The 57671-nt window shown below is 31.6% G+C and carries 53 protein-coding genes and 1 pseudogene (2 of these 54 running past the window's edge); 29 read left to right on the forward strand and 25 right to left on the reverse strand.

Features of this window, described 5'->3' with window-relative positions; translation table 11 throughout:
* The 8 genes from Q4512_RS09015 to Q4512_RS09050 all read left to right on the forward strand — a co-directional run.
* Window positions 1-142: the 3' end of a MarR family winged helix-turn-helix transcriptional regulator gene (locus Q4512_RS09015; RefSeq protein WP_303423951.1), read on the forward strand. The gene continues 314 nt to the left of window position 1, outside the view; the window shows 142 of its 456 coding nt (coding positions 315-456); the start codon falls outside the window, past its left edge; it ends in the stop codon at window positions 140-142.
* 1 nt (window position 143) lies between these two features.
* Window positions 144-2552 carry a 3-hydroxyacyl-CoA dehydrogenase/enoyl-CoA hydratase family protein gene (locus tag Q4512_RS09020; RefSeq protein ID WP_303423952.1) on the forward strand — a complete coding sequence of 803 codons (2409 nt, stop codon included), beginning with the start codon at window positions 144-146 and terminating at the stop codon, window positions 2550-2552.
* A 6-nt stretch (window positions 2553-2558) separates the two neighbouring features.
* Window positions 2559-3749, forward strand: a complete 1191-nt coding sequence (locus Q4512_RS09025) for an acetyl-CoA C-acyltransferase (RefSeq protein WP_303423953.1) — start codon at window positions 2559-2561, stop codon at window positions 3747-3749.
* Between the two features lie 26 nt (window positions 3750-3775).
* A complete protein-coding gene (locus tag Q4512_RS09030) occupies window positions 3776-5584 on the forward strand; it encodes an acyl-CoA dehydrogenase family protein (RefSeq protein ID WP_303423954.1) in 1809 nt (602 codons plus the stop codon).
* Between the two features lie 79 nt (window positions 5585-5663).
* Entirely contained in the window at window positions 5664-6404 is a 741-nt protein-coding gene (locus Q4512_RS09035) for a sugar-binding protein (RefSeq protein ID WP_303423955.1), read from the forward strand.
* Window positions 6405-6423: 19 nt separating this feature from the next.
* Window positions 6424-8067, forward strand: a complete 1644-nt coding sequence (locus tag Q4512_RS09040; protein WP_303423956.1) for a M1 family metallopeptidase — start codon at window positions 6424-6426, stop codon at window positions 8065-8067.
* A gap of 5 nt (window positions 8068-8072) precedes the next feature.
* Window positions 8073-8645 carry a YdeI family protein gene (locus Q4512_RS09045; protein ID WP_303423957.1) on the forward strand — a complete coding sequence of 191 codons (573 nt, stop codon included), beginning with the start codon at window positions 8073-8075 and terminating at the stop codon, window positions 8643-8645.
* 58 nt (window positions 8646-8703) lie between these two features.
* Window positions 8704-9915 (forward strand): bifunctional alpha/beta hydrolase/OsmC family protein, encoded by a 1212-nt coding sequence (locus Q4512_RS09050; RefSeq protein WP_303423958.1) that lies wholly within the window; start codon window positions 8704-8706, stop codon window positions 9913-9915.
* A gap of 56 nt (window positions 9916-9971) precedes the next feature.
* Here the strand turns inward: Q4512_RS09050 and Q4512_RS09055 are convergent, their stop codons facing one another.
* From Q4512_RS09055 to Q4512_RS09065, 3 genes are all read right to left on the reverse strand, one after another.
* Window positions 9972-11438 carry a magnesium chelatase gene (locus tag Q4512_RS09055; protein WP_303423959.1) on the reverse strand — a complete coding sequence of 489 codons (1467 nt, stop codon included), beginning with the start codon at window positions 11436-11438 and terminating at the stop codon, window positions 9972-9974.
* A 72-nt stretch (window positions 11439-11510) separates the two neighbouring features.
* Window positions 11511-12638, reverse strand: coding sequence for a VWA domain-containing protein (locus Q4512_RS09060; RefSeq protein WP_303423960.1), 1128 nt, complete (start codon window positions 12636-12638; stop codon window positions 11511-11513).
* Between the two features lie 54 nt (window positions 12639-12692).
* Window positions 12693-13370, reverse strand: a complete 678-nt coding sequence (locus tag Q4512_RS09065; RefSeq protein WP_303423961.1) for a Crp/Fnr family transcriptional regulator — start codon at window positions 13368-13370, stop codon at window positions 12693-12695.
* Between the two features lie 106 nt (window positions 13371-13476).
* Between Q4512_RS09065 and Q4512_RS09070 the strand changes: the two genes are divergently transcribed.
* From Q4512_RS09070 to Q4512_RS09125, 12 genes are all read left to right on the forward strand, one after another.
* Complete coding sequence (locus Q4512_RS09070) at window positions 13477-15855, forward strand: heavy metal translocating P-type ATPase metal-binding domain-containing protein (RefSeq protein ID WP_303423962.1); 2379 nt, start codon at window positions 13477-13479, stop codon at window positions 15853-15855.
* An 85-nt stretch (window positions 15856-15940) separates the two neighbouring features.
* Window positions 15941-16129, forward strand: a complete 189-nt coding sequence (gene ccoS, locus Q4512_RS09075; RefSeq protein WP_303423963.1) for a cbb3-type cytochrome oxidase assembly protein CcoS — start codon at window positions 15941-15943, stop codon at window positions 16127-16129.
* Window positions 16130-16134: 5 nt separating this feature from the next.
* Complete coding sequence (gene ccoN / locus Q4512_RS09080) at window positions 16135-18312, forward strand: cytochrome-c oxidase, cbb3-type subunit I (RefSeq protein WP_303423964.1); 2178 nt, start codon at window positions 16135-16137, stop codon at window positions 18310-18312.
* Window positions 18313-18322: 10 nt separating this feature from the next.
* On the forward strand, window positions 18323-18514 hold the full coding sequence (locus Q4512_RS09085; RefSeq protein ID WP_303423965.1) for a CcoQ/FixQ family Cbb3-type cytochrome c oxidase assembly chaperone: 192 nt from the start codon (window positions 18323-18325) through the stop codon (window positions 18512-18514).
* On the forward strand, window positions 18511-19398 hold the full coding sequence (locus tag Q4512_RS09090) for a cbb3-type cytochrome c oxidase N-terminal domain-containing protein (RefSeq protein ID WP_303423966.1): 888 nt from the start codon (window positions 18511-18513) through the stop codon (window positions 19396-19398). Before Q4512_RS09085 ends, Q4512_RS09090 begins: the two co-directional genes overlap by 4 nt.
* Window positions 19399-19418: 20 nt before the next feature.
* Window positions 19419-20843 carry a cytochrome c oxidase accessory protein CcoG gene (gene ccoG, locus Q4512_RS09095; protein WP_303423967.1) on the forward strand — a complete coding sequence of 475 codons (1425 nt, stop codon included), beginning with the start codon at window positions 19419-19421 and terminating at the stop codon, window positions 20841-20843.
* 173 nt (window positions 20844-21016) lie between these two features.
* Window positions 21017-21463, forward strand: coding sequence for a FixH family protein (locus Q4512_RS09100; protein WP_303424036.1), 447 nt, complete (start codon window positions 21017-21019; stop codon window positions 21461-21463).
* Window positions 21464-22165: a sulfite exporter TauE/SafE family protein gene (locus Q4512_RS09105; RefSeq protein ID WP_303423968.1), complete on the forward strand. Its 702-nt coding sequence runs from the start codon at window positions 21464-21466 to the stop codon at window positions 22163-22165.
* Between the two features lie 58 nt (window positions 22166-22223).
* Complete coding sequence (locus Q4512_RS09110) at window positions 22224-23651, forward strand: aspartate aminotransferase family protein (protein WP_303423969.1); 1428 nt, start codon at window positions 22224-22226, stop codon at window positions 23649-23651.
* A 95-nt stretch (window positions 23652-23746) separates the two neighbouring features.
* Window positions 23747-24166, forward strand: a complete 420-nt coding sequence (locus Q4512_RS09115; RefSeq protein WP_303423970.1) for a CBS domain-containing protein — start codon at window positions 23747-23749, stop codon at window positions 24164-24166.
* Window positions 24167-24344: 178 nt separating this feature from the next.
* A complete protein-coding gene (locus Q4512_RS09120; protein WP_303423971.1) occupies window positions 24345-25166 on the forward strand; it encodes a universal stress protein in 822 nt (273 codons plus the stop codon).
* Window positions 25167-25208: 42 nt separating this feature from the next.
* Window positions 25209-25643, forward strand: a complete 435-nt coding sequence (locus tag Q4512_RS09125; RefSeq protein WP_303423972.1) for an Rrf2 family transcriptional regulator — start codon at window positions 25209-25211, stop codon at window positions 25641-25643.
* 317 nt (window positions 25644-25960) lie between these two features.
* Here Q4512_RS09125 and Q4512_RS09130 read toward each other — a convergent pair whose 3' ends face one another.
* The 11 genes from Q4512_RS09130 to hemN all read right to left on the reverse strand — a co-directional run bounded on the left by Q4512_RS09130 (window position 25961) and on the right by hemN (window position 35866).
* The gene (locus Q4512_RS09130; protein WP_303423973.1) at window positions 25961-26413 is read right to left on the reverse strand and encodes a hypothetical protein; all 453 of its coding nucleotides are present in this window, start codon (window positions 26411-26413) and stop codon (window positions 25961-25963) included.
* 12 nt (window positions 26414-26425) lie between these two features.
* Window positions 26426-27208 (reverse strand): ABC transporter permease, encoded by a 783-nt coding sequence (locus tag Q4512_RS09135; RefSeq protein ID WP_303423974.1) that lies wholly within the window; start codon window positions 27206-27208, stop codon window positions 26426-26428.
* Entirely contained in the window at window positions 27201-27908 is a 708-nt protein-coding gene (locus tag Q4512_RS09140) for an ABC transporter ATP-binding protein (RefSeq protein ID WP_303423975.1), read from the reverse strand. The genes Q4512_RS09135 and Q4512_RS09140 overlap by 8 nt, the downstream gene beginning before the upstream one ends.
* On the reverse strand, window positions 27902-29137 hold the full coding sequence (locus Q4512_RS09145; RefSeq protein WP_303423976.1) for a nitrous oxide reductase family maturation protein NosD: 1236 nt from the start codon (window positions 29135-29137) through the stop codon (window positions 27902-27904). The genes Q4512_RS09140 and Q4512_RS09145 overlap by 7 nt, the downstream gene beginning before the upstream one ends.
* 4 nt (window positions 29138-29141) lie before the next feature.
* The gene (locus Q4512_RS09150; protein WP_303423977.1) at window positions 29142-29579 is read right to left on the reverse strand and encodes a nitrous oxide reductase accessory protein NosL; all 438 of its coding nucleotides are present in this window, start codon (window positions 29577-29579) and stop codon (window positions 29142-29144) included.
* Between the two features lie 26 nt (window positions 29580-29605).
* Window positions 29606-30226 carry a hypothetical protein gene (locus Q4512_RS09155; protein ID WP_303423978.1) on the reverse strand — a complete coding sequence of 207 codons (621 nt, stop codon included), beginning with the start codon at window positions 30224-30226 and terminating at the stop codon, window positions 29606-29608.
* A 151-nt stretch (window positions 30227-30377) separates the two neighbouring features.
* On the reverse strand, window positions 30378-32348 hold the full coding sequence (nosZ, locus tag Q4512_RS09160; RefSeq protein WP_303423979.1) for a Sec-dependent nitrous-oxide reductase: 1971 nt from the start codon (window positions 32346-32348) through the stop codon (window positions 30378-30380).
* A 28-nt stretch (window positions 32349-32376) separates the two neighbouring features.
* Window positions 32377-32946 (reverse strand): fasciclin domain-containing protein, encoded by a 570-nt coding sequence (locus Q4512_RS09165; RefSeq protein WP_303423980.1) that lies wholly within the window; start codon window positions 32944-32946, stop codon window positions 32377-32379.
* Window positions 32947-32952: 6 nt separating this feature from the next.
* Window positions 32953-33456: a cytochrome c gene (locus Q4512_RS09170; protein ID WP_303423981.1), complete on the reverse strand. Its 504-nt coding sequence runs from the start codon at window positions 33454-33456 to the stop codon at window positions 32953-32955.
* A gap of 190 nt (window positions 33457-33646) precedes the next feature.
* Complete coding sequence (locus Q4512_RS09175; RefSeq protein ID WP_303423982.1) at window positions 33647-34480, reverse strand: universal stress protein; 834 nt, start codon at window positions 34478-34480, stop codon at window positions 33647-33649.
* Window positions 34481-34501: 21 nt separating this feature from the next.
* Window positions 34502-35866, reverse strand: a complete 1365-nt coding sequence (gene hemN, locus Q4512_RS09180; RefSeq protein ID WP_303423983.1) for an oxygen-independent coproporphyrinogen III oxidase — start codon at window positions 35864-35866, stop codon at window positions 34502-34504.
* A 153-nt stretch (window positions 35867-36019) separates the two neighbouring features.
* Between hemN and Q4512_RS09185 the strand changes: the two genes are divergently transcribed.
* The 5 genes from Q4512_RS09185 to Q4512_RS09205 all read left to right on the forward strand — a co-directional run bounded on the left by Q4512_RS09185 (window position 36020) and on the right by Q4512_RS09205 (window position 40130).
* A complete protein-coding gene (locus tag Q4512_RS09185) occupies window positions 36020-36649 on the forward strand; it encodes a YceI family protein (protein ID WP_303423984.1) in 630 nt (209 codons plus the stop codon).
* A gap of 85 nt (window positions 36650-36734) precedes the next feature.
* Window positions 36735-37286: a superoxide dismutase family protein gene (locus Q4512_RS09190; RefSeq protein ID WP_303423985.1), complete on the forward strand. Its 552-nt coding sequence runs from the start codon at window positions 36735-36737 to the stop codon at window positions 37284-37286.
* Between the two features lie 108 nt (window positions 37287-37394).
* Entirely contained in the window at window positions 37395-37925 is a 531-nt protein-coding gene (locus Q4512_RS09195; RefSeq protein WP_303423986.1) for an RNA polymerase sigma factor, read from the forward strand.
* A gap of 1 nt (window position 37926) precedes the next feature.
* Window positions 37927-38733 (forward strand): anti-sigma factor, encoded by an 807-nt coding sequence (locus Q4512_RS09200; protein WP_303423987.1) that lies wholly within the window; start codon window positions 37927-37929, stop codon window positions 38731-38733.
* Between the two features lie 26 nt (window positions 38734-38759).
* Window positions 38760-40130: a hypothetical protein gene (locus tag Q4512_RS09205; RefSeq protein ID WP_303423988.1), complete on the forward strand. Its 1371-nt coding sequence runs from the start codon at window positions 38760-38762 to the stop codon at window positions 40128-40130.
* A gap of 257 nt (window positions 40131-40387) precedes the next feature.
* Here the strand turns inward: Q4512_RS09205 and Q4512_RS09210 are convergent, their stop codons facing one another.
* The 3 genes and pseudogenes from Q4512_RS09210 to Q4512_RS09220 form a co-directional block, all read right to left on the reverse strand.
* A complete protein-coding gene (locus tag Q4512_RS09210; RefSeq protein WP_303423989.1) occupies window positions 40388-42616 on the reverse strand; it encodes a TonB-dependent receptor domain-containing protein in 2229 nt (742 codons plus the stop codon).
* 24 nt (window positions 42617-42640) lie between these two features.
* Window positions 42641-43933 (reverse strand): tetratricopeptide repeat protein, encoded by a 1293-nt coding sequence (locus Q4512_RS09215; protein WP_303423990.1) that lies wholly within the window; start codon window positions 43931-43933, stop codon window positions 42641-42643.
* Window positions 43934-44028: 95 nt separating this feature from the next.
* A pseudogene (locus Q4512_RS09220) lies at window positions 44029-45279 on the reverse strand (DUF4331 family protein).
* A 137-nt stretch (window positions 45280-45416) separates the two neighbouring features.
* On the opposite strand from Q4512_RS09220, the gene Q4512_RS09225 reads away from it, so the two are divergent.
* Complete coding sequence (locus Q4512_RS09225; protein ID WP_303423991.1) at window positions 45417-46592, forward strand: LETM1-related biofilm-associated protein; 1176 nt, start codon at window positions 45417-45419, stop codon at window positions 46590-46592.
* A 2-nt stretch (window positions 46593-46594) separates the two neighbouring features.
* Here the strand turns inward: Q4512_RS09225 and Q4512_RS09230 are convergent, their stop codons facing one another.
* The 6 genes from Q4512_RS09230 to Q4512_RS09255 form a co-directional block, all read right to left on the reverse strand.
* Window positions 46595-47350, reverse strand: a complete 756-nt coding sequence (locus Q4512_RS09230; RefSeq protein ID WP_303423992.1) for a LytTR family DNA-binding domain-containing protein — start codon at window positions 47348-47350, stop codon at window positions 46595-46597.
* Between the two features lie 25 nt (window positions 47351-47375).
* On the reverse strand, window positions 47376-47720 hold the full coding sequence (locus tag Q4512_RS09235; RefSeq protein WP_303423993.1) for a 2TM domain-containing protein: 345 nt from the start codon (window positions 47718-47720) through the stop codon (window positions 47376-47378).
* A gap of 10 nt (window positions 47721-47730) precedes the next feature.
* On the reverse strand, window positions 47731-48048 hold the full coding sequence (locus Q4512_RS09240; RefSeq protein ID WP_303423994.1) for a 2TM domain-containing protein: 318 nt from the start codon (window positions 48046-48048) through the stop codon (window positions 47731-47733).
* 2 nt (window positions 48049-48050) lie between these two features.
* Window positions 48051-49388 carry a 2TM domain-containing protein gene (locus tag Q4512_RS09245; protein ID WP_303423995.1) on the reverse strand — a complete coding sequence of 446 codons (1338 nt, stop codon included), beginning with the start codon at window positions 49386-49388 and terminating at the stop codon, window positions 48051-48053.
* 25 nt (window positions 49389-49413) lie between these two features.
* Window positions 49414-50034 carry a hypothetical protein gene (locus Q4512_RS09250; protein WP_303423996.1) on the reverse strand — a complete coding sequence of 207 codons (621 nt, stop codon included), beginning with the start codon at window positions 50032-50034 and terminating at the stop codon, window positions 49414-49416.
* 98 nt (window positions 50035-50132) lie between these two features.
* Window positions 50133-52283 (reverse strand): TonB-dependent receptor, encoded by a 2151-nt coding sequence (locus Q4512_RS09255; protein ID WP_303423997.1) that lies wholly within the window; start codon window positions 52281-52283, stop codon window positions 50133-50135.
* A 169-nt stretch (window positions 52284-52452) separates the two neighbouring features.
* Between Q4512_RS09255 and Q4512_RS09260 the strand changes: the two genes are divergently transcribed.
* The gene (locus Q4512_RS09260) at window positions 52453-53133 is read left to right on the forward strand and encodes a hypothetical protein (RefSeq protein ID WP_303423998.1); all 681 of its coding nucleotides are present in this window, start codon (window positions 52453-52455) and stop codon (window positions 53131-53133) included.
* An 84-nt stretch (window positions 53134-53217) separates the two neighbouring features.
* On the forward strand, window positions 53218-54162 hold the full coding sequence (locus tag Q4512_RS09265) for an alpha/beta fold hydrolase (protein ID WP_303423999.1): 945 nt from the start codon (window positions 53218-53220) through the stop codon (window positions 54160-54162).
* 96 nt (window positions 54163-54258) lie between these two features.
* On the opposite strand, the gene guaB is transcribed toward Q4512_RS09265, so the two are convergent.
* Both guaB and Q4512_RS09275 read right to left on the reverse strand, forming a co-directional pair.
* A complete protein-coding gene (gene guaB, locus Q4512_RS09270; protein ID WP_303424000.1) occupies window positions 54259-55731 on the reverse strand; it encodes an IMP dehydrogenase in 1473 nt (490 codons plus the stop codon).
* A gap of 71 nt (window positions 55732-55802) precedes the next feature.
* On the reverse strand, window positions 55803-56507 hold the full coding sequence (locus Q4512_RS09275) for an Insecticidal toxin complex protein (protein ID WP_303424001.1): 705 nt from the start codon (window positions 56505-56507) through the stop codon (window positions 55803-55805).
* A 182-nt stretch (window positions 56508-56689) separates the two neighbouring features.
* On the opposite strand from Q4512_RS09275, the gene Q4512_RS09280 reads away from it, so the two are divergent.
* Window positions 56690-57671, forward strand: the 5' portion of a protein-coding gene (locus Q4512_RS09280; protein WP_303424002.1) for an imelysin family protein. The gene runs 239 nt beyond the window's last position; the window shows 982 of its 1221 coding nt (coding positions 1-982); its start codon is at window positions 56690-56692; its stop codon lies beyond the right edge, outside the window.

A 57671-nucleotide genomic window follows, 5' to 3' on the forward strand; every position in this document is an offset into this window, starting at 1 on the left:
AAAAGTACTAACTTTTAATGACACCATTAAAGCCAATGTAGCTCCAGCAGAACTAGAAAGTTTTTACAAAGTCGCAGAAGTCATTAATAATATGATATCTAACAAAAAAATATACAACAAAAAAGAACATACCTTAAAATAAAATGAGCAAACGTAGAATTAAAAAAGTTGCGATTATTGGTTCCGGAATTATGGGAAGCGGTATCGCTTGTCACTTCGCCAATATTGGTGTAGATGTATTATTATTAGACATTGTTCCTAGAGAACTAAACGACAAAGAAAAAGCGAAAGGCTTAACTCTAGAAGACAAAGCTGTAAGAAACAGATTAGTAAACGATGCCCTAACCGCATCTTTAAAATCAAAACCTTCTCCTATTTATAATCAGGCTTTTGCTAGTCGTATCACTACAGGAAACTTAGAAGACGACATTGCTAAAGTTGCAGATGTAGATTGGATTATGGAAGTTGTAGTAGAAAGATTAGACATTAAGAAAATGGTGTTCGAAAACTTAGAAAAACACAGAACTCCAGGAACCTTAATTACATCTAATACTTCAGGAATTCCTATTAAATTCATGAACGAAGGGCGTAGCGAAGATTTTAAAAAGCATTTCTGTGGTACACATTTTTTTAACCCAGCACGTTACTTAAAATTATTCGAAATCATTCCTGGACCAGATACAGATGCTTCTGTATTAGAGTTTTTAAATGAATATGGTGAAAAATTCTTAGGAAAAACTTCTGTTGTCGCTAAAGACACTCCTGCTTTTATTGGTAATAGAGTTGGTATTTTCAGCATACAAAGTTTATTTCATGCTGTTAAAGATTTAGATTTAACAATTGAAGAAGTAGATAAATTATCAGGACCAGTAATTGGTCGTCCTAAATCGGCAACTTTTAGAACTGTTGATGTTGTTGGTTTAGATACTCTAGTTCATGTAGCCAACGGAATTAGAGAAAACTGCCCAAAAGACGAACGTTTAGAGTTATTTGAATTACCAGATTTCATCAATACCATGATGGAAAACAAATGGTTAGGAAGCAAAACCGGTCAAGGTTTTTATAAAAAAAGTGTTTCTGCAGAAGGGAAAAAAGAAATTCTTTCTCTAGATTTAAATACCTTAGAATATCGTCAAGCTAAGCGTGCAAAATTTGCAACTTTAGAATTAACAAAAACGATAGACAAAGTCGTAGATCGTTTTAAAGTATTAGTTAAAGGAAAAGATAAAGCTGGCGAATTTTATAGAAAAAGCTTTACAGCATTATTTGCTTATGTGTCTAATCGTATTCCAGAAATTTCAGACGATGTTTACAAAATTGATGACGCAATGAAAGCTGGTTTTGGTTGGGAACATGGTCCTTTCCAAATTTGGGATGCTATTGGTGTAGAAAAAGGAATCGAATTAATGAAAGCCGAAGGTTTAGAGCCTGCTGCTTGGGTAAATGAGATGCTTGCTGCAGGTAGTACTTCCTTTTATACAGTAAAAGAAGGCGCTTCTTATTATTATGATATTCCTTCTAAAAAACAAACAAAAATACCTGGTCAAGATAGTTTCATCATCTTAGATAATATTCGAAAAACAAACGAGGTATTTAAAAATTCTGGTGTTGTTATTGAAGATATTGGAGACGGAATCTTAAATGTAGAATTCCAATCTAAAATGAATACCATTGGTGGAGACGTTCTTGCAGGATTAAATAAAGGTATTGATTTAGCCGAAAAAGATTTCGCTGGTTTAGTAGTTGGTAATCAAGCGGCAAACTTTTCAGTTGGTGCAAACATTGGAATGATTTTCATGATGGCTGCAGAACAAGAGTATGATGAGCTTAACATGGCTATCAAATATTTCCAAGACACAATGATGCGTATGCGCTACTCTTCTATCCCAACTATCTCTGCGCCTCACGGAATGGCTTTAGGTGGTGGATGTGAATTATCACTACATGCAGACAAAGTAGTCGCTGCCGCAGAAACTTACATGGGACTTGTAGAGTTTGGTGTTGGTGTGATTCCTGGTGGTGGTGGTTCTAAAGAAATGGCTTTAAGAGCACAAGACCTTTTTCAAAAAGGTGATGTTCAATTAAACGTTTTACAAGAACATTTCTTAACTATTGGTATGGCAAAAGTATCCACTTCTGCATATGAAGCTTTCGACTTAAACTTACTTCAAAAAGGAAAAGATGTGGTTGTAGTTAATAAAGATCGTCAGATAGCAGTTGCAAAACAACACGCTATGTTAATGGCTAATTCTGGTTATACACAACCTGTAAAGCGTACAGATGTAAAAGTATTAGGTAAACAAGCATTGGGAATGTTCTTAGTAGGAACAGATTCTATGCAAGACTCTAATTACATATCTGAACACGATATGAAAATTGCAAACAAATTAGCTTACGTTATGGCTGGTGGAGATTTATCGGAACCAACTTTAGTTAGCGAGCAGTATTTATTGGATTTAGAGCGTGAAGCATTCTTAAGTTTATGTACAGAACGTAAAACTTTAGAACGTATTCAACACATGTTAACCAAAGGAAAACCTTTAAGAAACTAAGAAAAAATGAAAACAGCATACATAGTAAAAGCATATAGAACAGCAGTTGGTAAAGCACCAAAAGGCGTGTTCCGTTTTAAAAGAACAGATGAATTGGCAGCAGAAACCATCAAATTTATGATGAAAGAATTGCCAAATTTAGACCCAAAGCGTATTGACGATGTTATTGTTGGTAATGCAATGCCAGAAGGTTCTCAAGGTTTAAACATGGCACGTTTAATCTCTTTAATGGGATTAGATATTGTAGATGTTCCTGGTGTAACTGTAAACCGTTTTTGCTCTTCAGGAGTTGAAACTATTGGTATGGCAACAGCAAAAATACAAGCAGGAATGGCAGATTGTATTATTGCTGGTGGAGCAGAAAGTATGAGTAGTGTACCAATGACAGGTTTTAAACCAGAATTAAACTACGACATAGTAAAAGCGGGTCACGAAGATTATTATTGGGGAATGGGAAATACTGCCGAAGCTGTTGCAAAACAATTCAACGTATCTCGTGAAGACCAAGATGAATTTGCTTACAATTCACATATGAAAGCGCTAAGAGCTCAAGCTGAAAATCGTTTTCAAGATCAAATAGTACCAATAGAAGTGGAACAAACTTATATTGATGCTAACGGAAAAAAAGCTACAAAATCATATACAGTAACTAAAGATGAAGGTCCTAGAAAAGGAACCAACAAAGAAGCTTTAGCAAAATTAAGAGCAGTATTTGCTGCCGGAGGTAGTGTTACAGCGGGTAACTCGTCTCAAATGAGTGATGGTGCAGCTTTTGTAATGGTTATGAGTGAAGACATGGTTAAAGAACTAGGTTTAGAACCAATTGCAAGAATGGTAAACTATGCTGCTGCAGGTGTAGAGCCTCGTATTATGGGAATTGGACCTGTTGCTGCAATTCCAAAAGCATTAAAACAAGCTGGTTTAAAGCAAAATGATTTAAGTTTAATAGAATTAAACGAAGCATTTGCATCACAATCTTTAGCAGTAATTAGAGAATTAAACTTAAATCCAGATATCATTAACGTAAATGGTGGTGCCATTGCACTTGGTCATCCATTAGGATGTACAGGAGCAAAACTATCAGTACAACTTTTTGATGAAATGCGTAAGCAAGACATGAAAGGTAAATATGGTGCAGTAACCATGTGTGTTGGTACAGGGCAAGGTGCTTGTGGAATATTCGAATTTTTAAACTAATAAAAGAACTTAATACAAAATATAAAATGGCAGATATAGAAAAAGATATCCTTCGTGGTGGTCAATTTTTAGTGAAAGAAACAAAATGTGAAGATGTTTTTACTCCTGAAGATTTTTCAGAAGAACAAACTATGATGAAGGAAGCTGTAATGGAATTCAACGAACGTGAAATCATTGCACACAAAGCTAGATTTGAAGCTAAAGATTATGCTTTAACAGAAGAAGTTATGCGTAAAGCTGGCGAATTAGGGTTTTTAGGTGTGGCTGTTCCCGAAGCATATGATGGCCTAGGAATGGGATTTGTTTCTACAGTATTAACTTGCGATTATATTTCTTCTGGTACTGGTTCTTTTAGTACTGCTTTTGGCGCACATACTGGAATTGGTACCATGCCAATTACTTTATATGGTACAGAAGAACAAAAAAAGAAATACGTTCCTAAATTAGCTACTGGTGAGTGGTTTGGTGCTTACTGTTTAACAGAACCTGGTGCTGGATCGGATGCCAATTCTGGAAAAACTACAGCAGAACTTTCTGCAGATGGTAAATCGTATAAAATTAACGGGCAAAAAATGTGGATCTCTAATGCAGGTTTCTGTAGCTTGATGATCGTTTTTGCGCGTATTGAAGACGATAAAAATATTACTGGTTTTATTGTAGAATATGATGGAGAAAACCCAAACGGAATTACTTTAGGTGAAGAAGAGCATAAATTAGGTATTCGTGCCTCTTCTACTCGTCAAGTATTCTTTAATGATACAGTTGTTCCTGTAGAAAACATGCTAGCTGGTCGTGGCGAAGGTTTTAAAATCGCAATGAATGCATTAAATGTTGGTCGTATTAAATTAGCTGCTGCTTGTTTAGATTCCCAACGTCGTGTATTATCCACTGCTGTTAACTATGCGAATGAGCGTAAACAATTTAAAACACCTATTGCTGAGTTTGGTGCTATAAAAACAAAATTAGCAGAAATGTCTGCTAGTGCTTATGCTGGAGAATCTGCTACCTATAGAGCAGCAAAAAATATTGAGGACAGAATCTCTTTAAGAGTTGCTAGTGGAAATACACACCAAGAAGCGGAGCTTAAAGGTGTTGAAGAATATGCCATTGAATGTTCTATCTTAAAAGTTGCTGTATCCGAAGATGTACAAAATTGTGCAGATGAAGGTATTCAAATTTTTGGTGGAATGGGATTCTCTGAAGAAACTCCTATGGAAGCTGCTTGGAGAGATGCTAGAATTGCTCGTATTTACGAAGGTACTAACGAAATCAATAGAATGTTAACTGTTGGAATGCTTGTTAAAAAAGCAATGAAAGGACATTTAGATTTATTAGGACCAGCATCTAAAGTACAAGAAGAATTAATGGGAATTCCTTCTTTTGACACACCAGATTATTCTGTTTTATTTTCAGAAGAAAAAGAAATGATTAAGAAACTGAAAAAGACTTTCTTAATGGTTGCTGGTGGAGCGGTTCAAAAATATGGCCAAAATCTAGAAGATCATCAACAGTTACTAATTGCTGCTGCAGATATATTAATTGAAATCTATATGGCAGAATCTGCAATTTTAAGAACAGAGAAAAATGTTAAACGCACTAGCGAAAAAGAACAGTCTGCTCAAATTGCAATGGCGAAACTATATTTATATCACGCAGTAGATATCGTTGAAGAAAAAGGAAAAGAAAGTATTATTTCTTTTGCTGAAGGAGACGAACAACGCATGATGCTAATGGGGCTTAAACGTTTTACCAAATATGCAAACTATCCAGATATCGTAGATTTACGTATCGAAATTGCAGAAAAAGTAAAAGCAGAGAACAAATACTGCTTCTAATTATTTAAGACTAATTAGATAAAAGCCACTTCCATTGGAAGTGGCTTTTTTATTTTTATTACTTTAGTAAATAAAATACATGAAAAAACACCTATTATTCCTAGTTACTATTATAGTATTTTTAGCCTGTAAACAAGAAATAAATGTAAAACCAGATAATAAAACCACAATAGTAAAAAAAACTTTAGCGCCCATAATTATAGATGGTAAGACTACAGAAACTATTTGGCAAGAGGTAAATTGGCATAAAATAAACCAAAACTGGCTAGGAGATAATTATACAGAAGAAGACTTTAAAGGGCAATACAAATTAACTTGGGATGAAAAAGCACTTTACGCATTAGTTGAAATTCAAGACGATATACTTTACGACCAATACAAAGATCCTTTAAAATTATGGTGGGATGATGATTGTGTTGAAGTTTTTATAGATGAAGATAATAGTGGTGGCGAACACCAATACAATCACAATGCATTTGCATATCATGTTGCTTTAGATGGTAATGTGGTAGATATTGCTCCCGGAGAAATACCAACATTATACAATAATCATGTACAATCCAAAAGAATTACAAACGGAAAATCATCTATTTGGGAGCTTAAAATTAATATACACACAGCTGATTTTGTCGATGGAGCACAAAACACTCCAATTACATTACACACGAACAAAAAGCTTGGTTTTGCTATTGCATATTGCGATAATGATGCTAGCTTAGAACGTGAAAACTTTATAGGATCGGAAATTGTTGAAGGAAAAGATAAAAATAGAGGCTGGATAGATGCTTCTATTTTTGGAACCTTACTTTTAAAAGGATAATTTTAAAAAAATTAAATTCATGAAAAATCTAATTATTATAATTACTTGTTTTATAGCTACTTCTTGTTTATCTCAAAAAAAAGAGGGCTTATTTCAATCAGAAAATAACTTCACAAAACAAGATACTTTAAGAGGAAGTATTACTCCAGAACGTGAATGGTGGGATTTAACTTATTATCATTTAGATATTAAAGTAAATCCAGAAGAAAAAACGATAAGTGGTAAAAACACCATTCAGTATAAAGTTCTAAAACAAAACAACAAATTACAAGTAGATTTACAAACTCCTTTACAGATTACCAAAGTAACGCAAAACAATAAAGAATTAGAGATAGAACATGTTGGAAATGCGCATTTTATAACTTTAAAAAAAACTCAGAATATTGGCGATGTAAATAGTATTGATGTGTTTTATGAAGGTACACCTAAAGAAGCAGTTCGAGCTCCTTGGGATGGTGGTTTTTCATGGAAAAAAGATAATAATGGTAAACATTTTATTGCAACTTCTTGTCAAGGCTTAGGTGCAAGTGTATGGTGGCCAAATAAAGACCACATGTATGACGAAGTAGATAGTATGGATATTAGCGTTACTATTCCTAAAGATTTAATGAATGTTTCAAATGGAAGACTGCAAAGCATTGTTGCTAATAAAGATGAAACTATTACTACACATTGGCATGTAGCAAATCCCATTAATAATTATGGTGTAAATGTAAACATTGGTGATTATGTGAATTTTTCGGAAGTATACAAAGGTGAAAATGGTGACTTAGATATGAATTATTATGTACTTCGTGATAATCTTGAAATAGCAAAAGAACATTTTAAAGATGCTCCAAAAATGATGAAAGCCTTCGAGCATTGGTTTGGACCATATCCGTTTTACGAAGATAGCTTCAAATTAGTAGAAGTGCCTTATCTTGGGATGGAACACCAAAGTTCTGTTACCTATGGAAATAAGTATAAAAAAGGCTATTTAGGTAGAGATTTATCTGGAACTGGAGAAGGTTTAAAATTTGATTTTATCATCATTCATGAAGCTGGTCACGAGTGGTTTGCAAATAACATTACTAATGTAGACATTGCAGATATGTGGATTCATGAAAGCTTTACGAACTATTCGGAAAACTTATTTTTAGATTATTATTATGGTAAAGAATCTTCAGCTAAATATGTTATAGGAACTAGAAAAGGCATTAGAAATGATAAACCTATTATTGGTGAATACAACGTAAATCATGAAGGTTCTGGAGACATGTATAATAAAGGAGGGAATATGCTTCATACTTTACGTCAGCTTATAGAAGATGATGAAAAATGGAGACAAATTCTTCGCGGTTTAAACAAAACCTTTTATCACCAAACTGTTACCACACAACAAATTGAAAATTATATTAGCAAGCAATCTGGAATAGATTTAACTGCATTTTTCAACCAATATTTAAGAGATATACGAATTCCTACGTTAGAATATGAAATTAAAAACAACCAGCTTAAATATAGATGGACCAATATTGTTACAGATTTCGATATGCCTATTCAAGTTACTATAGAAGATAAAGAACAATGGATTTTTCCAAATAATGAATGGAAAGAAATGACTATTAAAAGTAAAAACATTCAAATAGACGAAGATTTTTACATAGAAACAGTTAAGCTTTAACACCAATGGAATTAGAAGAATTATACTTTAAATCTGATACAGAATGGCGAGAATGGCTACACATAAATCACAATAGTGATAAAGGTATCTACCTCATCTTTTACAAAGTAGATCATAAAAACGAAAGTATGCGATGGGAAGAAGCCGTTAGAGTTGCTTTATGTTATGGTTGGATTGATTCTACTGTAAAAAGTTTAGGTAACGGAAAACGAAGACAATACTTCTGCAAAAGAAATCCTAAAAGTATTTGGAGCGCATTAAACAAAAGGCACATTAAAGAGTTAATAGCTAAAGATTTAATGCATCCAAAGGGTATAGAAATTATTGAAGTAGGTAAGAAAAACGGAAGTTGGACTGCTTTAGATGCTGTAGAAAAAGGCATTATTCCGGATGCATTGCAACTTGCTTTTAATAAAAACCCTAAAGCTTTTGAAAACTACAACAACTTTGCGCCTTCCTACAGGAAAAGCTATTTATATTGGCTACAACAAGCAAAACGTGAAGCGACTAAACAGAAAAGAATTATAGAGATTATTAAACTCTGCGAAGCGAATATTAAATCTAGAAATACTCGCTAATAATCTTATTATTTGAAAGGCTTCTTATTTTTTTCGACTGAATAGAAAATTGTTTAAAATGAATATTCAAAAAGTCAATTTCACAAACGCAGAAGGTCAAAAATTAATTGGTAGATTAGAACTTCCGGTAAACCAGCATCCGCATAACTTTGCCATATTTGCACATTGTTTTACTTGTAATAAAAATCTATCTGCAGTAAAAAATATTACGCGAGAGTTAACTGCTAACGGATTTGGAGTATTACGTTTTGATTTTACTGGATTAGGAGAGAGTGAAGGTGATTTTGAAAATACTAATTTTTCAGGTAATGTAGAAGATTTAATTAATGCTTCAAATTATTTAAAAGAAAATCATACTGCTCCTACTCTATTAATAGGGCATTCTTTAGGTGGAGCTGCTGTTATTTTTGCGGCATCTAAAATAGAATCTGTAAAAGCGGTTGCAACAATTGGCGCCCCTTCTAACCCAAAACACGTGCAACATTTAATTCAAAATAGTGTAGAAGAAATTAAAACTACAGGTAAAGCACATGTAAATATTGGAGGAAGAGCATTCACCATAAAAAAACAATTTTTAGACGATATTGAAACAAAATCATTACCAGATGTAGCACAAAATTTACGTAAAGCATTATTGGTAATGCATTCACCTCAAGATGCAACCGTTGGTATTGCTAATGCAGAAGAAATCTATGTAGCAGCTAGACATCCAAAAAGTTTTGTGACACTAGATGGAGCAGATCATTTATTAATGAAAAAAGAAGATTCTATTTACGTTGGAAGCGTAATTGCTACTTGGGCAAAACGTTATATTTCACTACCAAAAAAGGAAACGCTTTCCACTTCTCATCAAGCAGTTGCTAGTTTAGATGCAGATGAAGGTTTTACCACACAAATGACAGTGGGAAATCACACTATGCTAGCAGACGAGCCAACAAGTTATGGCGGAAACGACTTTGGTCCATCTCCTTACGAATTTGTTTCGGCAGGATTATCGGCTTGTACAGCAATGACTGTTCAAATGTACACCAAAAGAAAAGGTTGGGATTTACAAAATATTAAAGTTCATACTTCACATACAAAAGCAACAAAGCAAATTGTTGAAAATGGTGAAAACAAAGAAATTAAAGTAGACACTTTTAATAGAGAGATTAAACTAGAAGGAAATTTAGACGAAAAGCAAATACAACGTATGCTTCAAATTGCAGATAAATGTCCTGTACATAAAACATTGCATAGTGATATAGAAGTGGTTACTAAGCTTGTATAAATAAAAAACGCATCCATAGTATTGGAAGCGCTTATTATTTATAATTTACTGGATGGTTATAATCCACTAATATAACTTCCGTAAGGGTCTTTAAACTGGATGCCTTCAGTAAATCTATATTTACTCAACAGCTTATATTCTACCAAAGCCCAAAGCACAAATTCTTTTACAAAATAACTTTCCTCTTTAGATAATTTTGGTTGATGTTCTGCTAATAGATCATCTAAAGGTGAAACAGCATCTAACAAACTCTTATACTCCTTATCTCGCAAACCATCTAATAATTCAAAACCTTCTGAAGCATTAAAAAACCAAGATACAATAGCATCATAAGGACTTTCCTCTTCTTGTTTTTTCAACTTTTCTATCTTCGGAAAAAACTCAGGAAACAAGCTTTTAACTGCTTCCCCAATTAAGTTATATGCTACTTGAGCTGCCCCTTCTTGTTCTCCTTCATATACCAATTCTACTTTACCTGTTATTGCAGGAATAATTCCTAAAAAGTCTGATAGGCGAATGGTTGTTTTAGCATCATCAGACTTTAAAGCACGCAATTCTGCAGCACTCAATAAATTTTCAAAAGCAGTAATACTAAGACGTGCACTTACACCACTTTTCTCGTCTATAAAGTCGCTATCACGAGCTTCAAAAACAATTTGCTCTAATAAATCTTTAGCTAATTCTGGTACGTGAATACTTTCTTTTTGACGACCATCCGACTTTGCTTCTTGTTGTGTAATGGTTTTTGCGGTTTCAATATCTGTAGGATAATGCGTTAATATTTGCGATCCAATTCTATCTTTTAAAGGCGTAACAATACTTCCTCTATTGGTATAATCTTCTGGATTTGCAGTAAATATAAACTGCATATCTAAAGGTAAACGTAATTTAAACCCACGAATTTGAATATCTCCTTCTTGCAAAATATTAAACAAAGCCACTTGAATTCTAGCCTGTAAATCTGGTAATTCATTAATTACAAAAATACAACGGTTTGCACGAGGAATCATTCCATAATGAATAACACGATCGTCTGCATAACTTAGTTTTAAATTCGCAGCTTTTATAGGATCTACATCTCCAATAATATCTGCAACGGTAACATCTGGTGTGGCTAATTTTTCGGCAAAACGTTCGCTTCTATGCATCCAGATAATTGGTGTGTCGTCCCCTTTTTCTGCAATTAATTCTGTTGCAAAACGAGATATTGGCTGTAACGGATCGTCATTAATTTCTGAACCTTCTATTACTGGAATATATTCATCTAACAAATTAAGCATCAAACGTGCTAAACGTGTTTTTGCTTGTCCGCGTAATCCTAAAAAATTAATATTATGTCTCGACAAAATAGCGCGTTCTAATTCTGGAATTACAGTATTTTCATAACCATGAACACCTTCAAAAACAGTTGTTTTATTCTTTATTTTTTCAATTAAATTATCTCTTAATTCGTCTTTTATAGATTTACTTTTATATTCCGCTTTTTTTAATTCGCTTAAAGTTTTTATATTTTTTATTTCCATAGTTTTTTTAAAATCTTTTTCATTGAAGTGATTCAACCTTTTCACTTATAGCTTTACACTTTTAACTTATTTCTATCCTTTAATTCTTTTTTTTCTGTTTGTTTCGTAATCTTCAAAAATCATTTCACCTAAACCTTTTAATCCTGTATAAAATGCTTTTCCTTGGTTTGCCTTAGTAAACTCTTCAACAAATTGCATTAAATAAGGATCTTGTGCAATCATGAAAGTAGTAATAGGAATGTGTAATTTTCTAGCCTGTTGTGCTTGGGCATAACATTTATTGGTGATATACGGATTTAAACCATTACTGTCTTTATAATAAGTTCCGTCCGGCAAGCGCAAACAACTTGGTTTCCCATCGGTTATCATAAAAATTTGTTTGTTGGTGTTTCGTTTACGTCGTAATAAATCCATAGCCAACTTTAATCCTGCAACAGTATTTGTATGATAAGGGCCAACATTTAGATATGGTAAATCTTTAATTTTAATTGGCCAAGCATCGTTACCAAAAACTAAAATATCTAATGTGTCTTTTGGGTAGCGTGTGGTAATTAATTCGGCTAAAGCCATCGCAACTTTTTTGGCAGGTGTAATTCTATCCTCTCCATAGAGAATCATACTGTGGCTAATATCTATCATCAACACCGTGCTCATTTGTGATTTGTGTGTAGTTTCTTCAACCACTAGATCATCTTCGGTAAGATTAAAATTGCCTATTCCATGATTTATTTGGGCATTTCTTAGGCTTTCGGTTATAGAGACTTTATCCAAACTATCTCCAAATTGATAATTTCTAAAATCGCCTGTATGTTCATCTCCTATTCCTGTCCCCTTACTTTTATGATTCCCTGCACCACTTCGTTTTATGTTACCAAAAATTTGATCTAATGCAGACTGCCTAATGGCACGTTCCGTTTTTGCAGTAATGGCATTGCCTTTTTTTCCATCTGGTTTCATCTCTTCTCGAATATAACCTTTTGCTTTAAGGTCTTCAATAAAGTCATCAATGGTATATTCTGGAGTCGTTAACTCATATTCTTTATCTAAGTCACGAAGCCAACTTATAGCTTCATCAAAATCACCAGAAGTATGTGTAATTAACTCTTTAAATATATCGAAAAGCTTTTCGAAAGGAGATTGTGAAGGAGCTTCGTAAGTTTTAAACACGAAGCCTTTTTTGTGTATACTTTCTTTTTTCATAGCTGTATAAAAATACAACTAATTCCATTTAATTTTTATAAAATTTTTATAAAACTATTCTACTTTTTTTAAAGCTTCCATATCTACAATTTTAATATGTTTACCTTCAGTAGCTATAAGTCCATCTTTTTTAAATTGGGATAGAATTCGTATTGCAGACTCTGTTGCTGTACCAACCAAATTAGCATAGTCATCTCTAGAAAAATGAATAGATAAAAAGCCCTTTTCATTTTCTCCAAAGTTTTCAAACATGTAAATTAGAATTTCGGCTATTCTGTTTTTAACAGATTTTTGCGCCATATTTACTATAATGTTGTCTGAATCCCTTAAATCATTAGCCATTTGCTCTAACATAGAATGACAAAAATCTGGGTTCTTACTTAAATCATCTACAACTTCTCGTTTAGGAATGAAACAAACTTCCATATCATTAAGTGCAACTGCACTTAAATTTGCAGATTCATTACCTATTAAAGAACGCTGTCCTAATAAGTCTCCTTTTACAACCAATTTTACAATTTGATCTCTTCCGTTTGGGCTTAATTTAGATAACTTACAAATACCTTCTTTAATACAGTAAATTCCATTTATCATTTCACCTTCTTCAAAAATAGTTTCTCCCTTTTTTATCGTTTTAGAAGTTTTACAGTTAGAAACTCTAACTAATTCTTCTTTAGATAAACTTTTTAAAGCATTAAACTGCCTAACAATACACTGATCGCAACTACTCATAGTATAATATAAATTGTTTTGTAAAATTAATTAAAACATGACAAATATCATATTATAATTGCACTTGTTTTGTGACTTTTGTTACAGGTATAAAAGAGCAAATATTATGGACAAATCCACTTGTTTTCATTGTGGTGATGATTGTGATTCTACAATTATAAAATTCGACGAAAAGTCTTTTTGTTGTACTGGTTGTAAAACGGTTTATGAAATTTTTTCAGAAAACGATTTAACCTGTTATTATGATATGCAAGCTTCCCCTGGAGCAATACCGAAAGAGATTCAAGGTAAATACGATTTTCTTTCTAAAGAAAACATCATAGAAAAACTAACCGAATTTAACGATGGCACCACACAAATTGCTACACTCTACATACCGCATATTCACTGTAGTTCTTGTATTTGGATTCTAGAAAACGGGAACAAATTAAACCCTGGAATAACAGCTTCTCAAGTTAATTTTGGTAAGAAAACGGTTCGTGTTACTTACCATACCGAAAAAACATCGCTTAAAGAAGTGGTATTACTTTTAAGTAGTATTGGTTATGAACCTTATATTTCTTTAGACGATTTTAAAACAGGCAAAGAACACATAAACAGAACCCTTATGTATAAATTAGGTATTGCTGGTTTTGCATTTGGAAATGTTATGTTCCTCTCGTTTCCTGAGTATTTTGAAGTTGGTGAATTCTGGTTAGAAAAATACAAACATTTATTTCGTTGGTTAATGTTTGCCTTTTCACTTCCTGTAGTATTTTATGCTGCACAAGATTATTTTATTTCTGCTTATAAAGGGCTACGAGCAAAGATTTTAAATATAGATGTTCCTATTGCCCTTGGTATTGCTGTACTTTTTATTCGAAGTACAATGGAAATCATCTTCGATTTAGGCTCTGGATTTTTCGATAGTTTAACCGGTTTAGTTTTCTTTTTATTACTAGGAAAATTCTTTCAACAAAAAACCTATTCCTTCCTATCGTTTGAGCGCGATTACAAATCGTATTTCCCAATTGCGGTAACTAAAATTTCTTCGGAAAAAGAGGAAACTCCAATTCAGGTGTACGAAATTAAAAAAGGAGATAGACTACTTATTAGAAACGAAGAATTAATTCCTGTTGATGGAATACTTATTAACGGAAAAGCCAGAATTGATTATAGTTTTGTTACTGGAGAATCGGAAGCAGTAAGTAAAAAATCTGGAGACAAATTATTTGCTGGTGGAAAACAAACTGCTGGAGTTCTAGAAATGGAAGCTCTAAAATCGGTAGAGCAAAGTTACCTCACACAATTATGGAGTAACGATGTATTTAGTAAAAATAAAGAAGACGGTTTTACGACCTTAACCAATAGTATAAGCAAACGTTTTACCATTGCAGTTTTGAGTATATCAATATTAGCAACACTATTTTGGTTATTTAAAGATGCTAGTAAAGCCATGAATGTATTTACAGCAGTACTTATAATTGCTTGTCCTTGTGCCATTGCCCTCTCTGCTCCTTTTACCTTCGGAAATTTGCTTCGCATCTTTGGAAAGCAAAAATTTTATGTAAAGAATGCTTCGGTTATCGAACAATTAGCAGCTATTAATACGATCATTTTTGACAAAACGGGAACTATCACTTCTAATAAAAAAAGTACGGCAACCTATGAAGGTGAAACGCTTTCTACTTCCGAAGAAACTCTACTAAAAAATACGCTTCGTGGTTCTAACCATCCGTTAAGTAGGACACTTTATGATATTTTAGACGAAAACAATATCATTACATTAAATCATTTTGAAGAGCATTTAGGAAAAGGTATTGAAGCTTCTCATAACAACGAAAACATAAAAATTGGTTCTGCTAGCTTTGTGGGTTCTTCAGAAGCTTCGGTTTTAAATACTGCGGTACATATTAGTACAAATAATATATATAGAGGAAAATATACTTTTTATAATAGCTATAGAAAAGGGTTGTCTAAACTATTCAATAAACTAAAAAAACAATATGATTTAGTAATTCTTTCTGGAGATAATGAAGGAGAATTAGAAAATCTAAAAAAAATACTTCCAAGTAAAACGAAATTAATTTTCAATCAAAAACCAGATGATAAGCTAGAATACATAAAATACCACCAAACCGAAGGCGCCAAAGTACTTATGATAGGAGACGGTTTAAATGATGCTGGTGCCTTAGCACAAAGCAATGTTGGTATTGCACTTTCTGAAAATGTAAATGTCTTCTCTCCTGCATGTGATGCCATTTTAGATGCTTCAAAATTTAATCAGTTAAACAAATATATTAAAGCCTCTAAAAGTGCTATAAAAATTATTAAATGGAGTTTTGTATTGTCATTTATATATAACATTATCGGTCTCTATTTTGCGGTAACCGGACAATTAGCCCCAGTTGTAGCAGCAATTCTAATGCCTTTAAGTTCTATTAGTATTGTAGTATTTACAACTATTGCAACCAATATTTTAGGTAAAAAACTGGCAAGAAATTAGAATGATTAAAAATAACCAAACATGATAAAAATCATGTTTTAAGAATGCTATCCAATGTAATTTTGAACCATAACTTCTAATAGGTATGAGTGTTATATATATATTATTAACTATCAGTATTTTAGTTGCAATTGTTTTTTTTGCAGCTTTTATATATGCATTAAAAAAAGGACAATTTGATGATAACTATACACCATCTGTTAGAATGCTTTTTGAAGACGAACTGGTAAAAGATCAAACTAAATCAACTATAAAAACTAAAAAGACGAATTAATTATTATGGAAGTACAACAATTTTATTACGATAACAAAATCGTTAAAAATTTCCTTTACGCAACCATACTCTGGGGAGTAGTAGGTATGTCAGTAGGTTTACTGCTTGCGTTCATGTTTTTATTCCCAAACTTAACCGACGGAATATCCTGGTTAAGCTTTGGCCGTTTAAGACCATTACACACCAATGCGGTAATCTTTGCCTTTGTTGGTAATGCTATTTTTGCTGGTGTTTATTACTCAACACAACGGTTACTTAAAGCAAGAATGTATAGTGACTTATTAAGCAAAATAAACTTTTGGGGTTGGCAACTTATTATAGTAGGTGCTGCTATTACATTACCTTTAGGTTATACATCAACAAAAGAGTATGCCGAATTAGAATGGCCGTTTGATATTGCCATTGCTGTTATTTGGGTCGCTTTTGGTATTAACCTTATTGGTACTATGCTTAAACGAAGACAACGTCATTTGTATGTAGCTATTTGGTTTTATATAGCAACTTTTGTTACAGTTGCTGTACTTCATATATTTAATAGTTTAGAACTACCAGTAAGTGCAATGAAAAGTTATTCTGTATACGCAGGCGTTCAAGATGCTTTAGTACAATGGTGGTATGGACATAATGCAGTTGCTTTCTTTTTAACGACACCATTTTTAGGATTGATGTACTATTTTGTACCTAAAGCTGCAAATAGACCTGTATACTCTTATAGATTATCAATTGTTCACTTTTGGTCCTTAATATTTATATATATTTGGGCTGGACCACACCATTTATTATATACCGCTTTACCAGAATGGGCGCAAAGTCTAGGTACTGCATTTTCAATTATGTTATTAATGCCTTCTTGGGGAGGAATGATAAACGGACTATTAACACTTCGTGGCGCTTGGGATAAAGTAAGAACAGATCCTGTTTTAAAATTTATGGTTGTAGCAATTACTGGTTATGGTATGGCTACTTTTGAAGGTCCAATGCTTTCTCTTAAGAATGTAAATGCTATTGGTCACTTTACCGATTGGATTATTGCACACGTTCACGTTGGTGCTTTAGCATGGAATGGTTTCTTAACCTTTGGTATGATTTATTACCTAGTTCCTAAATTATTTAAAACAAAGTTATTCTCTACAGGCTTAGCTAATCTACATTTCTGGGTTGGTACATTAGGTATTATAATGTACACTTTACCAATGTATGTTGCTGGGTTTACGCAAGCTAGTATGTGGAAACAATTTAATCCTGATGGAACTTTAGTTTATGGTAACTTCTTAGAAACAGTTACCGAAATTATGCCTATGTACTGGATGCGTGCTATTGGAGGAACGCTATATATAACAGGAATGTTAATTCTTGTTTATAATGTAGTTGTTACCATAAAAAGCGGTAGTAAAGTAGAAGATGAATTAGCAGAAGCTCCTGCATTACAACATGTGTCTAAAAAACGTACTTCTGGAGAAGGATGGCACACTTGGTTAGAACGTAAACCAATTAAATTAACTATTGGAGCAACAATTGCTATTTTAATTGGTGGTATTGTACAAATAGTTCCTACCATAATGGTTAAATCAAATATACCAACTATTGCTAGTGTAAAACCATATACTCCTCTAGAATTAGAAGGTCGAGATATATACATTCGTGAAGGTTGTGTTGGTTGTCACTCACAAATGGTAAGACCTTTTAGAAGTGAGGTAGAACGTTATGGTGAATACTCTAAAGCTGGAGAATTTGTTTACGATCATCCATTCCTTTGGGGAAGTAAACGAACTGGACCTGATTTACATCGTATTGGTGGAAAATACTCAGATAACTGGCATTTAAATCATATGTATGACCCACAAAGTACTTCTTCTGGTTCTATCATGCCATCTTATAAATGGATTGTTAAAAATGAATTAGACAAATCGATGACCGAAGCTAAAATGGAAGTCATGGTTAAATTAGGGGTTCCTTACACAGATGAAGAAATAGCAAATGCACAACAAGCAATGCTAGATCAAGGTACCAAAATTGAAAAAAACCTATATGCAGATCCAGATTTTGCAGAAACCTATGAAGCAGATAAAACTGCTGGAGGTCCAGAATTTATTGAAATGCGCAATCGTGAAATAGTAGCACTTATTGCTTACTTACAACGTTTAGGTACAGATATAAAAGTAAAAGATTTAGAAACCAATTAAAACTAGAATTATGCTAAAATTTGTAAAAAATTATATGGATAGTATTTCTGGAATTGAAGTATATCCAATTATATCCTTATTAATTTTCTTTGGCTTTTTTGTAGTTCTTTTTTTATGGGTTTACACAGCAAAAAAAGAATATATACAAACAGTAAGTAACATTCCATTAGAAAACGAAAACCAAAACCAAACAGAAAAATGAAAAATTTTATACCATCTTGGGTAAGAGTACCTGTTATATTCTTTATCATATTCGGTCTAGTAGAGTATTTTGTAGACTCTGGTAGTAAACCTGCATTTATTGAACAACCTATAATTATGCTATTCTTATTATTAGTATTAGTTATACTTATTGCTACAGAAGCTATTGTAGGTTCTATGGATAATATACTTTATCAAAGTTTAGATGAAGAAGGAAAAGCAAGGTATGCCGCTTCTAAAGAAGTTAAAACACCTAAATCTATTAAATGGTTGCAAGAAACTTACACCAAGTTACTAGGAGCAAAACCAATACAAGAAGAACACGAAATAATTTTAGACCATAATTATGATGGTATTAAAGAACTAGATAATAACTTACCACCATGGTGGGTATATAGTTTCTATATTTCTATAGTTTTCGGCGTTGTTTATTTACTTAAATTCCATGTCTTTAATGGTGAAAATCAATATCAAGAATTAGAAATGGAATATGCACAAGCTAAAATAGATATTGAAGAGTACAAAAAAACAGCCAAAGACTTAGTTGATTTTAATACGGTAGAAATCTTAACCGATGCTGCTGATTTAGGAAATGGAAAGAAAATTTTTGAAACCAACTGTGTTGCTTGTCATAAAGCAGATGGTGGTGGTGGAATTGGTCCTAACCTAACAGATAAGCACTGGATTTTAGGTGGTGGAATTAAAAATGTTTTTAAAACAATTACAGAAGGTGGTCGAGATGGTAAAGGAATGATAGCTTGGAAACAAAGTTTAAAACCATCAGAAATTAATCAAGTAGCTAGTTACGTATTACAATTTCAAGGTACAACTCCTGCAGAACCAAAAGCAGCAGAAGGTGACATTTGGGAAGAAACTCAAGAATAAGAACCTAAAGAACAAACATTTTGGAAACTCCAGAAAACGAAACATTTAGAGACAGTATTGGAACGATAAATGAAGAAGGCAAACGCGCTTGGGTATACCCAAAAAAACCAAGCGGGAAATTTTATGAAAAGCGTAAAATAGTAAGTTATATCTTATTAGCTTTTCTTATTGCTGCACCATTCATTAAAATTAATGGGAACCAGTTCTTAATGTTTAATATTTTAGAACGTCGTTTTAATATTTTTGGATTTCCTTTTTGGCCACAAGATTTTCATCTATTTGTAATCTCGATGATTATAGGGGTTATTTTTATAGCACTATTTACCGTGGGATTCGGACGTATTTTTTGCGGATGGATTTGTCCGCAAACCATTTTTTTAGAAATGGTTTTTCGTAGAGTTGAATACTGGATTGATGGAGACAGAAATAAACAACGCAAACTAGACAATCAAAAATGGGATGCAGAAAAAATAAAAAAACGCCTGTTAAAATGGTTTATATTTTTAGTCATTTCATTTATTATTGCGAATGTTTTTTTAGCTTATTTAATAGGTAGTGATAAACTATTACAGTATATAACAGATGGCCCTTCTAATCATTTAGGAACCCTTTTCCCTCTATTAATATTTACTGCAGTTTTCTATTTTGTATTTGCTTGGTTTAGAGAACAGGTTTGTATTATTGCGTGTCCTTACGGAAGATTACAAGGTGTACTTTTAGATAATAAATCGATTATAGTTGCTTACGATCATGTAAGAGGTGAAGGAGAAAATGGACGTAAAAAATTCAGAAAAAACGAAGATCGACAAGAACTTGGTCATGGAGATTGTATTGATTGTTTACAATGTGTACATGTATGTCCTACAGGAATAGATATTCGAAATGGTACACAATTAGAATGTGTAAACTGTACAGCTTGTATCGATGAATGCGATCATATAATGGAAAGTATTAACCTTCCTAAAGGCTTAATTAGATATGCTAGTGAAGATGAAATAGAAAAAGGTGAAAAGTTCAAACTTTCTGCTAGAATGAAAGGATATATTGCTGTATTAATTATTCTTATGGGTGTACTTAGTGGTATGTTATTATTAAGAAACGATGTTGAAGCTAGAATATTAAGACTTCCAGGACAGCTGTATGAGCACAAAGGAGAAACCGTTATTAGCAACGTTTTTACTTATAAATTAGTTAATAAAACAACTCAAGAAATAGAGAACGTAAACTTTAAACTTAGAAAGTATAAAGGAACAATAAAACTGGTATCCACATCAGACAATTTTATAGTTCCCGCACAAGGATTAGCAGAAGGCACACTGTTTATTGAAATAGATAAAAGTCAACTAAAAGGAGACAAAAACAAACTCATGATTGACGTGTATAGTGGAGACAAATTGATTGAAAATACAAGTGTGAACTTTTTAGGACCAAGAAGTTATAATTAAAAAAAAATGTTTGTATGCTAAAGCGCATTAAGGATTGAGCAATTTGTTTGAGCTCCTTGAAAAGAGCGAGTTGTGAAAGCCTGACCTGAAGTACAACGAAAGGTAATGCCCAAAAACAAATGAACTAAAATATGTTTAATTAAAAAACTCCTGTTTTGACAGGTAATACTACTATGAAATTTAATTGGGGAACAGGAATAATTATAGCGTTTATAGGATTTATAAGCTTTATCATGTACTTTATTATTACCATGATGACAGACAGTACATACGATCATGATCTGGTAACCGAAAATTACTATAAACAAGAATTAGAGTTTCAAAACGATATTAATAAGGAAACGAATGCTAAAAGTTTAACAAGCAATATTACTTGGAAAAAAACAGAAGAAGGCATACAAATTATATTTCCTGAAGATCTTTCGATTAATAGCATATCCGGGAAAGTGTTCCTATATAGACCATCTAATAAACAATTTGATTTTGAAACGCCTATTTCATTATCAAACCACAATTTGCTCATACCTGACAAACGTTTGTTAGATGGTCGTTGGAACATTATAGTAGATTGGCAATATAACGGAAAAAACTATCTATACAAAAAAGAAATTGTCTATTAAATGCTTTGGTCTGCACTCATATTTGGTCTATTAGGAAGTTTTCACTGCGTTGGTATGTGTGGTCCTATTGCTTTTATGTTACCAGTAGACAGAAGTAATTCTTTAAAAAAAGTAACACAAATATTTACCTATCATTTTGGCAGGCTATTAGCTTACGCAATAATTGGTTTGTTTTTTGGTTTGATAGGAAAAAGCCTTTACATCTTTGGAATTCAACAACAGCTATCTATTTTTTTAGGGATTATTATGATAGTTGTTGTTGTAATTCCGTCAAGAATTTTCAATAAATACAATTTCTCAAAACCTATTTACAAATTAATATCTAAAGTTAAATCTTCGTTAGGCAAAGCGTTAAAAAAGAAAACTGCAGACACTTTTTTAACTATAGGTTTTCTTAATGGTTTTTTACCATGTGGTTTAGTTTATATGGCCGTTTTTGCTTCTTTAGCAATGCAAAATGCATGGCAAGGAAGTTTATACATGGTATTGTTTGGATTGGGTACTATTCCATTAATGACTTCTGCTATTTATTTAGGTAAATTTTTAAATACCAAAATGAAGCAACGTATTCAAAAAGGGATTCCTATTTTTGTAGTCATTATAGGATTATTATTTATTCTTCGTGGTTTAGGTCTAGGTATTCCTTACCTCTCTCCTGCTCCAATTGTAGATATTGCGTCTAGTGCAATAGAATGTCACTAAATAAGTGGTTTTTTATAAATAGTACACCTATTCATTAAAAAAACAAAAAAAGCCCTTAATGAACAATTCGCATAAACTGCAATTAACTAAAGAAGAAATGAAACAATATGGTTATCAAGTAATTGATACAATTGTAGCACATTTTGATACCGAAAACACAAAGAAACCTGTTGCATCTGCTTCTAGAGAAGAAATGGATCTACTGTTTAAAACCGAAGCGCCACAAGAAGCAACAAACTATAAAGATGTATTAGACTTTGTAACCGAAAAAGTATTACCCAACAGTAATATTGTAACACATCCAAAGTCTTATTCTTTTGTACCAGGACCAAGTAATTTTGTTAGTGTTATGGCAGATACTTTAGCTACTGGATTCAATATTTTCTCTGGCGGTTGGGCAGCTTCTCCTGCTGCTGCAGAATTAGAAATTGTAACCATGAACTGGTTATTAAAACTATTTAAATTTCCAACAAAAAAAGGTGGAGGGATTTTTACAAGTGGTGGCTCCATGGCGAATCTAACTGCTTTGGTAACAGCAAGAAGACAACGTTGTGGCGACGATTTTGCAAAAGCTATTATTTATCTTTCCGATCAAGCACATTCTTCTAATATTAAAGCAATTCGTGTTTTAGGATTTAAAAAAGAACAAATTCGAATTATCCCTACAGATATTGAGTTTAAAATGGCTATTAATAAACTTAAAAATGCGATTGCAAAAGATAGATTAGAAGGCTTGCAGCCCTTTTGTATTATCGCTTCCGCTGGAACAACAAATACAGGAACCGTAGACCCTTTAAACGAAATTGCTAAAATATGTAAAGTCGAAAAACTTTGGTTTCATATTGATGGTGCTTATGGTGCTGCTGCAATTTTATCTAAAAAAGGAAGCCAAGAATTAAAAGGAATTGAAAAAGCAGATTCGTTAGCTATAGATCCGCATAAATGGTTATACCAACCGTATGAAATGGGCTGTTTATTAGTAAGAAATCATAAATGGTTAAGTCAAACTTTTACAGAGAAGCCAGAATATTTAAGAGATATTGAAGGGAATACTTCCGAAATTAATTTTTACGACCACGGAATTCAATTAACGCGTCGCTTTAGAGCTTTAAAATTTTATATGTCGATGAAAACTTTCGGGCTTAACGCTTTTAAAAAAGCAGTTTCTTATTCTATCGATTTAGCCGAAGAAGTAGAAGCACATTTAAGAAAAAGCCCTAATTGGGAAGTCGTATCTCCTGCTACCCTTGCTGTAATTAATTTTAGATATAATCCTATTGGAAAAAATTATTCAGAAAAAAGGCTCGATGCCATAAATCAAGAAATCTCTAAAAAAGTAGTAAGCTCTAGAGAAGCACTATTGGTTACCACCATTTTACAAAAGCAAATCGTTTTACGCATGTGTTTAATTAATCCTAGAACCACAATTCTAGATGTAAAAGACACTATAAAAACTTGCGAGAATTTTGCTAAAGAAATTGTTTAACTTTATTTAAAAATAAAGCCTTTAAGCTGACTTTTGTCATATTTATTTTTTGGGTTTTAAACTATCTTTAATATAGAATTTAAAACCAAAACATTATGAGAAAAAGAATACCAGTTTCGACAATTATGACAAGAGATGTAATTACTCTTAATCATTCCGACGATTTAGATGTAGCTGAAAAATTATTCAAAAAAAATAATATTCGTCATATTCCAGTGGTAAGTGGAGATAAAATAATTGGTATGTTAAGTTATACCGATTTATTACGAATTAGTTTTGCTGATGCCATTGATGAAAACGAAAGTGATGTGGATACAGTAGTATATAATATGTTTAGTATAGAACAAGTAATGGCTAAGAATTTAACAAGCATTACTTCAAATACAACGATTAAAGAAGTTGCAGAAATATTAGCAGAAAAAGAATTTCATGCATTACCAATAGTAGATAATGATAAGTTAATTGGAATTGTAACTACCACAGATTTAATAAACTATTTAATAGAACAGTTTTAATATTCTTGCTATTAAATAATAGCTTTAATTAGTAAATCCTAGAGCATTTTTTAGAAAATGGTCTAGGATTTCTTCATTTATAACAAATACTACAAACGATTTATGTAGCGAACTGATTTTAATCATATTTTTTTGAAAGCATATTTTATAACTTGATGTATAACAAACAATTAAAATTATGCAAAACATATTACTTCTCACCGATTTTTCTAATAATGCAAAAAATGCAATACACTATGCGTTACATTTATTTAAAAATGAAAAATGTACTTTTCACTTAATGCATGTTTACAAAATAGGCAGTTATATTTCTGATGATTTAATGTACGCTTCAAAAGAAAGTGTTTTTGAATCCTTAACTAAAGAGCCAAAAGAAAAATTAGAAGCACTTGTTGAAGAGTTAAAAAACAAATTTAATAATGAAAATTATGCATTTGAAACTATTATTGATTTTGATGTTTTTATAGATGCCATTAATCAAGCTATTAGGTCCAAACAAATAGATTTTGTTGTTATGGGAACCAATGGAGCTACAAGTGCAAAAGAAGTTCTCTTTGGTAGCAATACGGTGCAAGTAGCTCGAAAGATTAATTGTAAAACATTAATCATTCCAGAAGCCTATTCATTTACTCCTATTAAGGAACTCTTATTACCTCTAGACCCTTTCGATGCTATAGATGGAAAACAGTTTGCAAGTTTATTAGAATTTATAGAAAACAACAAATTACGAATGCATGTTTTACGGGTAAATCCAAACAATGAAAATAGGGATATTGAAGATAAAGATGTCGCAAATTTATACCGTTATAATTGTAAATATTACATTGTTAATGATGTCCCTATGGATTCTGCTATCTCAAGTTATATGCAAACTAACAATATAGACTTCCTATCTTTATTTATTAAAAACGAGGGCTTTTTAGAAAACTTCTTTTCTAAAAAGAATACTAAAATAACTATTGCTAAAATAAATAAACCTATACTTGTTTTACATCCTTAATTAAAATATTGTGTTAAATTTGCATCAGCATTTAAAAAAGATATGTTTTCGAAAGCTTGTGAATATGGAATAAGAGCATCTATTTTTATTGCGAAAAACTCGCAAGAAGGAAATCGTGTATCTCCTAAAGAAATTTCTGAAGAAATAAATTCGCCTAAAGCCTTTACAGCAAAAATTTTACAAGCATTAGTAAAACATAACATTGTTAAATCAATTCGTGGTGCTCATGGTGGATTTGAGATTAATAAAGATAAAATTGTTACAATAAAACTTTCGCAAATAGTACTAGCTATAGATGGCAACTCTGTTTATAGTGGTTGCGGATTAGGATTAAAAACTTGTGATGAAAACCATCCTTGTCCAGTACATGATAAGTTTGAAAGTATTAGGAATGAATTAAAGTACATGTTAGAAACTACCAATTTGGAAGAATTAGCCCAAGGCATAAAATCTGGCACTTCCTTTTTAAAGGTTTAAAAAATTTGAATACAAATAGGTTAAATTTATCCTAAATAAAAACAACCTTACTTCAATAAGTAATCAAAAAAAACATATACATTATGCAATGCACTTGTTGAAAATTAAAAAAAAAATTAATAATGTGAATTATCGTTTTGAAACGATTTTTATTGATTCAATAACTCAGGCTATCACAAACCATTATATAGATTTTTTTATCTTTATTTGATAAAAATGAGAGTTTTTAGAACATTTATTTTCTAAAGTAAAACGAATATTAACCTTTCAAAAATAAGCAAAGCGGCTTTGGTATTACATCCTAAAAAAGAAATGAATTAGATTTTAAAATAAAGAAAGAAATCATTAATTAATGCTTCTAGTTTTTCCAAATAAACAGCTCCTTCTGTAATATTTTTAGCTTCTTTTAAATTTGAAATTACATCTAGCATAGGAACCAAAACTACATGCAATTGATCATGAGATTCACCAACCATACTGCAGTTTTTAATAATGTATCCTACTTGTGTAGATAATTTTTTACCTAAGCCATTATAGTCTTTACTATTCTCTGCTTTAAACTTTTGGATAATGGCATCCATTTTTACAACTCCACCTTGTGTTTCTAAATTTACAATCCATTTTTTACCATGATTCAACTTTAACTGTAAAGTATCTAATAATGCAACCGCTTCGGTTTCATTTACTTTTATTACTCCTTTTTGATTTTCGGTTTTACAACCAAAAATAAAAACTAAAAACAGTATTAACATTGTTGGTTTTGCTTTCATAAAGTACATTTTTTAAAAGTCTTTTTTCTTCGATTTATTTATTATTCGACCAACTGGTAAAATCACCCAAACAGTTAACATAAAGAAAGACACGATAAGCCCGAAACTGGTCCCAAAAAATTGTTTAAAAACAGCTCCTGTATACCCAAGTAATGCCGAAATATCTAGTTTTAATAAAATTAAAGTTCTAGATAAATCTATAGGATTTAGCATCGTCCCAAATAATGATAATTTATCTAATGGATAATCTTCAAATAGAATTAGTGTCATTAAAAATAATCCGTCATAAATGACAGCAAGAAATAGCCAAAGTAAGATAGCATAGCCAAAGCCTTTGATTTTATTTTCGTTAGAAAGAGCAATATTAAATGCTAATGCAGTAAAAATCAAGGTTAAAAATACTCCTGTAATTAGAAGAAGAGAAAAATCCCAAACAGCACTACTTTCAAACAAACCATAAAACACAAACGGGATTCCTAAACCTAGAATTAAGCTCATAGATAGCGATAATGCTACTCCTAAATATTGTCCTAAAAAGATAGAAGCACGTTTAATTGGTTGTGCTAAAAGTAATTCGGTAAATTCTTGTGAATTATAATAATACATGACACCAAAAATGGTACCTATTAAAGGTACTAAAACAATAATAACATTCATTAAAGTAATAACTGCTTTAGATAAATCATTGTTTAAAAATAGCAAAATAACACCTAGTAATAAATAGAACGCAAAATAGACGTAACTCCAACGACTACGCATCAAATCGAAAAAACTATATCTTAATATTTTAAGCATGATTATTAGTTAATATAGACGCAATTGCATGTTCAAAATCTTGCTGATTGGTCTTGGTTTTTAATTCTTGAATGGAGCCTTTAAAGTAAATTTTACCTTCTAAAATAAATACAATTTCATCAGATATTTCTTCTACAAAACTCATAATATGTGAAGTAATTAGTATTGTTTTCCCTTTTGCTTTCGCTACTTTTATTAGTTCTTTCAAGCGTATTAGAGAAATTGGATCTAAGCCAGTTGTTGGTTCATCCAAAATAATTAAAGGACTATTAAACATAAAGGTTAATACCAGATTTACTTTTTGTTTTGTTCCACCAGAAAGGTTTCCCAATTTTTTATCTAAAAAAGGTTCTAAGCGAAGTAATTCTATTAAACGTTGATCTTCGTCTGTAGGTTTGCGTAAATCCTTAATCATTTTAATTAATTCTTTTACCTTCAAATTACTTGGGAAATTGGCTATTTGTGGCAAGTAATCAATTTTATGTCTGTAATCTGAATTTTTCTTAATTTCTTCACCTAATACAGTGATTTCTCCTTTATCAGGAATAACCATTCCTAAAACTGCTTTAATCAATGTTGTCTTTCCAGATCCATTTGGACCAAGAATGGCAAAAATACCGCCTTCATTAATTGTTAAATTTAAACCACTTAAGACTTGATTCCTTCCGAATTTTTTATGTAAATTTTGAATCGTTACCATGTTATTCTTTTAATTTGTGGGTTCTTGTCTAATAAATTATCTGGTGTAAAAACTGGGGATACTTTTTCAGAAAAATCAATAATATCTATAAACATACTACGTAGTAAAATGATAGTTTCTGGTGTACGGTTTACTATATATGAAAACAATTTCACTGGTCTGTAAGGCACATCTCCTATACCATTTTTATCGAGATCATATCCTGTATAATTGCTCCAATAATTCTTATCAAAAACATTATCGTTTACATTGCTATTGTACGCGATATCAAAAGAGTTATATAAGAAGTTGTTTTCTGTAAAATTATTTGCGTAACACGCTCCTTTTACCTTAATAGCCCATCCGTTATTAGAAAAACTATTGTGTCTATAATTAATACGATTAGAGCCTTCTATGTTAATTCCAATGGTATTATCTTCAAAAATATTGCCTATAATTTCAGCATCATTAATCTCTTTTAATAGCATTCCGTAGGAAGCTGTTCCCCAATTTTCTTTAAAAAGATTGTTATACATTTTTATGCGTTTAGAAAACATAACTGCTACTCCAGCACCATTGTTTTCAAACGTATTATCTTGATATGTATCATCATTAGAAAACATAAAGTGTAAGCCGTAACGCACATTTAGAGTACTAATATTATTTTTAATTAAGCAGTCGTCAGAGAACTCTAAGTAAATACCATCTCTTACATGTTCTACGTAATTATGTTCAATTTCTACATTTTTACTATACCATAATTGAATGCCATTACCAGAGTTGTATTCTTCCACAGCATCTCCAATTATTTTGTTATGATACACTTTTCCATTTCTAGATTTTTCGATATAAATACCAAAGAAAAGTTTTTCTAATACTAAATTCTGAATGACAAAATTTTTGCTGTTTTTAACTCTAATCGCAGCATAATCTTCAGTGTAACTTGTGCCAACATTTATAATAAACAAGCCATCAACGGTAACATTATCTGCTGTTATAGTAATAATTTCACCTTTTTTTTCACCATCAATTACTGGGTAATTTTTACCAATAATTGTTAGTGGTTTGTCTACTACAATTGCATGCTCTTTGTAAGAACCTTTTTCAACTATTATGGTATCAAAATCTTTTGATTGTGTTATAGCCTCTTTTAAAGTTGAAACAGGACAAGTGCTACAAACCTCAATAGTTTGAGCAATACTTATGTTAGCTATGAAAATAGCTATAAAGAAAACCGTTATACTTTTCATGTTACTAGTCTTTTAGGTGAGCTAGTAATTCTGGCCAAGAGTATAGTTTTCCGCCTTTTTCTGTTTGTACTTTTTCTGCTTCAGATTTATTTTCAAATGCTGTTAAAAATGCTCCCATTGGGCTTGGCATGTTTTTACTGATTAAAAACGTTGCTTTTGTTGCATCCGTGAAAGCTTCTGGTTTAGAAAAATAATTAGTGAAGTATAATTCTATTTCGGACGTATCAAATTCATCGAAATAATGAATCATACATTCTGTTGCATCAAATTTATAAACTTTTCCTTTTTTTGTTACAAACTCTGCTGCATGTACTTTATCTACAATGGTCATTTTACAAAAGTGACAACCATCACTTCCATATTCTATGGATTTTGGTGATACATTACAACTTGAAAAAATTAGAAGTAATATAAGAGCTGAATAGTGTTTTAGTATTTTCATTTTTTTAGTGTTTTGAAAATGTAAAATTAGGATGTTGTTTTCTTCAAACTTATTTTTCGGCCTAGCCAAAAAGCAACAAGTGTTAAAGACATTCCTATAAACATTAAGTAACCTCCTGTATTTGGTAAAGAAGTAACATCAAAATTTAATAGTTTTTTAAACCCAATTAATGGCGGTTTGTATGACATTGGTGTACCATCTGGATTTGTTACTTTTATAATAGCGTGTGGGTCTAAATTGCCACCATAATCCGCTAACCAATTATTAAAATCGTACATGCCTAAGATGCCTAAAATAGACATTAAAACAAACCAGCCTAAGAAATATTTATAACTCACTTTGTTAAGATATCCCAATGAGCCAATAATTACACCTAATAAAGCCATACCTAATATTACTTTAGGAAATACTGAGAATTCCCACATTTCTTCTGCTTTTGGTATGGTTTTCATACCTATGTAGTGATTTAAACCGTCAATATTTTGTAAATCAAATTCAGATACACCTTTTATACCATCGATATAAATATTCATACCTAAAGGGTCTGGATATTGAGGTGCTCCAAGCATAATGTTCCATAACGGGAATTTAAAAAGTCCTAATAACAGTAATGAACCAATTATCATTATAATGCTAGCCTTTTTCATGATGTGTAATATTTAGTATTCTTTTCAGTGAGGTTTCTGTGTTAACAGAATAAAGTGTTTTAAAAAAGAAAGGCGAGAGCGAAAACTCAACTCTCGCCTTAATTAGAGAAATAAACACTAAAACAAAATTTCTCTAATTCTTCAAATTAATTTACTCAATATCTTCTCCTAGAGACCATTTAATTGGCACATCTGAATCTGCAGCAGAAACTCTGATATAACCTTGCATTTCTTGGTGCAATGCAGAACAGAAATCTGTACAATAGAAAGGCCATACACCAACTTGTTTAGGTTCCCAAACAGATGATTTTGTTTGTCCTGGCATTATCAATAATTCTGAATTGTTTTGACCAAGTACAGCAAATCCATGAGGTACATCAAAATCTTGCTCTAAATTAGTAACGTGGAAAAAGACTTTGTCTCCTACTTTTACACCTTCAATATTATCTGGTGAGAAGTGACTCCTAATAGTGGTCATATAAATATGAACTTCGTTTCCGTCTCTTACTACTTTAGTTTCAGCATCAGATTTTGCAGCATATGGGTGTTTGTTATCTGCTAACTTATAGATTTTTTGAGATTGCTCTTTAATAAGACTTGCTTCCATTGCTGCTGCGTAATGTGGCTCACCATGTGTTGGAAAATCTAATAATAATTCCATTTTTTCTCCCGAAATATCATACAACTGGGCAGAATGCTCCATTTCTGGACCCGTTGGTAAATAACGATCTTTTGTTATTTTGTTCATTGCAAACATGTATTTACCTTGAGGTTTCCCTGAGTTTCCTCCAGGAATTGTTAAGTGACCAACAGAGTAATATGTAGGTTTTCTGTCGATAACTTCCCAAGTTCCTATTTTCCATTTTACAACTTCAGAAGAAATAAAGAATGTAGTATATGCATTTCCTTGGCCATCAAACTCTGTGTGTAATGGTCCTAATCCTGGTTGCTCTACAACGCCAGCTAAAACATCTTCGAAATTTAAAATAGGAATGCCGTAAGCTTCACCTGCAAATTTCTCTTTTTCAATAGCATCTAACATTTTTGTAAATGAATGCACGGTTAAATTAGCAGATAATTTTCCGTTACCAACTATGTATTCACCAGAAGGGTCAACATCACAACCATGTGGTGATTTTGGTGTTGGTATGAAATAAACAGCTCCAGGAACATCAATTGGGTTTACAACACGAACCTCTTTATTCATAGTAGATTTTGCTGTATGTGTATGCTCATCATATACATTATGTGTATAATTAGCTGGCATCATTTTTCCACCACCATTATTTACATATTCTTCAATTTTTTTCCAGTTTATAGCTGCAATAAAATCTTTATCGTTTTGAGATGCATTCACCTCTAAAAGCGTACTAGCTTCTTCTGTATTATATGTTGTAAAGAAGAACCAACCGTGAGATTTCCCACGTCCTGGATGTGATAAATCGTAGTTAAAACCTGGCATTAAAACTTGAAATTTAATATCCATGTTTCCTGTTTCTGGTGCTACGCTAATAAAAGATAAGGCTCCTTGAAAGTTTCCTTTGTAATCTTTAATTGGCATATCTCGTTGCGGGATTGGCACAGAAAAACGTGTTCCTGCAACTACATATTCTGTGTTTTCGGTTACAAAAGAAGAACTGTGGTTGCCAGCACTATTTGGAACCTCAATAATTTCTTCTGTTTCAAATGTGGTAAGGCTAATTCTTGCAATACGCGGTGTATTATTTTCATTTATAAAAACCCAACGACCATCAATTTCTCCTTTAGATTGCGAAATATCTGGATGGTGAGAATCCCCCCAAGGAATAAATCCGTGAGAAGTATTTAACATAGGTTTAGTCTCTTCAGAATAACCATAACCAGATGTTGGAAACTGTGAAAACACAGGAATCTCTTTAAACATTCTCCCAGAAGGTAAACCATAAACGGTTAAATTACCACTATATCCACCAGATATAAAAGCGTAATGTGAGTCATACTCTCCAGGAGCTATATAAACTTTCTCTGCAATATTATTTGCAAGGGCTCCAGATTTAGAGTTGGATTTGTTCCCGTTATTACAACTTGTAAACCCTAAAAGGATAATAAGCGTTGCAATGCTTGATGTTAGTATTCTTTTCATTATTTTAATATTTTATTTAGTGTTTCAATTATTCAGTTGGTGGCATTAACACTTTGTCTATTATGTGTACAATACCATTACCGGCAGGCATGCTAGCAAGAATTTTTGCTCCTCCAATCATTGGCTCACCATCTACTACCTCTACTTTTACATAGCCATTATTTGCTTGACCTAGTTTTTTAAATTTCTTTAAAAAGTCTTTAGAATAGTTGCCTGGTGTTACATGATACTTTAAAATATTTGCTAAAGCATCTTTGTTTTCTGGTTTTAATAAATTTTCAACTGTACCTTCTGGTAATGCTGCAAAGGCTTCATTAGTTGGTGCAAAAACCATTAATGGTCCTGCGTTTACTAAAACATTTTCTAATGCTGCTGCTTGTACTGCGGCTACTAACGTAGTATGATCTTTAGAACCAATTGCAATACTTAAAACGGTGGTACTTCCATCATCTTCAATAAATGCTTGTCCAGTTTTTTGTGTTGTAGCTTGTGTTTCTACTTCTGTGCTTGTGTTTGCATTTTCTGTATTACTGTCTTTGCAAGCACTTAATAAAGTCATTGCAGCAAAAACAAAAAGCATATTCTTAATTCGTTTCATAACGATTTATTTAAGAGTTCTAAAATATTCTAAAACAGCTCTTGCTTCTTTTTCAGTAAGGTGTTGGTTTGCCATTGGTGCACCATTAAACTCGATTAGTAACTCTTTTGCTAATGGATCTTCTTTTACCATTTGCTCTGGATTTAAAATCATGTTCATTACCCATTCTGGAGTTCTTCTTTCTAGAATACCTTTTGGAGCTGGGCCAATAAATTTTTTGTCTGCTCTATGGCAAGCTGTACACATTTTCTTATAAACATCTTCCCCGTGTGTTGCCATTGCTTGATCTATTTCAGCACCAAGTGTAATAGATTTTATTGGGCCAACACCTTTATTGTCTAAATTTACTTTTTTAGAAGCAGAAACCTTTTCTGCTTTTGGAGTTGCAGCTTTTTCTGTTGTTGCCTTTTTTTGATAAGAGAATCCTTCTTTTTTCTTTTCTTCTTTGCCTCCACAACTTACTAGAAGTGTTACAAATAATACCATCAATAATTTTAGTGTTGTTTTCATCTGTTTTAGTTATTGGTTATTTTAATACTGTAAATTTACTTTGAAAACTTATTTTAAAACATGACATTTATCATATTTAGGACAAAATTGTCTTAATTAAAAATCATGTATAAAAAAGCCGAACATTGTTCGGCTTTTCACTCACTTTAAATTTAATTAATTAACTACTAAGACCTCTTTTAAAGTGAAACTAAATTTTAAATGTCATCACTGGCAAAGTAGAATGATTTGCTATATCTTCAGAAATACTACCTTCAAAGAAATGCGCTAAACCTTTTCTACCATGTGTTGCAACTGCAACTAAATCTGCACCAACAATATTAGAATAATTTAACACTCCTTGTTCAATAGTATAATCATTAACATAAGCAACATTTTTCATCTTGTCTAGATTTCCATCTGCTTTTTTCAAAAAAGTTGCCACACGTTTTTCTATTTCGGTAGAGCTTCTAAAGCGATTATCTGGCAGGTTTACATAGACTAAATGCACTTTCGTATTTAAAGCTTCAAACAACTTACTAGCGTTTAGATATGGAGCTACTGCTTCATCAGAAAAATCGGAAGCAAAAATCACATTTTCAAAATCGGTTAAAATAGGATTTTGCTTTATAACTAATACAGGAATATTAGAATGTCTTACTACTTTTTCTGTGTTAGAACCAACAAGTACTTCTTTTAATCCACTTGCACCATGCGAGCCCATTATTATTAAATCTACATCATGCTCTTTAGCTACTTCACTAACTTCGCTAAACACTTTAAAGTGTTTTACTAAAGGAGTCACATTTACGTCTTGTAAATAGTCTTTATTTAAAAATTCTTGAAACTTTTGCTCTGCTAATTTTAAATAAAAAACGGTTTCTTCTTGTTGCAAGTTTTCTGCACTAGAGATTAAAGCATTCGATAATTCTAGCATGTGTAATGCTAATATTTCTGCATTATATTTTTTTGCTAAAACAGCAGCTGTTTCTAATGCGTATTCTGAGTGTTCCGAAAAATCTATTGGTACAATAATTTTTTTCATGGTTTTTATCGTTTTATGGTTTTAAATGGTCATTGAAAATAGTTGGGCTTCTGGCTTACTACGTTGAAGAAGTAAATCGAAAGCCATACAAATATTTCGAACAAAGGGTTTTCCTTTATCGGTAATTATTATTTTATTGGAAAAGATTTCAATTAGTTCATCTTGTTCCATTTCTTTAAGTTTTATTAAGGTATCTGGTAATTCTGCAAAATAATTTTCTGTTGCTGTCCAAGAAGTTTCAAATTGACACATTAGATTTAAAATATGTTTTCTAATAATTAAATCTTCATCTAATAAAATATGTCCTCGATACACAGGAATTATTCCTTCATCTACCAAATGGTAATACGCTTCAATTCCTTTAACATTTTGAGCAAAACCATACCAACTATCGCTAATTGAAGAAACACCTAGACCAATCATTGCCTTTGTTTTTGAGGCTGTATACCCCATAAAATTTCTATGCAATTCTTTCTTTATAGTTGCTTTATATAAGGTATCTGTTGGTAATGCAAAGTGATCCATCCCTATTTCTACATAATCTGCTTGAAAAAGCATTTCTTTACCCAATTCGTATTGCTTACGTTTACTTTCTGCTGTTGGCAAATCGTTATCTTTATACCCACGTTGCCCGTTACCTTTAATCCATGGTACATGCGCATAGCTATAAAAAGCAATTCTATCTGGTTTTAATAATTTGGTTTTATTAATGGTTTCTTGAACATGTGCTTCGGTTTGAAATGGCAAGCCAAAAATAATATCATGACTTATAGAGGTATAGCCAATTTCTCGTGCAGTTTCTGTTACACGTTTTACGTTTTCAAAAGGTTGTATTCTATGTATAGCTTTTTGAACCGTTTCATTATAGTCTTGTACACCAAAACTTACACGTTTAAAACCTAAATTATATAAGGCTTGTAAATGTTCTTTTGTGGTGTTATTTGGATGACCTTCAAAACTAAACGCATAATTTTCAGCAAGGGTTGCTTTTCTTAAAATTCCAGCAATTAAATATTCTAAGTTTTCTGGTGTAAAAAAAGTAGGTGTTCCACCTCCTAAATGTAATTCTTTAATATTGGGTTTCTTTTCTAATAAGTCACAGTAAAGTTTCCATTCTTTTAAAACAGCTGTAATATAAGGAGTCTCTACTTCATGTCTTTTCGTAATACGTTTATTACAGCCACAAAAGGTGCATAAGCTTTCACAAAAAGGCAAATGGATATAAAGGCTAATACCTTCGGAGTCATTACTTTCTTGAAAAGATTCTATTAAAGAAGCTTTCCATTTTTTTAATGAGAATGTATTGTTATTCCAATACGGAACTGTAGGATAACTCGTATAACGAGGACCTGCTATATTATATTTATTAACTAGTAAATTTGCCATACCTAAAAATTCTACACCAAAATTACACCGCTTATACCTAAAAAAATATGACATATATCATATTAAAAATAATTGCTGTTACTAAGAATTTAATATGTACTTGCAGAAACCCTTTTATCTACTTAACTTTACTGAAACATTTAAAATTTAATCATGAAAATCACAAAACTCCTTACAATATTAGCTGTAATTTCTTTACTATTTACTTCTTGTAAAAGTGAAAAAAAAGACAAGGAAATACAAAATATAGAAAACGCTGAAACAACAAATCTATTTGTTATAAAGCCAGAGGCAACTGCCGTAAAATGGACTGCATTTAAAACAACCGATAAAGTACCTGTTGGAGGAGAATTTGCAACATTAAATTTTGAAAACAAATCTGGAGCTACTCCTGAAGAAGCTTTAAACAATTTAAATTTTTCAATTCCGGTAAGTAGTTTATTTACCAAAGATGATACTAGAGATGCTAAATTAAAAGCATCTTTCTTTGGAGCGATGTTAGATACTGATTTAATAAAAGGAATTATTAAGTATTCTAATGGGAAATATTTAGCCTCTATAACAATGAATGGAGTCACTGAAGATTTACCATTAGAAGTAAGTATTACTGAGGAAAGACGAGTTGCGATGAAAGCGACAATGGATCTTAAAAAATGGAATGCTTTAAGTGCTTTAGAAACATTAAACAAAGTATGTTTTGACTTACATAAAGGTGCAGATGGCGTAAGTAAAACTTGGGAAGATGTTAATATAGAAATCAGTACGTTTTTAAGAGATAAATAAAAAAGTAAAAAACCATCCTATTACTAATTTGTTATTAGACATAATATATGCTAACTTTAGTATTTCATATAAAACCCATTTAACAATGAAAAGAAGTTCAATTTTTATTTTAGCATTAAGTATCATTTTTGCTGTTAGCTGTAAAAAAGAAGTAAAACAGGAAACAGGAACCACAGAAGCAATGAAAGCTAAAAAAGTAAAAATGAAACTAGAGCCTAAAAGCGACAGTAAAGTAAAAGGTAATATTGCTTTTACGGAAGAAGATGGAAAAATTAGAATGGTTGCTATGGTTGAAGGATTAGAGGCAGGAACACATGCAATACATATACATGAAAAAGCAGATTGTTCGTCTGCAGACGGCACTTCTTCTGGAGGACATTGGAATCCAACGGCACAACCACATGGAAAATGGGGAGATACTGCAGGATACCACAAAGGGGATATTGGTAATCTAACCGCAAATGAAGATGGACGCGCTTTTTTAGAATTTTCAACGAATGAGTGGTGTATAGGCTGTGGAGACAAAAACAAGGATATATTAGGAAAAGCAGTTATTGTTCATGCAGGTGCAGATGATTATGGACAACCTACGGGAAATGCAGGAGGCCGTATTAGCTGTGGCGGTATTATTGAATAACAACAACATAATTTATATTAAAAAAAGGCACAAAATTGTGCCTTTTTTTATATTTATAATACCTATATTGTTCCATAATTTATTGTTAAAACAAATTATTAATATTACATGCAATTAGAACTTCTCGTTTCTAAATTTCAAGAAAAAGACGAAAAAGCTTTCGAAACACTTTACAATATGTATAGTGAAAGTATGCATGGGGTAATTTTTAATATTGTAAGGGACCCTGACATTGCTCAAGAAATTATGCAAGATGTTTTTATAAAAGCATGGCATAAAGCAGATTCCTACTCTGCTAAAAAAGGTCGTTTTTTTACTTGGATCTTAAACATAGCACGCAATGCAGCCATAGATAAAACACGTTCTAAAAATTTTAAGAACACAAAACAAAACCTTAACTCCGATTTTTTCGTAGATATCATTGAAAGCAACGAAAGTTTAGACGATCAAACAGATGCCATTGGTATTAAAAAGTTTGTTTCTAAACTGGCAGATAAATGTAAACAAGTAATTGAACTGTTATATTTTAAAGGATATACACAAAAAGAAGCTTCGGAAACATTAGAAATGCCAATTGGTACAATAAAAACTAGAAATAGAAAATGCATAAGCGAATTACGTAATATGCTAGATGTTTAATATGAATACAAAGGAATACATAGAATCTGGAATCTTGGAACTTTACGTTGCAGGAACCCTTTCTGAAAAAGAAAGTCAAGAAGTCTATGCGCTTACTTTAAAACACCCTGAACTTCTCGATGAAGTTTTAAAAATTGAAGCTGCCATAATTAAACTCACAGCTGCAGTTTCACCAAGGGATAGTAAATTATTTTACACTTCTATTAAAGATAAAATAACGAATAATAACGACACTAAAGTTATTCCTCTAGATAACAAACCTAATAAACAATGGTTTACTTATGTTAGTTGGGCAGCTTCTATTGTATTTGCCGCAGGAATGTTATGGTTTGCTAACCAAAACAACCAACTTAAAGAGCAAATACGAATTGCAGATGTGGATAAAGAATTATTAGAAGTACAAATAGAAAAAGGGAATACCAGCTTAACAGAAGCAAAAAAACTTATTTCTGTATTAAGAGACAAAGACATTATTCCTGTACCTCTTGCTGGACAAGCAGTATATCCAGAAGCATATGCTAAAGTATATTGGGATAAAAAGAGTAATAGTATCGTATTAGATGCACAAGGTTTACCAGAACCTCCTAAAGGAAAAGTATATCAAGTATGGTCTTTAAAACTAAATCCGTTAACTCCAACAAGTTTAGGTGTTATTGCTGATTTTAATAGTGACGAAAACAAACTATTTACTATAGAAAATGCCAATGCATCTGAAGCGTTTGGTATTACTTTAGAACCAGAAGGAGGAAGTGAATCTCCTACTCTAGAGCAACTATACACACTTGGTGCTGTTGCCTCTGCACCTTAGGAAGAATTCAAAATGCGTTCTTTATTATGCATAAATGCGTTACATACTTTATAAAACAAATAGCACTATTTCTATTTATTTTAATTCATCTCGCTTTTCAATCAAAAAATAATTTAGATAATCTTTTTGAGAATTGCCTAATCTCGGATACCGAAAACAATATTTCTAGAAGCAATCCTATTAGAATTATTGCAGTAGACCATGAAAATAATCGTATTAAAACGAATTATATAGCACTGGAAAACTTATTAAATAAAGCGACCGAAAATCAGTCTTGGTTTATCACACAAGGAGAAGAGGCTTCTAATATGGTTGAAATAATTAAAGTAGATGTACACTCTGGTTGGATTACCCTTGGTAAAACATATGCTGGTGTTTTTAATATGGAGGAGGAAGAAACTTTAGAATTTTTTAATCCGTTTGTAAATTATAAAATAATTAAAAACAAACCATTATTTGAAAACTATCCAACCTATATAAAAGACGAATACATTAACTACATTCAGGCTGGTGGTATTATAAAAAGGGCAGATAATGATTTTGTATTACTAACACCTGTTGTTTTTGGTGCACATAATAAACGATCTATATTTTACGCCACAAGTTCGGACATAGAAAATTGGGAGTTTCAAGAAAAAAAAATACTTAGTACTGATCAAATTTCATTTGCAAAAAAAAACGGAAATGTATTTAGCTCTGGAAATCCTTTAAAATTAGAAAACGACACCTTTCTTGTTTTACTTGGTGTAGAACAACCAAACGGAAACTATACTTCTGCGTATATGATTCTTAACAAACGATTAGAAATAGTACAATCTCCTAAAGAAATAAAAATTCCAGAATGGCATGGAATAGAACAAAATAGTTTTCCTTTAGCAATTACAAAACATAAAGATGTATTTAGAGTATTGTTTCACCGAAGAAGCTCGAAGTTTATAGACACAGAGGTTCATGAAATTACTACCAAAACTATTTTTAAAGTGTTTGATGAAAACCTAGGTATTCTTTCGTCTAAGGTTATTCAAAAAGCAAAAAACTCCTCTGGTTATTTACACGGAAAGGCAGATGATGCTTCTTATATTACATATAATTCGGAATTATATATATTACTTGGTAGCGAAGAATTACCTTCAGAATATCTCACTTCCTTCAATCGAGAATATGGCTTAATGAAGTTACAAAACGAAAAATGGATACACGATACTCGTAGCCCTTTAATTGTTAACCCTATTAACATTAACAACAAATACCCAGAATACGACTGGACTTCAGACCATTTGGGTGGTTTTATCTCTCCAATATTTTATAAGGACTACTTATACATATTTTTAAGCTTTGGAACAGATAATCCTGATTATATACTTTCGGGGATTAAAATAAAGACAGTCCAAGAATAAATAACTATGGCTTAATAAATTATAGATAGCTTATTAAAAAACATAGATTTGAGCTCCTTTTGTTTAAGAAAAGGAAAGCTAGTATATAAAAATGTATGCTTCAAAAGGCACATCAAAATTTATTATATAAAGAAAACGCCAGCTTATTTCTAAACGTGACGTTTTCTAACCAACAAAAAACTTCTTCAAAAAAACTCCCTTAAAATTTTTCTAGATTATATAGCAAATATTATTTCTGTTGGTATTTTTATACATTCTTAAAATGTATAACTAATACTTCCCTTTATAAAAAATGGTGTTCCTGGAGTAAAGTGAATTTCTTCCACCGATTGCACTTCATTTTGTAATCTAGATTCTGTTGCAAATTGTGTTTCATTCCAATCTACATCAAATAGATTTTCTATAACCATACCTAATGTAATTTTGTTAAAAGTGTAGTTTACGTTAAAATCGGTTACAAAATATCCTTCTGCTACAATAGAATTATCTTCGTTTGCTGGTCTATCATCTATAAAGCGATATCTAATTCCTCCAGAAAAACCTTTTAAATCTTTAACAGACAGACCTCCAGCCATAGTAAAATCTGGTGCTAAGGGAATATAATTCTCTCCTTCTGGATCCTCTACACTTCTTGCATGTGTTATTGTTGCATCTGTATCAAAATACAACCAATCATTTAGTTGGTATCGCAATCCTAAATCCAATCCGTAACGTTCACTTTTTCCGCTTGGTTCTACAATTCCTGCATCTCCAACATATACAAATTCTTGTTCTGAAAACAAATACCATAAAGCAGAATTAAAAACTACTTTTGAAAATGGTTTCCAAATATTTCCTACATCTACACCATATGCACGTGGTAATATTTCTTCTCCTCCTTGTGCTACTACTACTCTAGTATCGTTAGAGTGAAAACCAATCCCAGACTTTACAAAGAGTTGTAAATTATCATTCGCATCGTAGAACAAATTAAGCTTCGGACTAACTATTGCTTTTGTTTCCGATTGTGTGTTTAAACTAGGTTGTAATTGATCGTTATATAAAAACTTAAAATAATCTAGACGTAATGCTGGACTTACTGTAAGTTTACCAAACTCGAAATCTGCAGAAACAAATGCGTCTAAGTTGGTTTGATTTATATCTCCTAACTGTACATTTTCAAGAAGTGTTGTTTTATTTAAAGTTTTAGATAACTCCACATCTTTAGATATATCGTGTCTTAAACCAACTCCGTAATTTAATTGTACTGGCACTGCTCCTAAATACACATCTTTAGTTATTTCTGTATTTACTCCAAAAATGTTTCTATTTTCCTTTTGTTTTATTTGATCTCCATTTACTGGGTCTTCTAAAAAGAAAGTAAAATTAGAATACAATTCAAAAGCATAATGGGAATAAAAAGCATTCGCTTTAAGCGTTGTATTATCCGAAATGTATTTGTTATATACTACATTAAAATTAGTTCGTTCTGTGTTTCCGCCTTCGGTATCATCTATAGCACCAAAACGTGAAATGTTACCGTTATCAACTTCTCTTTGTGGAATTTGCCCAGAAGCATCCCAACGACTTGTAAAATGAGAGGCCGTTAAAGAAAGTTTATTATTATCTGGAGTATACATTACATATTTTCCAAAAAGGTTCAGTCTATTAAAATTTTGAGGAGACTCAAATGGTCCATCTGTTGCAATATATTCTGCTGCTATATAAGCATTTTGATTTTTTTTATCTTCCAACAAATTAAACATAGCCAATGTTTTTAAGGAATTAAATTGTCCTGCGGAGAGTTTAATTGTACTTTCTTTTAAATGGTCTTTTGTTGAAAAATCTACATATCCAGCAGTATTAAAATCGCCTTGCTTACCGTAATAAGGTCCTTTTCCAAAATCTATATTGTTAATGGTCTCTGGAATTACAAAATGTAAATCACTATATCCTTGACCATGAGCGTGAGACACCATATTTACTGGCATACCATCTACACCAATAGAAATATCTGTTCCATGATCTATATCGAAACCTCTTAAAAAAAGTTGTTCTGCTTTACCACCTCCTGCATGTTGACCAATGATTAATCCTGGCACTTTTTGTAATATTTCTTGTGAAGAATTTACTGGTGTTGTAGCTAAATCTATTTTAGTAATGGTATTAACTGCATTTAATTGTTCGGTAAGAACCAATTCTTCTAACATTAATGTTTTACTTTCTAGGGCTACCTCTAAACCTTCATTTATATGTTTGTTATTTATAATTATTGTCTTCTTTTTAAAACCAAGTAACCCAATATTTATGGTGTCTCCTATTTTGTTATCTAATAAAATAAATGTACCGTTTGGTAAAGTATGTGCATGTGTGTTTGCATTGGTATTAAACACATAAACATTTTCTAATGGTTGATTAAAGTTATCTGTTACTTTCCCTTTAATATTTTGTCCATTCATTGTAAAAAAATAACAAAATAAGATAGCTATTACTATTATATTTTTCATATTTAAATTTTTAAAACGGTAAAACTAAATATTTTTTATTTCTTTTTCTACTAAAGGACCAAGTTCGAAACTACTTTCTAATAATTCTTTTTTTAGTTCTTTAGCTTCAGAAATTTTCCCATTCGCTTTATATATTTTTGCTAAATGATACATCGCTTCTGGTTCAAAAGTTTTGTTTAGAACATTGTCTTCTGCTATGTGTAAAGCATTTTCATAATGCCCTTTGTTATAATAGGTCCAAGCCAATAAATCATACGATTGTGCTGTTGGTCTATTATCTATTTCTTCTCTAGAAAGTTTTAATGCTAGATCGGTAAGGTTTAATTCTTCAGCAAATAGTTTTGCATTGTAAGCATTATACATATCACCATATTTTGTATTATTAACTGCGTTTGCATAAAGTGTTAAGTATTTTGTTTTAGCCGTTTTATCGTTCATATATTCTGCAATTTCAGCTTTTAACAAGTAATAATCTGGTGCTTGATGTTGTTTTGCTATGGTGTTTAAAATACGTATAGCTTCTTGTGGGTTACGCTCATAAGAATAAACAATCCATGCTATACCTTTTTTAGCATATGCTTCGTTTGGGTTTATAGCTAATGCTTTTAAATAATAATGGTATGATTTTTCTATTTGTCCGTCATGCCCATAATAATCTGCAATATTGGTATAAGCCCATTGCATTAATGCTTTATTTTTTGAAGACTCTGCAATTGCCATTGCTTTCTCCATATATTTTATGGTTGCAGATAAATCGCCTTCATGATCGCTCCATTTAGACAGGCGAATTAAAAAACCAAAATCACTAAGGTCTTTTACTTGTGCTAAATAATGAGATGCTTTTTTAGTATTACCTAATTCTAAATGTACATCGAATAGCATTTTTTGAGTTCCTTTTAAATTTTCGCCAATAGTTTCGGCTTTTTCTAAAAGATTTAATGCTTCTTTAAATCTATGTTGTGAAATATAATTTCTTGCTAAAGCACGTAAATAACCAGAATTGGTATAATTGATTTTTTCGTTTGCCTTAATTAGGCTTTCTTCTGCAAGAATTAAATAATCTATATTACCAGTCGCTGTAAATAATTGAGATTGAGACGCTGCTAATTTTACTAAATAAGGATATTGATTAGGTTCTTTTTCTAGCTTATTTTCCCAAAAGTCATGATCTCCTTGAATAGTTTGCAGTGTCTCGCTCTCTAATCCTTCTAGATATGTGTTATAGTCGTTTACACTTGTTATTTTGTCTAAAGATTTATTACAGCTTGTTAATACTAGTAATAAAATAAAAAGTAGTTTATAATTTGCTGTGTTCATTTTTTTTGTTTTTTGTTGTTGGTTGTAGGTTGTTTTTGTTGTTGGATTTATAACCATTAGAGTATGGCAGGCACACTCTAATGGTTTAAAAAAATTTACCAAGCAGAAGCTAAGTAAGGAAATGAGGCAGAAAAAGGTTTATCGTTAGCATCTACATTGTCATTGGATAACTGTGAATTTTCGGTAAAGTCTTCACCACCAAAAATTAATAACAATTCTATTGTTATTACATCATCAGTTAAATTTCTTCCGGTTAACAAAGCTCCTGTTGCAGGATTAAAAAAAGTAGTTTCACCATCTAAAGAAAGGTTAAGTACATCTGTAGCTAATAGCCCTGTAAAATCTGCAGAAGTTTGCATTAAAGCATTCATATCTCCTGGATTCGCAAAAGCAGGACTTAAACCCTCTAAGTTTGCTTGAAACATAGGTTGAAAAGCAGCTCCTTGAGCATCTGGAGTTGTTACATTAAATGTGTTTTTACTTGCAGCACTAACAAATACCGTATTTACGGCTGGTCTTCCCATTTGATCTTGTTGTGTATAGGTTCCTGAAAAATCTGGTTCTATAGACATAGATCCTTCATTATTATTACTATCATCATCACTAGAGCAATTGAATGCAAATGCTGAAATTAATATTGCGCCTAATATTGTTTTTATATTGTTCATAATTGTACGTTTTAAATAAGTTAGTTTTTATTGTTTTGTTTTTGCTTCTACCCAAGTATTGATAGTTCCAGAACCACCAACCATAGTTTTTGGCACTTCAACAACTATAGACATTACATTAGTTCCTTTAAAAGTATCTACTCCTGGACTATTAAATCCCGTTGCATTTCCTGCAATGATTTCACCATATTGTGCAAAATCCATAAAGAAAGGATCATCTCGAGGTCCTGCAAAAAATTTCATTCCAGCATTTGTTGTAGCTGTTGCAGCTTCACCATAAGCAGAAATCGCTACAGATGTTTGTGTTGCATTGGTTTCTATAGCACTATCTACACCTACACTTCCTGGTATAGTTGGTCCAAAGAAATACATTCTACCATCTCTTGGTATCGCTTGTAATACTAAATCTTCAACATTATCTCCAGTGGTATCAATGTTAAACTCTATTAAAACATTTTCATCAAATGCTGCTGAAGCTGTTGCGCTAGGACTTAAAAGTCCTTGTACATTTGCTACAAACACAACATTATTTGGGTCTTCTGCTTGAAAAGCATAGAAATCTGTGATATCTGCTGTACCACTTGCAACTGCAGGAGCATCAATGTGATCTGCTGCTACCATAAAGAAACTAGCTATTGCTAAAGCTCCAATTCCTAAAATAATTTTTGTTTTTTTCATAATAGTGAGGTTTTTAGTTAATTAATTTTTGACTCTCACACATACCTACGCAAAAAAGTAAAAGAGGGTTTTAAAAAAGTTTAAATATTTTTTATTCAGTAGAAAAAATTATCTTTACACAACTTAATATTACAACCATGAATCCATCGGCAAGTGGCTGGATAAACAAACTGCTAAAAATACTAGAGACCAACAATACTCTAGAACAAACAACAACACATGCTTTTTATTTAGCATTAAGAGAAAGCGGATTTATTTATGGAAATAATATAGATATAGTTAAAAAAATATTTGTAAAAAAAGATTTCACAAATGAAGAAATTTGCAAAACCAATCTCTTTCTATCCTTATATTTCTCTCATAAAAAGTTAGATGATTCTGAAAATTTTATAGATAGTATCATCGAATTCTATACTAAAATTGAAGAATATAAGTCCTCCTACTTTAAAGAGCTTTTAGGAGAAAAAAAATCTGCAGGATTACTAGAAAAAATAATTCATAAACGTGTTTTAATTGATGACAACCTCATCTCTAAAAGCTTTAATTATTTTATTACTAATGCATTATTATATATAGATGTTCTTGCTTACAAGCATTACTTAAAGACTAAAACGATAACCGTAAATTATATTAAGAATTTAGAATCTTCGCTAGAAACTATTGTTTTATCTGCATTAAATGCTAAACAAACCAAGAGTGAATATGATACTAGTTTAATAAAGTTATTTGAGCAATCTTTACGTTTTCAAAAAAAATACAACATTACATATAATGAAGCGATTACATTTATTCAAAGTGAATTAGAAACACAATACATACTAGATATGGCGTGTATGGCTACTTGGACAGACGCTTCTATAGACAAAAAGGAATATGAATTTTTAAATCAGTTAGGAATAGATTTAAAACTAGAACAACAAAAAGTTAACGAAGCTATTACAGCAATAACGTTATTTTACAATACCTATAAAGAACAAATTATTTTACTTGGATCTAAAAATATTGTAAAAACTTTTTACGATAATTCTAGTAAAATGGTTAGCAAGCTGATTTCTAGAAATAGCAAACGTCTATATAAAGAATTAGGTGAAAGTAAAGAATTGATGCTCTTAATTTCGCAATCTACCATTAGAGATTTAAATGATGAAGAACAGAAAAAAGTACAGGGACAGTTATTAGATATATTTAAATCGATACCAAGTTTAGCTATATTTTTACTTCCTGGTGGCGCTTTATTACTTCCTTTAGTAATAAAATTTATACCCAAATTATTACCTAGCGCTTTTGATGATAATAGAATTGAAGACGATTAAAACTACTCTAACCATGTTTTAAAATCTTTAACTCGCTCTCTAGCAACTATTACTTCTTGCTCGTTATAGGAATTTAATTTTATTTGCAAACGCGAATTAGTATAACTTACCATATCTTTTATTGCCTGAATGTTTACAAAAAACTTTCTGTTAATTCGGAAAAATTGTTGTGGTTCTAATTCGTCTGTTAATTGTTCTAGTGTGGTATCAAGTAAATAATTTCTTCCTTCTGAAGTATGCAAATAAGTACCTTTGTTTTCACTATAAAAGCACTCAATATCTTCAATATTTATTAATTTTAAATGCTGGCCTACTTTTACCGAAAAACGTTTTTTGTATTCGCGTTCTATTGGGTTTACAAGTAATTTTTTAATATCATTAAAATCTAAAGTAACACTTTTTTGTTCTGGGATTCTGGATTTGTACTTAGAAACTGCTTTTTCTAAATCTTCTTCATCTATAGGTTTCAATAAATAATCGATACTATTTAACTTAAAAGCTTGTAATGCATATTCATCATAAGCTGTTGTAAATATTACAGCCGATTGAATATCTATGGTTTCAAAAATCTCAAAAGACAATCCATCACTTAATTGAATATCTAAAAATATAAGATCGGGATGCGCATTATTTTGAAACCAAGCTATAGACTCTTCCACAGAGTGCAACATAGTATCTGCTGTTAGGTTAAGACTATCTAACATACGCTGCAATCTTCTAGCAGATGGTTTTTCGTCTTCTATAATAAGTACTTTCATAAAAGTGGTATTATCGATTATTAGTTTATTGCCAATTTTGTTGTTGTTCTTCTTTTTCTAAAATTTTTTTAATCTTTCGTTCTTCCCATGCCTTCCCTAAAAATACATTTCTTCCAAAAACACCTAAAAAATGAAAAAATAAACCAATTCCCCAATAAAAAACTGTAGAAAAAACATTAAATGTCCAAAAATTTTCTCTTTCTACATTTAATGAAATCATATAAAGAATTACAATATTGATTACTATATATGATAATAAATGCCAGTAAAAACCTTTTATTTGTCCTACACGTTTCTTCGCTTTTAAGTAAGCTTCTTCTTTACTAAATTGGTTATTGTTATAGCTTTCTATATGTTGTGTTTGTTTCATCTTTATTTTGTTAATCCCAGTTTTGAAACTTTTTCTCTTGTTCCATAAACTTTTTAATTTTTTGTTCTTCCCATTTACTCCCAAAAACAAAATTTGGTAAGAAAACAGAAAGCGCATGAATAATTATTGCAATACCCCATGTACCAAATGTTATAAAATTACGAAACTGAAAATAACTTTCCCCTGGATCTAAGTTTTTAATGTTTATAAATACAAGCATGATATTTATAACAATATAAATCATCAAGTGTGTATAAAAACCTTTAATTCGTTTTACTTGTTTTCTTGCATGCGCAATGCGTTCGTTATTTAAATGATTTGAATCCATAATTAGCTCCATTTATTTTGTTGTTCTTCTTTTTCTAAGATTTCATTTATTTTACGTTCTTCCCATGTTTTACCATAACCAAATACTGTAAAAGCATGAATTATTATACCCATTCCCCATCCAAAGAGAGGAAACCAAAACCATTGGAAATTCCAGGATGTGGAGTAGTTAATAAATATTAAAAATGGAATTACTAGACAATACGAGGTTAAATTTCCGTAAAATCCTTTAATTTCTTCTACGCGTTTTTTTGCTCTATAATAAGCGTCTTCTTTTGTGTTTGTGTTTATACGTTCCATACTTGTGATTTGTTTTGTAAGCATTGGTATTGCTACTGCAAAACGGCTTGCTTCTTGATTGATATTTACTTTTTTTGTGGTTAATAATTGGTAGCGTTGCATGATATTACTTAAACCTACTCCACTACTCTTTTTAACTATTTGCTTTACCTGCAAATTATTTTCTACTACTAGATTTCCATTGGTTTCATAAATTTTTATGTGTAATGGCTTACTAGATGTTACGATGTTATGTTTTACAGCATTTTCTAATAAAAGTTGTAACGATAATGGTACTACTTTGCTTTCTGGGTTTGTAGCTTGTTCTGGAATTTCAAAAACAATACTATCTTCAAATCGCATTTTTAAAAGCGACATGTATGTTTTTGCAAAAGCTAATTCTTCATCTACAGTAACTAAATCTTTGTTTTTTTGCTCTAAAACATAACGATATACCTTAGAAAGTGATGTTGTAAATTTTTGTGCATTACCTGGATTTTCTTCAATTAAACTGGTTAATACATTTAAACTATTAAATAGAAAATGTGGATCTAATTGATTTTTTAAAGCATCAAACTTTGCACTTGCCGTACCTGCAATTACCTTTTGCTCTTTTACTTTTTGTTGCTGTAACTTGGCGAAGAAATAAAAGGCATGAAAAGTAATAACAATAGACAATGTAATCCAGATTCCAAAAGAATAATTTCTCCAACTTTCTTTAGCTAAAAAAGCTTCAAAAGTTGTACCATCATAAACCAATGCCGTAAGTACTCTTAATATAAACAAACCAATAATGGTTATTATAATAGAGCCTACAATTCCTATTATAACACGCTTAATGCTAACACCGTTTTTAGTATTCCAAGTTCTTTTTTCTAAATAGTTAAAATAATACATATTAGAATAGCCTAATACAAATGCATATAACTGATAAAAGCTAAAGTTGATTAAAAGTGCATTGGTGCTTTTAAAAGCAAATCCGTTATAAGAGGCATTTCCTATTACAAATACCAGGCAACCAATTGCAAAGGTGATTAGTATATTTTTTATGTATTCATTCATAAGGATTGGTATCTATTTTATACTATTATTTACAGCTTTTTATAATTTCTTGAGCACGTTCTCTTCCCCAGTTTGGATGAAATTCTGTTTCTGGTTTAAAGGTAGTAAAAAGTTGTAAAGCTCTTTCTGCTTCTTTACAAAATGGCTGTATATCATTGCCAAAATAACGTGCACCTCCAATATTCCAATCGGCTTTACTCAAAACAACTCTAGGATTGTTTGGTGCTATTTTTTCTGCTTGCGCATACAATGCCATTACTTTACCAGAAAGCAACATACCATAGGTTGCACCATCACTTGCTACATAAACGGTATGTAATAATGCCTGCATGACCATAATTTCTGGATTATCTATAGATATTGCTGATGCTTCGTTTAAAAAGTCTTGTGCTTGATTTAATTGTGCTTCTAAAGCTTTTGCATCTTTTAACTTAGTAAAACCATCTAAAATTAAAGTTTCTGCTGCATAATAAGGAGGTAACCAATTGTCTGGTTCAGCTTTTGCTATACGCTCAAAAAGTTGAGAAGCCTCAATAGGATTAGTTTTCCAAAGCTCTAATGCTTTATGCATTCCTTGTTCGTATTTGGTTTGTGCTGTAACTAAACTTGTTATTAATAAAGTTACGATGATAATTAGATGTTTCATTTTTAGTTTGCTTTTTATGTTATACAAATATCTATTGTTTTCGGTTGTTTAAAAAAAATGCATTACTGAACTGTTATTATTTTAGGACAGACTGTTATCTATAAATTATTTAACTGATTATCATTTCCTTTTTCGCTGATAGTCCAGAAGAAACCAACAAAAAAGAATTGATCTGTTGCAGGGCGTAAACTTCTACTAGCGAAATTGCCATTTATATCTGGTGTATTTGCATACTGGTATCCGTTTACATTTTTAAAACCTAAGACATTATTTACCGATAAATACAGTATTTTTTGGGGAGAAAGTAAATAGGCCCAATTTAAACTTAGATTATTATAGGATTTTGTTGTGGCGTTTAAAAAGCCTGTTTCATTAGGGTTGGTATACGTTCTTCCAGAAGCAAAAGCATAACTTAAACCTACTTGACTTTTCCAATTGTCAATCCAATATTTACCAACTACAGATAGATTGTGTGTGTTTGCAAAATTAGGTTGTGCTGCATTAGGATAGTTTTTATAATCTCTTTCACTATCTAAAAGCGAATAACTCACCCAATAATCTACATTTTTTATGTTATTATTATCTCGCCAAAACAAATCAATTCCTTTTGCAAATCCTTTTCCTTGATTATTATAATTAGCATCAAAACTTACAAACTCACTATCGTATTTTACTAAATCTGTATAGTCTTTTAAATATGCTTCCGCTCTAAAAATTTGCTTATTGTTATTATACTGATAGTTTAAAATATAATGAGAAGTATGCTGTGCTTGCAAATTAGTTTCAAACTTTAAAATATCAGAATTCGGATTCTGATAAAAATCACCATAGGCTAAAGAAACTTGGCTTTTCTCTGAAATTTTATACGCCATAGAAACTCTTGGAGAAAGAGTAATGGCATCAAACAAAGCGCTATATTCTAAACGCAAACCTGCTTTTAAGGCTAGATTTTTTGAAAAGAAAATATCTGCTTCTGTAAAAGCTGCACTTATATTATTATTAAATCCGTAATCTACAGAAGGTATCGAGTTATCTTCATAATTTTCATTAAAATCGGTTGCTAAATATTCTGCTCCAAAGTTTAATTTAAAACGATTATTAAATTTATGTTTCAATTTTACTTTACCATGAAAAGAATTTTGAGTGTCATTAATATCGGAAGCATCCACTTTAATTTTATTATTAGCATTTGTATAACTCATTCCTGTTTGTAACGTCCAAGAATCACCTAACATTCCTTTGTAAGAACCATTAAAATATAAATTGTTATTATTTAGTTTAATAGAAACACCATCTGGGTTATTAATATCTTCCTGAATTAATTCAAAACGACTAGCATCAAAAGCCGTGTATAGTTTTAACATTCCGTTATTTGTTTTCTGACGAAATACAGCCTCTCCAGAAGCCGCTTCTACAGGCTTTATCCATTCATTTCTTCCTTTAAAAATAGCATTATAAGGAGCTAAATTTATATACGAAGCATTTACACTTAACGAATTGTTTTCCCATTTTTGTGTATTACCAAGTCCTAGTCCAACACTCATAATACTAATATCGGTTTTTTCTTGATCTGGTTCTCCAGTAGTATTTAAAAGTAGCACGCTAGACAATGCTTGACCATATTCTGCAGAATATCCTCCAGTAGAAAAAGTAATGCCATCAAACAGAAATGGAGAATAGCGTCCGCGAGTTGGTGTATCATTGGTCGTTGGGCTATAAGGTGTAAATACTTTTATGCCATCAATAAAAATTTGAGTTTCTTCAGCTTCACCTCCACGCACAAAAAGCCTTCCATCCTCAGCAACTGTTGTAGTTCCCGGTAAGGTTTGTAAAGCACCTACAAAATCACCCAAAGCACTAGCTGTAGTTACCACATCTAAAGGTTTTAGCACATTAACTTTAGAATTATCTCCTGCAGAAAATGTTCCTGCAGAAAGAATTACAGCATCTAGAGAATTAATATCTTCTCGAAGTTGAATTTTTAAATCTTTCATATAAGAAATAGCGCCAAGCATTGTATAGGTTTCAAAACCTACAAAGGAAACGATTAAGTTTTGTGTTCCTTTTTCTGTGGTTTTAAATGAAAACTCTCCTTTATCATTAGTTGTAGCTCCATCATAAGTGCCTTCTAAATAGACATTCGCTAGTGCAATTGGATTTTTATTTACATCTGTAACTATTCCATTAATGGTTTGTGCAGAAAGTGTAAAACTGAATAAAAAAATGAAAATTAGTGCTGTTTTTTTCATGTTATTTAGTGGTTTAATTTGATTGATACTACAAAGATGTAACAGAAAGTATATACTAGAAATTAATAATTACCGAATTGTTAAATAACATTACCGAGATGTAAAACAATGAAAACACATATTTTTTATACTAGATAAAATGTCTAACTTTAAACTAAAATCTAAAAGGATGCAACAAGAACATGAAAATGACAATCCGCAATTAATATCTTATAACCTTTTAAGGCAACTCATTGGACTCCTAGGCATTGTACTACCAATATTATTAGTGGTTGGTGCTTTTTATTATGGCAACTGTGAGATTGTACAGAGTTCTATTAGTGATTACTACCACACTAAAATGCGAAATATACTTGTAGGTGTTTTATGTGCTGTAGCTTTTTTTATGTTTACCTATAAAGGTTATGATATTAGAGATAGTATTGCTGGAAATTTAGCATGTATATTTGCTATAGGAGTTGCGTTTTTTCCAACAGGTGTAGATACTGTTTCAGAATGTGCAGAACAATGTATTGTTTATGAAGATTGGATAAAAACCGTTCACTTTACCTTTGCAGGATTATTTTTTGCTACACTTATTTACTTTTCTTTAATTTTATTTCCAAAATCTAAAGCATCAAAAAATCATTTAAGCAATAAAAAGAAAAAACGTAATACTATTTTTCATATTTGCGGATATGTGATGATCTCTTGTATTGTTTTAATAGCACTTTACTTTTTTTACTTGCAAGAGCGATTCCCTGAATTGCAACATTTAGATCCTGTATTCTGGCTAGAAAGTATTGCGCTTTGGGCTTTTGGTATTTCTTGGCTTACAAAAGGACAATTGATTTTTAAGGATAAGGATTAAATATTTTAAACTTTTTAGAATTTTTAAAATTTTTAAATCATATTAGAAGATTAATTATCTTTATAAATTAAACCATTATTTTTTTTGAAAAAAACAGGATTCTTCATCGTTTTAGTGCTGCTGCTTATTGTTGTTTGTTTTGGTTATAAAGACATTCCTTTAGATAAGTTAAAAGAAAAATATGCCAATACAGCCTCTAAGTTTATTTCTGTAAATGGCATGGATATTCATTATAGAGATGAAGGAATTGCTAACGATTCTTTACCTATTGTTTTAATTCATGGTACAGGAGCTAGTTTACATACTTTTAATGCTTGGACAGAAGATTTAAATAAAGAACATCGTGTTATTAGAATGGATTTACCTGCTTTTGGTTTAACCGGTCCTTTTCCAGATAGAGATTACGCCATAAAAAACTATGTGCAGTTTATTGAAAACTTTCTTAGTACTTTACATGTAAACAAATGTATTTTGGCAGGAAACTCTTTAGGCGGAAAAATAGCCTGGAGCTACACCCTTGAAAACCCTAAAAAAGTAGATAAACTAATACTTATAGATGCCCTAAGTTATCCTACCGAAGCTAGAAGTGTTCCTTTGGCATTTACACTTGCAAAGATTCCGATATTAAACAAAGCTTTAACTTTTATTACACCAAAATTCATGGCAAAATCTAGCGTAGAAAATGTCTATGCAAATAAAACTAAAGTTACAGATGCGCTAGTAGAACAGTATTTTGAACTTCTGTTAAGACCAGGAAACAGGCAAGCTTTTGTAGATAGAATCATGCAAGAAAACACTTCTGATTCCTATAAAAAAATTAGTACGATTAAAACACCAACACTTATTCTTTGGGGAAAGGAAGACTTATTAATTCCTGTAAGTAATGCATATAAACTGAAAAGAGATTTATCTAATAGCTCCTTAGTCATTCTAGACCAAACGGGCCATGTACCAATGGAAGAAAGCCCTAAAAAAAGCTTACAAGCAATAAAAGATTTCTTAGGTTTAAGACATACAAAGCATTACTAACTAAAATATAATATCAAAAAAATTCCCGCTTTCGCAGGAATTAATGGTTTTATATACTATTAAAATAGGTTGCTATTTTAACTAGCATTTCACTTCTTACCTAGAATAATTAGGAGATTCTTTAGTAATAGTAACATCATGCGGATGGCTTTCGTTAATTCCTGAAGCTGTAATTTTTACAAACTGTCCTTGATCTTGAAGTGTAGCGATATTTTTAGACCCACAATATCCCATTCCTGCACGTAAGCCTCCTACAAATTGATGAATACTTTCATAAAGTTCTCCTTTGTATGGCACACGTCCAACAATTCCTTCTGGTACTAATTTTTTAATATCATCTTCAACATCTTGAAAATACCTATCTTTACTTCCTTTCTTCATAGCTTCTACAGAGCCCATTCCTCTATAGGATTTAAACTTTCTTCCTTCGTAAATAATAGTTTCTCCTGGAGACTCTTTAGTTCCTGCTAGTAAAGAACCTAACATTACTGTATCGGCTCCTGCAGCTATAGCTTTTGGTATATCTCCTGTATAACGAATACCTCCATCTGCAATTACTGGTACACCAGAACCTTTTATTGCTGCAGCTACTTCTAATACTGCAGAAAACTGAGGAAATCCAACTCCTGCAACTACACGAGTAGTACATATAGAACCTGGTCCAATACCTACTTTTACCGCATCTGCTCCAGCTTCTACCAAATATTTAGCTGCTGCACCTGTTGCTATATTACCAACAATCACGTCTAATTGGGGAAATTTCTTTTTTACTTCTTTTAAAACACTAACCACACCTTTGGTATGTCCATGTGCTGTATCAATAATAACAGCATCAACTCCAGACTTCACTAGAGCTTCCGTACGTTCTACAGCATCTGCAGTTACTCCTAATGCAGCTGCAACACGAAGTCTACCATAAGAATCTTTATTAGAAATTGGTTTTTGTGTAAGTTTAGTAATATCTCTAAAAGTAATTAAACCAGCTAATTTAAAATCTTCTTCTACAATAAGTAATTTTTCAATTTTATGCTCGTTTAAAATACCTTCTGCATCTTGTAAAGAAGTTCCAACTGGAGCAGTAACAAGGTTTTCGCTTGTCATCACTTCAACAATTGGTCTTGCATTATCTTTTTCAAAACGTAAATCTCTGTTGGTAACAATTCCTTTTAATGTTCCGTTTTCGTCTATAATAGGTATTCCTCCAATACTATGCTCTGCCATATTTTGCTTAGCATCTAGAACTTTTGCATCTAGTGTTAAAGTAACAGGATCTGTAATCATACCACTTTCGGCACGCTTTACCTTTCTAACTTCATTAGCTTGTTGGGCAATCGTCATGTTTTTATGTAAAACACCTATTCCTCCTTCTCTAGCAATAGCGATAGCCATAGCACTTTCGGTAACAGTATCCATAGCAGCAGATACAATAGGAATATTTATAGTAATATTACGTGAAAATTTTGTTTGAATATTGACTTCGCGTGGTAGTATTTCAGAAAAAGCTGGAACTAAAAGTACATCATCGTACGTTAAACCTTCTCCTACAATTTTGTTGTTGTGTGCTGTCATGTTGCAATTAGAATTAATTGCATGCTAATATACGACAATAATTAGGATATGCATTTTAAGATACAGTTAAATTACTGATAATGTTTTTTGCAATAATCCCTCAAGATATCTAATGCATAGTTATAACGTTCACTAGCTAGAGTGATATCTCCTTCAAATCGAATTTCTTTAGCTAATAGTAGGCTATAAAACCCTTTCCCTTTTGCCATTCGTTCAATGGTTTTCAAACTATTTGCATCCATAGATTGGTATATAGGCGCAATCCATTTATGCTGTTCTTTGTATAAAATGGCTTGATCCCAAAGCAGTGCCTTTTTTCCTTTTAAAATTTCATCGGAAATAAAAAGTGCTTTCATATCTAAAAAAGCACTATTAAAAACGGTTTCACTACCTTGATATGAATAAATTTTTATACTTTTTTTTGTGAATATGGTATACGGAAACATTTTGGTGAGACGCAATTTATTAGAAATGAAATATGCCATTTTTGGCCAAACCACTTCGTGTCCTAGATTTTCTATCTTTGAATAATACCATCTATAAAAATCCCTACGTTGTTGGATTGTTTGATATTCTTCTGGAAAATTATTTTGAAGATTAAAACTATTTGCATGTTGCCAAACTATGGTATTTTGTTTCCTATCTGAACATAACCAATCTTTTTTAGACAAGTTTTCTTTATTTGTTTCTTTCTGATATTGTTGTATACTTTTCCATTCTTTAGATGAAGAGGAAATACTAGTACAAAAAAATATTAATAATAAAAACTGCTTCATAAATTCATAAAATATACAATCAAAATATAAAGAAACATCAAAATTTTCAGATAAATAACCCTCGTAATATAAAAATATTCATTCCTTCAGTAAATTATCAAGAATTATTCTAAATAGTTTGGTTTTTATCTTCTTGACAAATATATTTGCGCTTTATTTTTAAACAGTCTAAATAAACACAAATGAAATTAACGATTAAAAATTTTCTTACTATTTTATTAATAGCTCTAGTTGTAACAGCTTGTTCAAGTGATGATGATAATAACGGTAACCAAAGTAATGATGAAATTACAAAAACAGAAGTTGTAGAAAATTACGCAGATATAGTTTACCAGTCTTATTTAGACAGTTATAACTCGGCAGTTACTTTGCAAAATACTATTGAAGCTTTTGTAGCAAATCCAACAGAAGTAGGTTTTGATGCTGCTAAAAATGCTTGGTTAGCAGCAAGAGAACCTTATGGACAAACAGAAGCATACAGAGAAGCAAATGGTCCTGTAGATACGGAATCTGATTCTTGGTCTTTAGGTACTGAAGGACAAATGAATGCTTGGCCAATTGATGAAAGTTATATTGACTATGTAGCATCTGGTACAGAAGATTATGCTGGTAGTTACGGAAGTATTATTAGCGATACAAGTATTACTATTGATGAAGCAACAATAGCTGGATTAAACGAAGGTCAAGATGATAAATCTATTAGTACTGGATGGCACGCTATTGAATTTTTACTTTGGGGGCAAGATAATACAGTGCCTGCAGATAATTTAGCTGGTCAACGTACTTTTACAGATTATACTACTGCAGATAATGCAGATAGAAGAGCTTTATACTTAACCGTTTCTACAGATTTATTAGTTAGTGACTTATTAGCGCTAGTTAATACTTGGGCTGAAGGTGGAGCATATAGAACCGTTTTTGAAAATTTAGATACAGACACTGCTTTACAACAAGCTATAAATGGCGCATTCTTTATTGCTGGTGATGAATTAAGTTCTGAGCGTATGATTGCTCCTGTTGATTCTACAGACGGAGTGAGTGCTAGTGGCCAAGAAGATGAGCATTCTTGTTTTTCAGATAATACAAATAGAGATGTATTTGCTAATGCACAAGGTGTAATAAATGTTATATATGGTTCTTACGGATCTATTGATGGTCCTTCTT

Origin of the sequence: Oceanihabitans sp. 2_MG-2023, assembly GCF_030547245.1 — a bacterium.
Taxonomy (GTDB): Bacteria; Bacteroidota; Bacteroidia; order Flavobacteriales; family Flavobacteriaceae; genus Oceanihabitans.

Excerpts from the sequence above, each read along its gene's own strand:
- Q4512_RS09020 (WP_303423952.1), top strand. The coding sequence starts at position 144 with ATGAGCAAACGTAGAATTAAAAAAGTTGCGATTATTGGTTCCGGAATT.
- Q4512_RS09025 (WP_303423953.1), top strand. The coding sequence starts at position 2,559 with ATGAAAACAGCATACATAGTAAAAGCATATAGAACAGCAGTTGGTAAA.
- Q4512_RS09030 (WP_303423954.1), top strand. The coding sequence starts at position 3,776 with ATGGCAGATATAGAAAAAGATATCCTTCGTGGTGGTCAATTTTTAGTG.
- Q4512_RS09035 (WP_303423955.1), top strand. The coding sequence starts at position 5,664 with ATGAAAAAACACCTATTATTCCTAGTTACTATTATAGTATTTTTAGCC.
- Q4512_RS09040 (WP_303423956.1), top strand. The coding sequence starts at position 6,424 with ATGAAAAATCTAATTATTATAATTACTTGTTTTATAGCTACTTCTTGT.
- Q4512_RS09045 (WP_303423957.1), top strand. The coding sequence starts at position 8,073 with ATGGAATTAGAAGAATTATACTTTAAATCTGATACAGAATGGCGAGAA.
- Q4512_RS09050 (WP_303423958.1), top strand. The coding sequence starts at position 8,704 with ATGAATATTCAAAAAGTCAATTTCACAAACGCAGAAGGTCAAAAATTA.
- Q4512_RS09055 (WP_303423959.1), bottom strand. The coding sequence starts at position 11,438 with ATGGAAATAAAAAATATAAAAACTTTAAGCGAATTAAAAAAAGCGGAA.
- Q4512_RS09060 (WP_303423960.1), bottom strand. The coding sequence starts at position 12,638 with ATGAAAAAAGAAAGTATACACAAAAAAGGCTTCGTGTTTAAAACTTAC.
- Q4512_RS09065 (WP_303423961.1), bottom strand. The coding sequence starts at position 13,370 with ATGAGTAGTTGCGATCAGTGTATTGTTAGGCAGTTTAATGCTTTAAAA.
- Q4512_RS09070 (WP_303423962.1), top strand. The coding sequence starts at position 13,477 with ATGGACAAATCCACTTGTTTTCATTGTGGTGATGATTGTGATTCTACA.
- ccoS (WP_303423963.1), top strand. The coding sequence starts at position 15,941 with ATGAGTGTTATATATATATTATTAACTATCAGTATTTTAGTTGCAATT.
- ccoN (WP_303423964.1), top strand. The coding sequence starts at position 16,135 with ATGGAAGTACAACAATTTTATTACGATAACAAAATCGTTAAAAATTTC.
- Q4512_RS09085 (WP_303423965.1), top strand. The coding sequence starts at position 18,323 with ATGCTAAAATTTGTAAAAAATTATATGGATAGTATTTCTGGAATTGAA.
- Q4512_RS09090 (WP_303423966.1), top strand. The coding sequence starts at position 18,511 with ATGAAAAATTTTATACCATCTTGGGTAAGAGTACCTGTTATATTCTTT.
- Q4512_RS09100 (WP_303424036.1), top strand. The coding sequence starts at position 21,017 with ATGAAATTTAATTGGGGAACAGGAATAATTATAGCGTTTATAGGATTT.
- Q4512_RS09105 (WP_303423968.1), top strand. The coding sequence starts at position 21,464 with ATGCTTTGGTCTGCACTCATATTTGGTCTATTAGGAAGTTTTCACTGC.
- Q4512_RS09110 (WP_303423969.1), top strand. The coding sequence starts at position 22,224 with ATGAACAATTCGCATAAACTGCAATTAACTAAAGAAGAAATGAAACAA.
- Q4512_RS09115 (WP_303423970.1), top strand. The coding sequence starts at position 23,747 with ATGAGAAAAAGAATACCAGTTTCGACAATTATGACAAGAGATGTAATT.
- Q4512_RS09120 (WP_303423971.1), top strand. The coding sequence starts at position 24,345 with ATGCAAAACATATTACTTCTCACCGATTTTTCTAATAATGCAAAAAAT.
- Q4512_RS09125 (WP_303423972.1), top strand. The coding sequence starts at position 25,209 with ATGTTTTCGAAAGCTTGTGAATATGGAATAAGAGCATCTATTTTTATT.
- Q4512_RS09130 (WP_303423973.1), bottom strand. The coding sequence starts at position 26,413 with ATGAAAGCAAAACCAACAATGTTAATACTGTTTTTAGTTTTTATTTTT.
- Q4512_RS09135 (WP_303423974.1), bottom strand. The coding sequence starts at position 27,208 with ATGCTTAAAATATTAAGATATAGTTTTTTCGATTTGATGCGTAGTCGT.
- Q4512_RS09140 (WP_303423975.1), bottom strand. The coding sequence starts at position 27,908 with ATGGTAACGATTCAAAATTTACATAAAAAATTCGGAAGGAATCAAGTC.
- Q4512_RS09145 (WP_303423976.1), bottom strand. The coding sequence starts at position 29,137 with ATGAAAAGTATAACGGTTTTCTTTATAGCTATTTTCATAGCTAACATA.
- Q4512_RS09150 (WP_303423977.1), bottom strand. The coding sequence starts at position 29,579 with ATGAAAATACTAAAACACTATTCAGCTCTTATATTACTTCTAATTTTT.
- Q4512_RS09155 (WP_303423978.1), bottom strand. The coding sequence starts at position 30,226 with ATGAAAAAGGCTAGCATTATAATGATAATTGGTTCATTACTGTTATTA.
- nosZ (WP_303423979.1), bottom strand. The coding sequence starts at position 32,348 with ATGAAAAGAATACTAACATCAAGCATTGCAACGCTTATTATCCTTTTA.
- Q4512_RS09165 (WP_303423980.1), bottom strand. The coding sequence starts at position 32,946 with ATGAAACGAATTAAGAATATGCTTTTTGTTTTTGCTGCAATGACTTTA.
- Q4512_RS09170 (WP_303423981.1), bottom strand. The coding sequence starts at position 33,456 with ATGAAAACAACACTAAAATTATTGATGGTATTATTTGTAACACTTCTA.
- Q4512_RS09175 (WP_303423982.1), bottom strand. The coding sequence starts at position 34,480 with ATGAAAAAAATTATTGTACCAATAGATTTTTCGGAACACTCAGAATAC.
- hemN (WP_303423983.1), bottom strand. The coding sequence starts at position 35,866 with ATGGCAAATTTACTAGTTAATAAATATAATATAGCAGGTCCTCGTTAT.
- Q4512_RS09185 (WP_303423984.1), top strand. The coding sequence starts at position 36,020 with ATGAAAATCACAAAACTCCTTACAATATTAGCTGTAATTTCTTTACTA.
- Q4512_RS09190 (WP_303423985.1), top strand. The coding sequence starts at position 36,735 with ATGAAAAGAAGTTCAATTTTTATTTTAGCATTAAGTATCATTTTTGCT.
- Q4512_RS09195 (WP_303423986.1), top strand. The coding sequence starts at position 37,395 with ATGCAATTAGAACTTCTCGTTTCTAAATTTCAAGAAAAAGACGAAAAA.
- Q4512_RS09200 (WP_303423987.1), top strand. The coding sequence starts at position 37,927 with ATGAATACAAAGGAATACATAGAATCTGGAATCTTGGAACTTTACGTT.
- Q4512_RS09205 (WP_303423988.1), top strand. The coding sequence starts at position 38,760 with ATGCATAAATGCGTTACATACTTTATAAAACAAATAGCACTATTTCTA.
- Q4512_RS09210 (WP_303423989.1), bottom strand. The coding sequence starts at position 42,616 with ATGAAAAATATAATAGTAATAGCTATCTTATTTTGTTATTTTTTTACA.
- Q4512_RS09215 (WP_303423990.1), bottom strand. The coding sequence starts at position 43,933 with ATGAACACAGCAAATTATAAACTACTTTTTATTTTATTACTAGTATTA.
- Q4512_RS09225 (WP_303423991.1), top strand. The coding sequence starts at position 45,417 with ATGAATCCATCGGCAAGTGGCTGGATAAACAAACTGCTAAAAATACTA.
- Q4512_RS09230 (WP_303423992.1), bottom strand. The coding sequence starts at position 47,350 with ATGAAAGTACTTATTATAGAAGACGAAAAACCATCTGCTAGAAGATTG.
- Q4512_RS09235 (WP_303423993.1), bottom strand. The coding sequence starts at position 47,720 with ATGAAACAAACACAACATATAGAAAGCTATAACAATAACCAATTTAGT.
- Q4512_RS09240 (WP_303423994.1), bottom strand. The coding sequence starts at position 48,048 with ATGGATTCAAATCATTTAAATAACGAACGCATTGCGCATGCAAGAAAA.
- Q4512_RS09245 (WP_303423995.1), bottom strand. The coding sequence starts at position 49,388 with ATGAATGAATACATAAAAAATATACTAATCACCTTTGCAATTGGTTGC.
- Q4512_RS09250 (WP_303423996.1), bottom strand. The coding sequence starts at position 50,034 with ATGAAACATCTAATTATCATCGTAACTTTATTAATAACAAGTTTAGTT.
- Q4512_RS09255 (WP_303423997.1), bottom strand. The coding sequence starts at position 52,283 with ATGAAAAAAACAGCACTAATTTTCATTTTTTTATTCAGTTTTACACTT.
- Q4512_RS09260 (WP_303423998.1), top strand. The coding sequence starts at position 52,453 with ATGCAACAAGAACATGAAAATGACAATCCGCAATTAATATCTTATAAC.
- guaB (WP_303424000.1), bottom strand. The coding sequence starts at position 55,731 with ATGACAGCACACAACAACAAAATTGTAGGAGAAGGTTTAACGTACGAT.
- Q4512_RS09275 (WP_303424001.1), bottom strand. The coding sequence starts at position 56,507 with ATGAAGCAGTTTTTATTATTAATATTTTTTTGTACTAGTATTTCCTCT.